A 55,322-nucleotide genomic window follows, 5' to 3' on the forward strand; every position below is an offset into this window, starting at 1 on the left:
CAGGCCCGCCCCGGCCGTCAGGTGCCCGCCGCCCGCGACCGCCGCGCCCCGAACCCCCGCGGCGACCGCCCCGCCGGCCGGCCGCCGGCCCGCCGCAAGCCCCCCGGCAGAGCGTCCGGCGGTCGGTCCGTCCGGCGCCGGGTCATGCTGTGGACGGGCGGCGTCCTGGCCTGCGTGCTGCTCGCCGCCGGCGGCGGCGCCTACTACCTGTACGACCGACTGGGCGGCAACCTCCAGTCGATCGACGTCGGGGACGCCGCCAACGGGGGCTCGCTGAAGGACGGACCGATCAACGTCCTGCTGCTGGGCACCGACAAGCGCACCGGCAAGGGCAACGAGGGGTACGGCGACCGGCGCAACTCCACCGGCCACGCCGACACCACGCTGCTGCTGCACGTGTCCGAGGACCGCACCAACGCGACCGCCCTGAGCATCCCCCGGGACCTGAAGGTGGACCTCCCGGACTGCCCCACCAAGCAGTCGGACGGCTCCGTCAAGGTCGTTCCGGGCCAGCTGGACGTGCGGTTCAACGAGAGCCTGGGGGTCGCGGGCCGTGACCCCGGCTGCACCATGCGGACCGTCAAGGCGATGACCGGGGTGCCCGTCGACCACTTCATGATGGCCGACTTCAACGCCTTCAAGGAGCTGACCACGGCGATAGGCGGGGTCGACGTCTGCCTGGCGAAACCCATCAAGGACGACGCCTACTCGCAGCTCGACCTCGGCAAGGGGCCGCACACCGTCCAGGGCGAACAGGCGCTCGCCTTCGTCCGCAACCGGCACGGCCTCGGCAACGAGAGCGACCTCGACCGGATCAAGATGCAGCAGCAGTTCATCGCCTCGATGATCCGCAAGATGAAGGACGAGATCCTCGGCAGCCCCACGACGATGCTCGACGTCGCCGAGGCCGCCACCAAGGCCCTCACCGTCGACCGGGGCATCGGCACCATCCCCAAGCTGACGGGCTTCGCCAAGGAACTCGGGAAGATCGACGTCAAGAACGTCACCTTCACCACGCTCCCCGTGAAGGACAACCCCGCCGAACGGATCAAGGCGACCGTCGTCCTGGACGAGACGAAGGCCCCCCAGGTCTTCGGCATGCTCCGCGACGACGTGTCCTTCACCGAGGTGAAGAAGAAGCAGAAGCAGCGGGCCGCCGACGCCAAGAGCAAGCAGGCCGCACTGCTCAAGGGCGCGCGCGCCGCCGCCTCCGAGGTGCGCGTCGACGTCTACAACGGCAGCGACACCCCGGGCGCGGCGCAGAACACCCTCGGCTGGCTCCAGAACACCAAGGGCGTCCTCAAGTCCTCCAACCGCAGCAACGCACCGGAGAAGACCGCCCGGACGCACCTGGTCTACGGGCCGAACCAGGCCGACCAGGCGCGCACCCTCGCGGACTACCTGGGGCTGCCCGCCGCCGGGCTGAAGCCTAAGGCCGCGGACGCCGCGGCGATGGAGCCGATGGTGCTGACCCTCGGCGCCGACTTCAAGGGCCCCGGGGTGCCCATCAAGGCGGCCGACAAGGCGCCGGACGGGGTCCAGCGGGTCGAGGCGGACAAGAAGATCTGCGCCCAGTGACCCGCGACGGTGACCCGCGACCGCGTGGTCAGGACGGGAGCGGGTCGGCGGTGACCCGGACCCGTCCCAGGTACTCCTCGTAGGCGCGGGCGTCGAACTCGCCGGCGGCCGGGGCCCGTACCGTCGCCGCCGACAGGGCCACCGCGCGGGTCAGCCGGACCGGCCACGGCTCGTCCGCGACCAGGGCGTCCAGCAGTCCGGCGACCGCCGAGTCCCCGGCGCCCGTCGGGTTGCCCTTCACCAGGCCCGGCGGCACGGCCCGCCAACGGCCCTCGGGCGTCACCGCGAGCAGCCCCTCGGGGCCCAGCGACGCGATCACCGCACGGGCACCGCGGCGCCGGGTCTCCCGGGTGGCCTGCGCGGGGTCGTGGGAGCCGGTCAGCTCGGCGAGTTCCTCGGCGTTCGGCTTCACCAGGTCCGGCCGGGCGGCGACCCCGCGCCGCAGCGGCTCCCCGCCGGTGTCCAGCAGCACCGGTACGGAAGCGGCCTTGGCCGTCCGCACCAGCCTCGCGTACGCGCCCACCGGCACCCCGGGCGGCAGGCTGCCGCACAGGGCCACCGCGGAGGCGGTCGGCACCAGGGCGTCGTACCGGTCGAGGAGGGCGTTCCACTCGGCGGTCGAGACCAGCGGGCCCGGCTCGTTGAGCCGGGTGGTGCGCCCGGTGACCGCGTCCACCACGACGATCGTGCGGCGGGTGGCGCCGGCGACCGGCACCAGCGCATCGGTGACCAGACCGTCCGGGTCGTGTGCGGCGAGGCCCGCCCGCAGCGCCCGGCCCGTCTCGCCGCCGGCGAACCCGGTGACGGTGACGGGCCGGCCGAGGGCCGCCAGCACCCGGGCCACGTTCAGGCCCTTGCCGCCGGGCCGCTCGATGACCTCGGTCACCCGGTGCGAGGAGTGCGGACGCAAGTTTGGGACCCGGTACGTGAGGTCGAGCGCGGTGTTCAGCGTGACCGTCAGGATCACCGTGGGGCCTCCCCCGGAAGGATGGTGCCCGCCGGGTCCCTCGGGCCGGTCACCGGTCGGGCGGTCTGATCATCTTTCGGATCTGATCATGCCAAAGAGACGGCGGCCGGCACAGACCGCACTGCCGACCGCCGCCCTCGTGCACGCACCTTCCGGAGATCAGCCCAGGGCGGGTTCGACCACCCAGGCGCCCCGGCGCATGACGCCCTTGAGGGCGAACTCCTCGTCGAGGACGACCAGGTCGGCGTACTTGCCGGGCTCCAGCGAGCCCACCGTGTCGTCGATGCCGAGCAGTCGGGCCGGGTTGACGGAGATCGCCCGGACGACGTCCTCGACGGACAGCCCGTCGACGGTCACCGCGCGCTGGAAGGCCCGGTCCAGGGTGAGCGTGGACCCGGCGATCGAGCCCCCCTCCACCAGACGGGCGACCCCGTCCTTGACCTCGACCTCCAGCGGGCCGAGGCGGTAGCTGCCGTCCCCGAACCCGGCCGCGTCCATCGCGTCGGTGATGAACGCCACCCGTGCGGCGCCCGCGTGGCGGAAGGCCAGCTCCAGCGCCGCCGGGTGCAGATGGGTGCCGTCGTTGATCAGCTCGACGGTGACCCGGGGGTCCTCCAGGAGCGCGGCGATCGGTCCGGGCGCCCGGTGACCGAGCCCCGGCATCGCGTTGAACAGGTGCGTCGCGACGGTCGCCCCCGCGTCGATCGCCTCGACGGTCTGCTCGTAGGTGGCGTCGGTGTGCCCGATCGCGGCGAGCACCCCGTGCTCCACCAGCAGCCGCACGGAGTCGATCCCGCCGGGCAGCTCGGTGGCGAGGGTGACCATCCGGGCCTGGCCGCGGGCCGCGTCGAGCAGCTTGCGCACCTCGGCCGGGTCCGGGTGGCGCAGCAGGCCCTCGGCGTGGGCGCCCTTGCGGCAGGGCGAGATGAACGGGCCCTCGAAGTGGACGCCCGCGATCTCGCCCTGTTCGGCGAGTTCGGAGAGGAGCCCCGCGCGCTGGGCGAGGGTGTCCATCTCCCCGGTGACGGTGGAGGCGATCAGGGTGGTCGTGCCGTGCAGCCGGTGGGTGTGGACGCCGTGCAGGATCTCGTCCACGGTGCCGTTGGTGAAGGAGGCGCCGCCTCCGCCGTGGTTGTGCATGTCGACGAAGCCGGGGACCACCCAGTGGCCGGACAGGTCGAGCGCGGGTGCGGCGTCGGCGCGACCGGCGGCGATCCGCTCGCCGTCGACGGTCAGCTCACCGCCGTCCACGATCCCGGTGGGCAGCACCACCCGCGCTCCGGCGAGCACTTTGCTGGGGGCCATCAGGCGGGTACCTCCGGGGAATCAGGGTGTCCGGACCCACGTGGTCCGGAACGGGATGCCTTGCCTTTCTTCGTGACCGCCTTGCCGCCGCCGCTGCCGCTACTGCTGCCGCTCTTGCCGGTCTTGCCCTTGCCGGTCCTGCTCGCCTTCCCGGGCCGCGCGGGCCCGGGTCGTTCGCCGGTGCCACCGGTGCCGGAGAGGAGGTCCCACGCGAGCAGGCCCGCGCCCAGGCACCCGGCGCTGTCGCCGAGGGCCGCGGGAACGATCTCCGGCATGCGCTGGAAGGTCACCCGCCGGCCCACGGCCGCCCGCAGGGGTGTGAACAAGGTTTCCCCGGCTTCGGCGAGGCCGCCACCGATGATCAGCATCCGGGGGTCCAGCAGGGTGAGCGCGGTGACGAGCCCGTCGGCGAGCGCGTCCACCGCCTCCTGCCAGACCGCCACGGCCCGCGGGTCGCCGGACTCGACGGCCTTGGCGCAGTCCGCCGCGTCCGCCTGCGGGTCGCCCGCCGCCGCGGCCCACGCCCGGCTCACCGCGCCGGCCGAGGCCAGCCGCTCCAGGCAGCCGCGCTGTCCGCAGCCGCACTCGGGTCCGCCGGGGCGGACCACGATGTGGCCGATCTCGCCCGCGTAGCCGTGCGCGCCGGGTTCTATCCGGCCGTCTATGCCGATGGCGCCGGCGATGCCGGTGCCGAGCGGGATGAAGAGGAACCGGTCGGCGCCCTGGCCCGCGCCGATCCTTCCCTCCGCGAGCCCGCCGGCCCGCACGTCGTGGCCGAGGGCCACCGGTACGCCGTCGAGACGGTCGCTGAGCAGTTTCCTGAGGGGGACGTCACGCCAGCCGAGGTTGGAGGCGTAGACGGCGACGCCCTGTTCGGCGTCGATGATTCCGGGTACCACGACACCCACGGCGGACGCGGTCACGCCGAAGTGCTCGACGCCGTACGCGCGCAGGTCCGCGGCGAAGTCGAGGATGCCCTCGACGACGGCCGCGGCGCCGCGCTCACGGCCCGTAGCCCTGCGGCACGTGTACAGGAGCGTTCCATCCTTCGCCACGAGGGCGGCCTTCATCCCGGTCCCGCCCACATCGAGGGCGATGACGTGTTTCCCGGCCGGGGGTCCGGGGGGTGTCACCCGGGTCGTTGCAGTCACGCAGGACAGTGTCGCGTGTAGACCCGTAAGAGGTCTAGTCCAGTTGCGGTACATACCTATGGTTACGGCCCGTTGCCGAAGTGATACGTAGCCGATGTCGAACTTCTGCCGGGCCCCGGGAAGACTCGCCGCCAACTGATCACAGGGCCCGTCGCCGGGGGTGGCGGCGGAGCCACCGAGGGGGCTCAGGCGTGCAGCGTCGCATGACGAGACTGACCGCGGCGGTAGCCGCGCTGGCATGGACCACCGTACTTGCAGGGTGTGGGCTGGGCGGTGACGGGGAGGACACGTCGTTGACGCTGGTCGCCGCGGACTACGGCGACTCGGCGGAGAACAGCACCGCCAAGTACTGGGACGAGGTCGTCGACGCCTTCGAGAAGGACAACCCGGGGATCGAGGTCAAGGTGACCGTCCTCCCGTGGACGGAGGTCGACGCCCGGGTCAAGAAGATGGTCGACGAGGGCGAAGCGCCCGACATGGCCCAGATCGGTTCGTACTCCGACTACGCGGCCGACGACCGGCTCTACACCGCCAACGAACTGCTCTCCATCGCGGTCCAGGCGGACTTCCTGCCCACCCTCGTCAGCGCCGGACGGCTCTCCCGCGTCCACTACGGCCTGCCGTTCGCGTCCTCCACCCGGCTGCTCTTCTACAACAAGCGGCTCTTCGAGGAGGCGGGGATCACCGAGCCGCCCCGCACCTGGGAGGAGCTGAAGGACGCGGCCGTCCTCCTGAAGGAGCACGGCGTCGACTTCCCGTACGCGCTGCCCCTGGGACCCGAGGAGGCGCAGGGCGAGGCCCTGATGTGGATGCTCAGCGGCGGCCACCCGCGCGGCTACACCGACAACATCGGCAACTACGACTTCGACTCCGCCACCAACCTCCGGACCTTCACCTGGCTGAAGGACGAACTCGTCGGCGCCGGCCTCACCGGGCCCACCCCGCCGGCGGAACTCAACCGGGCCGACGCGTTCGCCGCGTTCACCGAGGGGGACGTCGGCATGCTGAACGGGCACCCCACGCTGATGCGGATGAGCGACAAGAAGGACGTCGACTACGGAATGGTGCCCATGCCCGGGCGCACCGGCCGCAGCGAGGCGGCACTCGGGGTCGCCGACTGGATGATGGCGTTCAAGGAGAACGGCCACCGCGAGCAGATCGGCACGTTCCTCGACTTCGTCTACGCGGAGAAGAACGTGCTCGACTTCTCCCGCCGGTACGACCTGCTGCCCGTGACCACCTCGGCGGCCGAGGCGATGGCCGGCAACAAGGCCGACGCGGACCTGCTGGAGTTCCTCGACGGGCTGCGCGGCGCCCAGCTGTACCCCGTGTCCAAGACCTCGTGGCCCCAGGTCAGCGCGGACGTCAAGAAGCGGATCGGCGGGGCCGTGGTGGGGGACGGCGATCCGGGCGCCGTCCTGAATCTGCTCCAGCGCAGCGCGGTGCGCGCGGACGAGTAGCCGTACGGCGCGCGGGGCGTACGGGGCGCAGTTCCCCGCGCCCCTGTCGGGGCCCGTGATGGGGGGCGGGCGACGATGGTGAGGAGTGCCCCTTCAGGGGCGCGGGGAACTGCGCGAGCAACCACAGCGCACCCGCACAGGACATCGCACCCGCAGGTCAGCGGTCCGTGCGCCGCGTCTCGCGGAGCCGGCGGAGCCGGTTCACGGTGACCGGGTCGTGCGCTAGCGCCCGCGCGTCGTCCAGCAGCGCGTTGAGCAACTGGTAGTAGCGGACGGGGGCCATCCCGAGGCGTTCCCGGATGGCCCGCTCCTTCGCACCCGGGCTGTCCCAGCTCATCCGCTCCAGGGCCAGCACGCCCAGCTCCCGCTCCCCGAGCCCACCGTCGTCCATCCCCTCAAACTACAACCCCGGCCGACGGGGGCCGCGCGGTCCCGTGCTGCCGTCGGCCTACGGAAATGCGGAGTTTCGTCAACCGGGCCACCTGGGGAGGCGGTCCGATCTAGGCTGACATACCCGTTTCGGCCTGGAGAATCGAGGTTCCCGCATGCCGGTAGGTCCCGAAGTAACGGCCCTGACGCGGGTGGTAGGAGGGGTGGTCCGAGGCGTTTCGGAGCACGCCACGCGCTCACCGGCGTGGCCGAACCTGCACGAGTCACTCATGGAACTTCACGAGATCACCCATGACTGGTGCGATGCCGCCATGCGAACGAACCGGGCCTTGCATCAGATCGGGACAGCCGCGGAGGGCCAGTGGGAGACCACGTATTCCGGTGGGGGAAACGGGGCGGGGCGCCCCTACACCTTCCTCTCCCTCAAGCTCGGGCGGAGTTACGTGGAGAGGGCACACCGAGAGATCAACTCGATCATGGAACCCGCAGCGCCCTTGACGCAGCGCTGGAGCCCCAACAAACGTCGACAAGCCGCCAGGCGTTCACTCCGCGGCCTGATGACCATCTACTGCGCCGAACTGCTGTTGAGTTTCGAACAGGCAGTCCAAGCACGGACTGATTGGGTGGGAAAGTACCGCGAGTTCATCGACGAATCCCTCAAGGAGGGGCATGTGAGCCGGAGTCGCCTCCGTTCCCTGAGCGCGGAGACCGAGGAAACCACAGTCGCACTGGTGGTCGCCAGAAACCAATTGAAAGCCTTCATCAAGGAGCGATACCCCATCGGTTACGAGGATCTGGCCCCAGCCAATGATCCTCGAAGAGGCTGACCGCACCCGCTCCGCACAGCGCACGCCGACCGGGGCGTACCCAGGGGCGCGGGGAACGGCGCGGGCACCCACGTCGCACCCGCGCCGGACCACGCACCGCACCCCGCCGCCCGCCAAGGGCTACGCTCAGGAGACATGGGCACCCCCAGCGAACGTGACAGCGAACGCACCAGGACCAGCGCCAGCGAAAAGGCCGGCGCACCCGTACCCGTACCGACCACCCCCGAGGGCCGCACCGCGCTGACCGCGCTCCTCGCCGACCCACGGCACACCGTGGTCGGCCTCGACTTCGACGGAACCCTCGCCCCGATCGTCGCCGACCCGGACCGCGCCCGGGCCCACGAGGGCGCCGTCCCCGCCCTGACGGCCCTCGCCCCCGAGGTCCGCTCGGTGGCGGTGATCACCGGCCGCCCCGCCCCCGTGGCCGTCCGCAACGGCGGCTTCGAGGGCGCCGAGGGCCTGGACCACCTGGTCGTCCTCGGCCACTACGGGGCCGAACGCTGGGACGCCGCCACCGGCACCCTCAGCGCACCGCCCCCGCACCCGGGCGTCGACGCGGTGCGCGCCGAACTCCCCGGCGTACTCGCGGCGGCGGGCGACTGGCCGGGCACCTGGACCGAGGACAAGGGCCGTGCCGTGGCGGTCCACACCCGTCGCGCCGACGACCCGCAGGGCGCGTTCGACGCACTGCGCGAACCGCTCGGCGCGCTGGCCGCCCGGCACGGACTGATCGTGGAACCCGGCCGGCTGGTCCTGGAGTTGCGCCCGCCGGGCGTGGACAAGGGCGTCGCGCTCACCGAGTACGTCCGGGAGACCGGCGCCCGCGCGGTCCTCTACGCGGGCGACGACCTGGGCGACCTGCCCGCGTTCGCCGCGGTGGCCGCCCTACGGGAAGGGGGCGTGCCCGGTCTGCTGGTGTGCAGCGGCAGCACGGAGGTCACCGAACTCGCCGAGCGCGCCGACCTGGTGGTCGACGGCCCGGCGGGTGTCGTCGCCCTGCTGGACGCCCTCGCGCGGGCGATCCGCACGAGCCGCACCGACCGCGAAGGCCGGGACTGACGCCGGATCAGCGCGGGGTGCGCGTCTGGTCGGCGCCGAGGTTGGGCGGGGTCGGGATGCGCGTGCCGAAGAAGTCGCGGCGGGTGCCGTCCCCGGTCACGCTGCCGGCGCCCAGCGCGGGGGAGCCGGGCCGCAGCCGTACGTCCCCGGGCCGGGCGGGGTCGGGGGCGCGCAGCAGCGGGTCGGCGTTGACGGCCGAGGCGTCGCGCGGTTGGGCGGTGCGCCAGTACAGGTTGTTGCGGTAGGTGCTGAGGGTGTCCCGGATCGGTGAGCCGCCGTTCGCCGCGCCGACGAAGACGTTGTCCTCGAAGGTGACGCCGGTCTGTCCGTTGTTGGAGATCAGCGCGGTGTCGGGGCGGTCGGTGACGACGGTGTTGCGGTAGACGCGGGTGTCGGTGGTGGAGCCGCAGACCACGGAGATCACCGCGTACGGGGAGGTGGTGTTGCGGTCGTTGATGCTGATGTTGTCGTGGACGCGGTTGCCGGAGCTGGTCTTGGTGCGGTCGTTGCAGACGAGGAGGAAGCCGCCCTCGTTGTCGTGGCTGTAGTTGTAGCGGTAGACGTTGCGGTTGTTGCCGCCGTCGATGTCGTAGGCCATGGAGTCCCGGGTGCCGTGCCCGCCGGTGACCTCGTTGTACTGGTAGAGCACGTCGTCGGAGTCCCAGGCCCAGATGCCCGCGTTGTAGCCGCCGGAACGTTCGTTGAAGCCGTTGACGTAGTTGTGCTCGACCAGTGCGCCGCGGGTCTTCTGCACGACGATCCCGTCACCGCCCACGTCGTACACCTGGTTGCGGACGAAGGTGACGTCAGTGGAGAGCCAGTCGGCGCCCTGGACGTCGCGGCCCCAGGTGGACGAGGTGCCGATGCCGGTGCGGTCCGCGGTGCGGACGGTGGAGTCCTCGACGCGGATGCCGTCGAAGCGGGTGGGCCGCTCGGTGCCCTGCACGGCGAAGAGGATGCCACCGGAGGGGTCGGGGTCCTTGTGGTCGGAGCCGTTGACGTCGCGCACGTCGACGCCGTCCACCACGAAGTGTTCGGCGACCCCGTAGTCGGTGAGTTGGACGTAGACGCCCGCCCGGCGCTCGGTGGTGGTGGGCGCCCCGGTGTTGGACACCTCCAGGTTCCGCAGCTCCCACTGTTCGGTGTTGACGAGCCAGACGGCGGCCCGGGCGCCGTTCGCCTCGATGCGGGGCTTCGTCCCGGTGCCGTACGCGTCGACGCGGACCGGTTTGCCGGGCGCGCCGGCGCCCTGCGGCTTGAGCACGCCGGTGCAGGAGGCGCCCCGCCGGAGCAGCAGCCGGTCGCCCGGCCGGTACACGTGCGCGCTGGCGCGTTCCAGGGAGCCCCAGGCCCGGGCGGCCCGGGTCCCGGAGTGCGCGTCGTCGCCGCGTGCGCAGTCCAGGTAGTAGGTGGTGCCTCGTCCGGGGGCCGCCGAAGCGGTCCCGGGCAGGCCGGCGAGGACGACTCCCGCCACGGTCAGGAGGGTGATGCGCCGAAGTGACATGGCGGTGACGTTAGGTGCGCGGACGGTTGCGCTCCCATGGACAAACACGGCCGGTCCTTGGACAAACCGGGTCGGTCGACCTCTCCGCCCCCGGGGTTCCGGGCGCCTCCGCTCAGACGTCGGGGGCGTCGAGTGCGCGGAGTTGGTCGAGGAACCAGCGGGCCGGCGGGAGCGCGGTGGCCGCCGCGGCGAGGTGCTTGGTGCGTTCGGCGCGTTCGCCGTCGGGCGTGACGAGGGCGGTGTGCAGGGCGTCGGCGGTGGCGGTGACGTCGTACGGGTTGACGGTGAGGGCGTGGGCGCCGAGTTCCTCGAAGGCGCCGGCCTCCCGGGACAGCACCAGGACGCACCCCCGGTCGGACACCACGGGCACCTCCTTCGCGACCAGGTTCATCCCGTCCCGCACCGGGTTGACGAGCGCCACGTCGGCGAGCCGGTAGGCCGCGAGGGAGCGGGCGAAGTCGTCCTCCACGTGCAGCAGCACCGGAGTCCAACTCTCCGTACCGTAGGTGGAGTTGATTTCTGCGGCGACGCGGGCCACCTCGGCGGTGTAGTCCCGGTAGACGGCGAGGTCCTGCCGCGACGGGTAGGCGAAGGCGAGGTGCACGACCCGGCCGCGCCAGTCGGGGTGGCGCTCCAGGAGGTCGCGGTAGGCGAGCAGCCCGCGCACGATGTTCTTGGACAGTTCGGTGCGGTCGACCCGGACGATCGTGCGCCGCGGGGAGCCGTCCGGCCCGGTGCCGATCTGCTCGCGCAGGGCCCGCAGTCGGTCGTCCACGTCCGCCCGGTGGGAGCGTTCGCGCAGGAAGTCGGCGTCCGCGCCGAGGCCGTGCACCCCGGTCCTGGTGCTGCCGGTGCCGCCCAGGACCTCCCGGCAGCAGGCGGTGAACGCGTCCGCCCAGCGGTGGGTGAGGAACGCGGCCCGGTCGGCGCCCAGGATGCCCCGGAGCAGTTGTTCCGCCACGTCGTCGGGGAGCAGCCGGAAGTAGTCGACGGGCGCCCAGGGGGTGTGCGAGAAGTGGCCGATCCGCAGGTCCGGCCGGAGCGCCCGGAGCAGCCCGGGCACCAGCGCGAGGTGGTAGTCCTGGACGAGGACCGCGGCGCCCTCGGCGGCCTCGTCGGCGAGGGCCCGGGCGAAGGCGGCGTTGTACGCCTCGTAGGACGCCCAACGGGACCGGAACTCCGCGTCGAAGACGGGCTCCAACGGGGTCTGGTACAGCATGTGGTGGACGAACCACAGCACGGAGTTGGCGATGCCGTTGTAGGCGTCGGCGTACACGTCCGCCGGGACGTCCAGCATGCGTACGCGCTGCCCGCCGGTGTCCGCGGGGTCGAGGGCGCCGCCGGTGCGGCGGACCGCCTCGCGGTCGCCGTCGCCGAGGGCGGCGCACACCCAGACCGCGTCCGTGTCGGGGCCGATCGCGGAGAGTCCGGACACCAGTCCGCCCCCGCCGCGGCGGGCGTTCAGCGTGCCGTCGTCCGCCACCGCGTACGAGACGGGACCGCGGTTCGACGCCACGAGAACCGTGGCACCCGTGGTGCTCGTGGTGCGCTGCCCACCCTGAGAGAAACCCATACGGCGATACCTCGCCCACCCGGTGAACCCTCAAACGTGGCCCGGGCGCGCCCTGCGCGGCCCCTGGCCCGTTGTCGCCGGTCGTATACGACGGCCTCTGCGTTCACGCTCCGGTCACGTGCAGTCGCCGTCCGGAAGCGGACTTGCTGCGCACCGTCGCGACCAGCAGTCCGCCGACCGCGCCCAGTGACACCACCAGCCCGCCGTACAGGTACGGCGAGGACCCGTCCCGCACGGGGCGGGCCGTCCCGCGTTCCCGCGCGGGCGTAGGGGTGGCGTCCGCGCGGGGCGGTCCCACCGGATACGCGACCGGAGCCGACGTCACGGTGAGCGCCGATGCCGCGAGAACCCCTGCCGTCCACACAGCCAACCGCCGGACGCCACCACCCCGCCCTTTACCCACCCCGTGTGAGGAAAACATAAAAATACGGAGGAATGTGCGCATGAGCTGACAATCTAGGCGGCGAGTGGGGGTGCTCCGGGGCGCCACGCGGGACCGCGCCGCCCCGTGCGCCGTTCACCGCAGCCGATTACGCCACTCGCCGCCCACCGGGTCCCGTCCGGTCACGCCACGCGCCGCGCCGCGTACTCCGCCACCGAGGCCATCGGCGGACGCTCCTCCGTGTCGACGGCGTACGTGCGCGGCTCGAAGCCCCGCGGACCCCGCTCGAACTGCGTCAGCTCCGGCCGCAACAGGTGCCCCCGCGCCAACCGCAGCTGCGCCGTCCGGTAGACCGCCGCCGCCATCCGTCCCAGCGCCTGCCCGTCCTGGTGCCGGTGGCGGCGCACCCCCACGTCCACCTGCGCCAACGCATCGAGCCCCACCGTGTGCAGCGCGTCCACCAGCAAGCCCAGCTCCACCCCATACCCCACCGGGAACGGCAGCTGCTCCAGCAGCGCGCGGCGGGCCGCGTACTCGCCGCCCAGCGGTTGCACGAATCCGGCCAGCCGGGGCCAGTGCATGTTCAGCACCGGGCGGGCCAGCAGTTCGGTGACCCGGCCGCCCTGCCCGCCCCCGGCGACGGCGGTGCCGAGCGGTCGGTCGTACATCGCCTTCACGAACTGCACGTCCGGCTCGGTGAGCAGCGGCCCGACGATCCCGGTGACGAAGTCCGCGGAGAACTCGCGCAGGTCCGCGTCCACGAAACACACCACGTCACCGCGGGTCACCAGCAGCGACCGCCACAGCACCTCGCCCTTGCCGGGCAGCGCGGGCAGGCTCGGCAGGATCGCGTCCCGGTGCTCCACCCGCGCCCCGGCCGCCGCCGCGACCTCGGCCGTCCGGTCGGTGGAGCCCGAGTCGACCACCACCAGCTCGTCGACCAGCGGCACCGGCCCCGTCATCAGCTCCTCGCGGATCACGGACACGATTCGGCCGACCGTCGCCTGTTCGTCCAGCGCGGGCAGCACCACACTGACCGTGGTGCCCGAGGCCCGCTTAGCCGCGGTGAGCTGGTGCGGCGAACGGTCTGCCACGGACCAAGAACGCCTGCTCAGCCAGTCCTCGACTTCTTCCAGCACGGTCTACGGCTCCCTACTGTGATCCATCTCGCGGTGCGGACGACTATCTCAACTGTCCTGGCCTTCGGTTACAGTCTTGAACAACGCGGATGACCGTCGCATGTCGGGGGCCGTCTCGCTGACAACCACATACCGCTCATCCAGAGGGGCAGAGGGATACGGCCCGTTGAAGCCCCGGCAACCCTCCAGTCGGTTCTCGTGACCGTCCGCCGAAGATCGTCGGCGACATCACCCGCGAGGCTCCCGACTCGGGAAGGTGCCAATTCCGTCTCGTGGCGAAGCGCGCCACGGGGAAGATGAGGAGAAAGGGCCTCCCCTCCATGGCTGTTCAGACCGTCGCTTCCACCGCCGGTACCCCCGACGCCGCCGACCCGGCCGTCGATCTCGGACCCGCCGCAGCGCTGTCCTGTCGCGAGTGCGGCGAACGTTTCGCGCTCGGCCCGATCTTCGCCTGCGAGCTGTGTTTCGGCCCCCTCGAAGTGGCCTACGACCTCCCGCTCGGCGACCCCGAGGCCCTGCGCAAGCAGATCGAGTCCGGTCCCGAGAACATCTGGCGCTACGCCCCGCTGCTGCCCGTCCCCGCCGACGTCGCCGAGAAGCCGAACCTGAACCCCGGCTGGACCAAGCTCGTCAAGGCCGACAACCTCGCCCGCGAACTGGGCGTGACCGGCGGCCTCTACGTCAAGGACGACTCCGGCAACCCGACGCACTCCTTCAAGGACCGGGTCGTCGCCCAGGCCCTGGAAGCCGCGCGCGCCTTCGGCTTCACCACCCTCTCCTGCTCCTCCACCGGCAACCTCGCCGGCGCCGTCGGCGCCGCCGCGGCCCGCGCGGGCCTGCGCTCCTGCGTGTTCATCCCGCACGACCTGGAGCAGGCGAAGGTCGTGACGGCCGCCGTCTACGGGGGCGAGCTCGTCGCGATCGAGGGCACCTACGACGACGTGAACCGTTTCTGCTCCGAGCTGATCGGCGACCCGCTCGGCGAGGGCTGGGGCTTCGTCAACGTCAACCTGCGCCCGTACTACGGCGAGGGCTCCAAGACGCTGGCGTACGAGATCTGCGAGCAGTTCGGCTGGGAGATCCCGGACCAGTGGGTCATCCCCATCGCCTCCGGCTCGCAGCTCACGAAGATCGACAAGGGGCTCCAGGAGCTGATCAAGCTCGGGCTCGTCGCCGACAAGCCGTACAAGATCTTCGGCGCCCAGGCGACCGGCTGCTCCCCGGTCTCCGCCGCCTTCAAGGCCGGTCACGACGTGGTCCGCCCGCAGAAGCCGGACACCATCGCCAAGTCGCTGGCCATCGGCAACCCGGCGGACGGCCCGTACGTGCTCGACATCGCCCGCCGCACCGGTGGTGCCGTGGACGACGTGGACGACGCGGCCGTCGTCGACGCGATCTCGCTGCTGGCCCGGACCGAGGGCATCTTCGCGGAGACCGCGGGCGGCGTCACCGTCGGCGTCACCAAGAAGCTCATCGAGGCCGGTCTGCTCGACCCCTCGCTGTCGACCGTCGTCCTCAACACCGGCGACGGGCTCAAGACCCTCGACGCGGTGGCGGACCGGGCCCGGCCGACCGCGACGATCCGGCCGGACCTCGACGCGTTCCGCGAAGCGGGCCTCGCCACCGGCTGACACCACCCCGCCGCGCAGGGCAGGGCCGGCCCGTCCGCCCTGCCCGCCCCGCACGTGATCCCCGTGCGCGATCCCTGTGCGGGGGTTCCTGTACGTGATTCCCGTACGCGTCCCTGTACCGTCCCGCCGGAAACGACCGGAAAGGCCGCCCCATGAGCGTCAACGTCCGTATCCCGACCATTCTGCGCACCTACACCGGCGGCAAGGCCGAGGTGCCCGCCGAGGGGGCCACCCTCGCTGAGGTGATCGCCGACCTGGAGAAGAACCACGCCGGCATCGCGGGGCGCGTCCTGGACGACCAGGGCAAGCTGCGCCGGTTCGTGAACGTGTACGTCAACGACGACGACGTCCGCTTCGAGCAGGGCCTCGGCACCGCCACCCCCGACGGCGCCGGTGTGTCGATCATCCCCGCGGTCGCCGGCGGCTAATCCTGCGCTCCGGGCCGCCGCCCCGCGGGCCCGGCGCTCCTGACGCTGCGTCACCGTGATGACCCCCTCCGCAAGAGAAGCGGAGGGGGTCATTCCATAGGGTTGAACGCGATAGGGTTGGGGAAATGGCTCGCGCGCTTGTCCTTCACACATATGACTTCTCGGCCGCGCGGCGACAAGAAGTAGCCAAAGAGCATTACCGAATTAGCCCCTTTGTGGCTTTTGCTGGGCCCGACTTGCCCTGAATTCCAGTCAATTATCTGGACATCTCCGATGCGTCGCGCCTGGATTTCTCGTCCAGTTGACCTGTTGCAGACGGCAGTTGGACAGATACATTCAGCGGCGGTCGACGCGTTCCGGCGCACACCCCCAACCGTTGGGGGGTGGAGGTATGACCCGGGTCCGCGAAGTGCGGTCCTGTGCAAGGGCCAGTAATAGGGGAGTTAGGCATGGCTCAGGGCACCGTCAAGTGGTTCAACGCGGAGAAGGGCTACGGCTTCATCGCGGTCGACGGTGGTGCGGATGTTTTCGTCCACTACAGCGCGATTCAAATGGACGGGTACCGCACCCTTGAAGAGGGCCAGCGGGTCGAGTTCGAGATCTCGCAGGGTCAGAAGGGGCCGCAGGCGGATATGGTCCGCGTGGCCGTCTGAGCCGCGCGTCGACTGGCTGCGACGTTACGGAGGGTCCGCACCCGGCAGGGGTGCGGACCCTCCGCATTGCCCGCGCGGGTGCGGGGTGGTTGCTCGCGCAGTTCCCCGCGCCCCTAACGGGGCCCGCCTCGGGTCAGGCGGCGACGCTGGGTAGCGCCCCCCTTCAGGGGCGCGGGGAACTGCGCAAAGCAACAGCGCACCCGCACCGGGCGACGCACCCGCAGGGAAGCGCACCGAAGGGGCGCGGGGAACTGCGCGGGCAACCACGGCGCACCCGCAGGAGGCAACGCACCCCGCAGGGGAACGCACCTGTGCGTCGGGAGAGCGGAATGCCGCTGACCTGCGGCGGAGCCCTCGGGGGGTCGCCGGAAAACGCCAAGCCGCTTGCACTCGCACCGGTCGAGTGCTAATCATTGGCGTTAGCACTCTACGAGTGAGAGTGCTACGAAGGACCGGGTCGGTGAGGCCCGCGGGCCGGGTGGGGCAAGGATTTCGCCCGGTGTCGCAGGTCGTCCGTCGCGGGCGCCAGCGCGGTCCGTACCATCCGCTCCCACGCTCTCGTCAGGGCGCGGGTAGGACCCCCTTCAGTCCGGGAGGACCACTTCACATGGCCAAGATCATCGCGTTCGACGAGGAGGCGCGGCGCGGCCTTGAGCGCGGTATGAACCAGCTCGCCGACGCCGTCAAGGTCACCCTCGGCCCCAAGGGCCGCAACGTCGTCCTTGAGAAGAAGTGGGGCGCCCCCACGATCACCAACGATGGTGTCTCCATCGCCAAGGAGATCGAGCTCGAAGACCCCTACGAGAAGATCGGCGCCGAGCTGGTCAAGGAGGTCGCGAAGAAGACGGACGACGTCGCCGGTGACGGCACGACGACCGCGACCGTCCTCGCCCAGGCGCTGGTGCGCGAGGGTCTGCGCAACGTCGCCGCGGGTGCCAACCCGATGGCCCTGAAGCGCGGCATCGAGAAGGCCGTCGAGGCCGTCTCCGCTGCCCTGCTGGAGCAGGCCAAGGACGTGGAGACCAAGGAGCAGATCGCCTCCACCGCCTCCATCTCCGCCGCCGACACCCAGATCGGTGACCTCATCGCTGAGGCCATGGACAAGGTCGGCAAGGAAGGCGTCATCACCGTCGAGGAGTCCCAGACCTTCGGTCTGGAGCTGGAACTCACCGAGGGCATGCGCTTCGACAAGGGCTACATCTCGGCGTACTTCGCCACCGACATGGAGCGTATGGAGGCGTCCCTGGACGACCCGTACATCCTGATCGCCAACTCCAAGATCGGCAACGTCAAGGACCTGCTGCCGCTCCTGGAGAAGGTCATGCAGTCGGGCAAGCCGCTGCTGATCATCGCCGAGGACGTCGAGGGCGAGGCCCTGTCGACCCTGGTCGTGAACAAGATCCGCGGCACCTTCAAGTCCGTCGCCGTCAAGGCCCCGGGCTTCGGCGACCGCCGCAAGGCCATGCTCGGCGACATCGCGATCCTCACGGGCGGCGAGGTCATCTCCGAGGAGGTCGGCCTCAAGCTGGAGAACGCGACCCTGGACCTCCTGGGCCGCGCCCGCAAGGTCGTCATCACCAAGGACGAGACCACCATCGTCGACGGTGCCGGTGACACGGACCAGGTTGCCGGTCGCGTCAACCAGATCCGCGCCGAGATCGAGAACTCCGACTCCGACTACGACCGCGAGAAGCTCCAGGAGCGCCTGGCGAAGCTCGCGGGCGGCGTGGCCGTCATCAAGGCCGGCGCCGCGACCGAGGTCGAGCTCAAGGAGCGCAAGCACCGCATCGAGGACGCCGTTCGCAACGCGAAGGCCGCCGTCGAAGAGGGCATCGTCGCCGGTGGTGGCGTGGCCCTCCTCCAGGCTGGTGCCGTCTTCGAGAAGCTGGAGCTGGAGGGCGACGAGGCCACCGGTGCCGCCGCCGTCAAGCTCGCGCTTGAGGCTCCGCTGAAGCAGATCGCCGTCAACGCCGGCCTTGAGGGTGGCGTCGTCGTGGAGAAGGTGCGCAACCTGACTCCGGGTCACGGGCTCAACGCCGCGAGCGGTGAGTACGTCGACATGATCGCCGAGGGCATCCTCGACCCGGCGAAGGTGACGCGTTCCGCGCTGCAGAACGCCGCGTCGATCGCTGCGCTGTTCCTCACGACCGAGGCTGTCATCGCTGACAAGCCGGAGAAGGCTGCGGCTGCCGCGCCGGGCGGTATGCCCGGTGGCGACATGGACTTCTGAGCCTCTTCGGCTCGGACTCCGCGTCTCGTTCCGAGGGCGGCACCCCCTGGTGGGGTGCCGCCCTCGGGCGTTCCCGTCGCGTTCGTCCGCGGGTGCGTGGGGGTTGCTCGCGCCGTTCCCCGCGCCCCTTCGGTGCGCTTCCCTGCGGGTGCGTTGTTCGGTGCGGGTGCGCTGTGGTTTTGCGCAGTTCCCCGCGCCCCTGATGGGGGCGCTTCCCCTTGTGGGTCAGCTGAACGCTGTGGTCAGGGGCATCCTCACGTCGGAGACCGGTACGCCCACCGCGGCGAGCCGGTCGACGGCCCACAACACCGCCTCCCTCGCTGAGGCTGCGCGCACCGTGCACGGGAACCGCACGCCGCGGGGGTCCTCCTCCCAGCCGATCGCGCCGCCGGCGAGTTCGGGTGCGTGGTCGAACGCGTCGGACTCCCGCTCGGTCGGGCGCCCCTCCGGGTACAGGACGAACGTCCAGTCGCGCACAGCCGCTGTGCCTCCGGGTGAACTCATCGATCTTCTTCCTCTCGGTGCGTCGGTGGGGCACGCGTACAGGGTCACCGTGCTGCCTCCGCTGATGCTGCCGTAGCGGCGGATGGCCACCGGCGCGGTCGTCCATCGGGAGCAGACGGCGCAGCGGGCCGTGAAGGGCCGGGGTGGTGGTCCGGCCGGTGCGTCGGGGGTCATGGGGTCGTCGCCATCCGTACGTGGCCCCGGCGGGTGCGCTCACACCCGCCGGGGCTCTGTCACGCCCGTTCTGTCGGAGCCGGTGGGGAAGGCCGGCTCCGACAGGACGGGGCTCAGTCGTCCAGCGCCGGGGAGTGGTGCCCCGGGAGGTGGCTGTGCAGGTTGAGCTCCCGCACCTTGGCGCGCAGTTCGCGCAGGGCGGGGCTGTCACGCCCCGGCCCCTCCTCCGGTTCCCGGGGGCGATCCGGGCACTGGGGGTAGCCGCAGGTGCAGGGAGGGAACGTCAGGGGGCTGGCAGGAGGCAGCACCTCTCCCTCGTCGTTGAGGAACACCGGTCTTCTCACCTTGCTCTCGTGTCCCGGTCCGGTGGCGGGCGCCACCTGATCGGGTGCTTGTTGCCTGATGTGACCACGAGTCGACGGTGCGTAAGTAGATTGAATGAGGGGGGCTACAGGGCCCACCTCGGCGTTCAAACTGCTACGTCGCAGGGAGAGCAAGGTCACCGCGATGAACGATGACGAACCAGCAGAGTTTTTGAATCCTCTAGAGGCATTCGGTGTTGACGTGCGCGAGTTGCGCAGGACCCGCCGGATCACGCTGAAGGGGTTGGGCGACGCAACGGGGTACTCGATCAGCTACGTGTCCAAGGTGGAGACGGGGACGGTCCACCCGAGCGAGAAGTTCGCCGAGGGATGCGACCACGTATTCGGTACGGGGTCCATGCTGGCGAGGCAACGGCAACGGGCTCTGGAGGGTGACCATCCGACTTGGTTCATGCCATTCGTGGTCTACGAGCGCAAAGCGGTGCGCATCTTCGACTACTCCACGTTGTACCTGATGGGGCTGTTGCAAACCCCGGAGTACGCCCGTGCGTCGTACCGCCTCACCATGCCGGGGATGACACCGGAGCTGATTGAATCCAAGGTGGCGGCGCGTATGAGCCGTCGTGAGGTGATGACCCGCAACGAACCGCCGCCTCCGAAGCTGTGGGTGGTGCTCCATGAGGCGTGCCTGCACGTACGGGTGGGCGGCTCGGAGGTCATGGCGAGGCAGCTCGACAGGCTCCTCGAAGAAGCAGAAAGGGCGGGGGTTACCTTGCAGTTGCTGCCCTTCGAAGCGATGCCAGTCGTGGCGACCCCATTTACGTTGCTGGTCTTTGAGTCCCGGCCTACGCTGCTGTACGCGGAGGGTCCTGTGACGGGACGGCCGCAGGACGCGCCCAAGATCACGGCCGCTGCGGGGGAGGTCTACGATCAATTGCAGGCCGAGGCCCTGGGTCGTCGGGCGACTCTTGACCGGATCTGGCGAATGCGTGAGGAGTACAGGCGTGAGTGACACCACGTGTGAGATAGCGGGCTGGGTGAAAAGCACCCACAGCGCGCCCAACGGTGGTCAGTGCGTCGAGTGGGCCCCTGAGTTCGCGTCGGCTCATGGCGTCGTCCCCGTGCGGGACAGCAAGGTCCCCGGTGGCCCCGTTCTGCTGGTGAGTGAGCGGAGTTGGATGGGCCTGGTGGCGTTGGCGCGGCGCGGCGAGGTCTGACGTACCGCACCTCGGATGGGCTTGAGGTCCGGCCGGACAAAGGGAGTGCGCACCGTGACGAACACCAGCGTGATGAACAGCCGGAACACGGTCTGCGTGATCGTCCATGACAAGGTCACGGACAGGATCGCCGCCGTGCTCTACGCCGCGCGCAACTGGTTTCCACAGCCGGCCTGGACCGTCCCGGGCGGCAAGGCCGAGCCCGGCGAAGCCCTCGACGAGGCCGCTGCCCGCGAACTCAAGGAGGAGACCGGACTGCTCGTCGACCCGGCCGATCTGGCCCTCGTCCACGTCGTCCACGCCGAGCAGGGCTGGGACCAGGCCGGGCAGTTCGTCCTCTTCGTCTTCGCCACCGACACGTGGACCGGCGAGCTGACCAACACCGAGCCGGACAAGCACCTGGCCGCCCGGTGGGTCGCGGCGGACCGCCTTCCCGAGCCCGCGTTCCCGACCGTCACACAGGCCCTGGCCGCATTCCGGGACGGAGGACCGTCCTTCTCCCGCTACGGGTGGTCGGCCACCTCGACGTGACCTCCGGTCAGCTGCGGGGTGCCAGCTGCCCGCGTAGCCGCGCCGCGTCCCGCATCGGGGGGAGGCCGTACACGCTTCGGTACTCCCGGCTGAACTGGGTCGCGCTCACGTAGCCGACGGCCTCCGCCACCGACGCCGCGGTGGTTTCGCCGGCCGTCAACCGTCGCCGGGCCTCCTGGAGCCGTAGTTGCTTCTGGAAGCGGAGGGGGCTCATGCCGGTGGCGGCCTTGAAACGGCGGTGCAGGGTCGCGGTGCTCATGTGCGCGACCGCCGCGATCTCCTCGACGGTCAGCGGTTCGGCGTAGTGCGCGCAGATCCACGCCGCCGCCGCGCGCACCCGGGCCGTAGCCGAGTCCGCCAAGGTGAACTGGCGCAGGACCGGGCCGAGCGGGCTGCTGAGGAGTCGGTACAGGATCTCGCCCTCGATGCGGGGCGCCAGCGGGCCGATGGCATCCGGGGTGTCGAGCAGTCGCACCCATCGGGTGACCGCGTCGAGGAGTTCCGGTGTCATCGTCGCGGTGACCTGGCCGCTCGGACCGGGCAGCGGGCGCGGGCTCGACTCGCCCATTTCCAGCAGCAGTTCGGTGAGGACGCGACCGTCGAGCCGCATGATGGCCGAGCGGTACGGCACACGTTCGCACGAGGCGGTGACCGGTACCCGGAGCGTGTTGAGGAACATGTCGCCGCGCGCGGTCACCCAGCTCCGCTCGCCCGCGACGGCTCGTTTGGCGCCGTCGGAGATGAAGCAGACCATCGGGTCGTAGAGGAGGTCGGCGGGGGCCACCGGCTCGTCCAGCGTGATCAGCGAGAGGCGTGGCACGGCCGTCTCGGACCAGAGTCCGACACTGTGCCGGGCGATGTCCGCCGACAGTCGATCCAGCACGCGACGCTCCCTTGCTGAGAGGATCGGGCAATCCTATGCGGTGCGTGCCCCATGACCGGGGACGGGCCCGCGCCTAGCGTTCGGGGCATGACGCAGAACGTGAACCTTCCGCACCGCAAGCTCGGCACCCAGGGCCTGGAGGTCGGGGCGATCGGCCTCGGCACGATGGGCATGACGATGGCGTACGGCACCGGGGACGAGGAGGGCGGGACGGCCGCCATCCGCCGGGCGTACGAACTGGGTGTCACCCTCTTCGACACCGCCGAGCTGTACGGCATGGGCACCGGCAGCAACGAGCAGTTGCTCGGCCGCGCGGTGAAGGACTTCCGCGAGGAGGTCGTCATCGCCACCAAGTTCGGCTTCGACCTGAGCGATCCGGAGAACTTCGCGAACGGGCTGGACAGCCGTCCGGAGCACATCCGGGAGGTCACCGAGAACAGCCTGCGCCACCTGGGCACGGACCACATCGACGTGCTCTACCAGCACCGGGTGGACCCGAACGTACCCATCGAGGACGTGGCGGGCACCGTCGGCGAGCTGATCGCCGAAGGCAAGGTCCGGTACTTCGGGCTCAGCGAGGCGGGCCCGGACGTCATCCGGCGGGCCCACGCCGTGCACCCGGTGTCGGTGCTCCAGACCGAGTACTCGGTGTTCGAGCGTGCAGTGGAGGCCGAGGTGCTGCCGGTCGTCCGCGAGTTGGGCATCGGGTTCGTGCCCTACTCGCCGCTGGGGCGGGGCTTCCTGACCGGGGTGGTGAAGCCCGGCGCGGAGTACCCGGCGGACGACATGCGCAGTTTCGACGAGCGTTGGCAGCCCGGCAACTACGAGAAGAACCTGTCCGCCGTACGGGAGTTGACCGCGCTGGCCGAGGGCAAGCACGTCTCCGTCACCCAACTCGCGTTGGCCTGGCTGCTGGCGCAGGGCGACGACGTCGTTCCCATTCCCGGAACCCGTAGCCCCGAGCGGGTCGCGCAGAACACCGCCGCGGCGTACGTGGCGCTCACACCGCAGAACCTCGCCCGCATCCAACGCATCCTGCCGCGCGGCGCGGCCGGTTCGCGCTACCCGGACTCGATGATGCCCACTTGGTGACCCTCTCGGGTCCCGGAGTGGGAGGGGGAGTCAGAGTCGGAGCCCGGTTCGGGGAAGTTCCGCGCGGGCGGCTTTCCCGAACCGATGTGCACTCCTCACGGGAGCCATGGGCCTTCAGGGTCCCCGAGTGCCCTCGCCGGAGCCGCCCACACCATGACCTCCGAGGATCCCCTGTTGGACGTCGTGTTCATCTGCCTCCACCACGATGGTCGTCCCCCCGCGGTGAATGGCACACGGCGCCGCGCAACGCCTATCGCCGCGTGCCGATACCTAAAACGATCAGCAGGCCTGTCAGCAGCGCCCCCAGCGAGCCTGCCGTGTTGGCGCTGTCCTGCCTTCCGAACACGACTAAAACCACGTACGCCCCGATGACGATGGTGATCAGTAGGACGACGACCCACCAGGGAGCAGGTGGGTCTGAGCGGTGGTGGGGTTCCGATTCGGAGGATTTGGAGAGGGGATTCGATGACATTCGAGGAGCCTCCCGTTCAGACCATTTCCGCCCGGCGGCGGTCACGTCCGCATAGCCTCTCGCCCATGGTCTGAAATGACTAGTCCATGTGGGCTATTGATGTTGGATCTGAAGTGCGGTATAGGGCTCATGGGTCTTGGTGCTCGTGTGCTGCATGGTGGTGGGTGTGCTGTCGGTGAGGTGTCGAAGGGTGGGTCTGCCTCGCCAAGTCCGTTGTGAGGGTGACTTCGTGGGAGGGGGTTCCGTTCGGACCCGGCTTCGCTGGAGGTGTCGGATCGGGAGTCGTCGGCATCCTGGTTCGGTCGTTCATGGTGTGGACCCGGGTGCGTTGTTCGCGTAGGGCTGTGTGTGGTCGTTCGGGTTTTGTTATCACGGCTGTGATAATGTGCGGTCATGCCAGCTCGGATTGACCTCGAACAGCGTCGCAGGGATGTCATCGAGGCGGCTTTCCGCCTCTTGGTCGCCGAAGGCGTCAGCGGTATGTCGCTACGGAAGGTCGCCGCCGAATCGGGATGGAACATCGGATCGGTGCGCCACTACTTCGACGACCACCGCACTCTGCTCATGGCAGCCGCCACCGAGATCGGTGACCGCATGGGGAGGAGGCTCACCCGGCACTCGGCCGACGCGTTGGCCGGACTCCGGGGTGAGGTCGCCGTCGACGCCTTGCAGGAGATGGTCGAGGAGTTGTTGCCGATCGACGAGGAGCGCCGCGTCGAGTCGATCGTGCTGACGGAGTTCATCGTCGCCGCACGGGTGAATCCGGTCTTCCGCCCGGTGACCGAGCAGATGGCCGCGGACGTGCGCACGGTGTTCACGGACGCCCTGGGGGCGCTCGGCGTGCCCGAACCGGCCGAGGAGGCCGAACGGCTCGTGGCCGTCCTGGGCGGGTTGGTGATCGATTCGGTGACACCCCACGGCTCGCTCGGCGTCGAGCGACTCCGCAAGACGCTGCGGGCGCAGGTGCGTTCGGTGTTGGCGGCCGTTCCCGACCCCGTGCATTCCCGTCCGCCGGCCTGACGTACGCGCTGTCGGGGTCGCCGAAGCGCGTCGGACATTCAAGGGAGTTCAGTTGTGCCCGCATGGCTCTTCGCTCTGCTCGCCGCTGCTTTCGTGCTCTATACCGATGACTATGTGATTGCTGGAGTCCTACCGGAGATCGCGCGGGATCTGGACGTCAGTGAGGCGCAGGCCGGGCAGTTGGTGACTGCCTTCTCCCTCACCGTCGCCCTTGCCGCACCGATGGCCGGAGTCGCTCTGGCGCGGGTCTCCCGGCGGCACCTGTTCACCGTCTCGTTCGTGGTCTTCGTCGTGGCCAACCTCCTGGCGGCCACGACGACCGGGTTCGGCCCCCTGATGGCCCTGCGGATCGTGGCGGCGCTCGCGGCGGCGGCCTCGACCCCGGCGGTGTTCGCCCATGCCGCCGAGCGGGCTCCGGAAGGGCACATCGGAAGGTACGTGGCCGTGGTGGCGCTCGGTGTCACGGGTTCGATCGCGGCCGGAGTGCCCATCGGCACCTGGATCGGCGGCCAGTACGGCTGGCGGGCGACGTTCGTCTCGATGGCGGTGGCCGGGATCGCGGCGCTGGTCTTCGTCCTGGCCACCCTGCCCCGCGAGCACGGCAGGACCGGCGAGGTGCCGAGCGTCTCCGATCAACTGCGCACCCTGGCCGGCGCGCCGGTGCTGCTCGGCATCCTGGCGAACTGCACGCTCATGACCGGATCGATGATGATGCTCACCTACATGGCGCCGCACATCGACGCGGTGAGTGAGGCCAGTGTGGACCAGCGTGCGCTCGCCTTCAGCCTGTCGGGGATCGCCGGCATCGTCTGCATCTGGCTGGGCGGGAGGGCCACCGACCGATGGGGCGCGGACCGGTCCCTGGTCGCCGGGATCATCGTCTTCACCGGCGTGATGGGGATACTCGCAGCGCTCTGGTTCGCCCGCCCCGTGCCGTTCTCCGTCCTCGTGGTGGTGGGGACGATCTGGGGCGGCATGGCCTTCTGGAACTCTCCGGCGATCCAGGCGCGCCTCTATCTGCTCGCCGGACCGGTGGCGGCGCAGGCGTTGGCGCTCAACACCTCGGGCACCTACCTCGGGGTCGCCTTGGGCGGAGCCGTCGGCGGCATGACCCTGAGCGGCCTGGGGGCCGGATTCCTGCCTGCTGTGGCGGCTCTCCTCGGGCTCGGCGCCCTAGCGCTGCTGGCGTGTGCCATCGGGGCTTCGAAGCGTCCTGTGCGCGGCGAAACGACGGCGGCAGACGTGGCATGACGGGGCGTCAGGGTACGTGGGCGGTGGCTGCCCGCGGCTCGGATGTTTGGCTAGGGTGACGCGGGCGCGGTCAAGGGGGTCTTGAACGCGGGGCGACGAGGGCGACGGGGGTGTCCGGAGTGAATCGGCTGAGGGGTGCCGTGCTTGCCGTGGTGGTGGCGACGGTGTCGGTCGGATGCGGGGGGTCGGGTCAGCCGCCGCTCGGCCCGGAGCACGTCACCGACCGGGAGCGAGCCGCCGACCGGGAGCGAGCGGACGAACGGCCGGAGCGGTACCGCCTGGTGATGCCGGACCGTGTGGTGCAGAAGCGCTATGAACGGGAGTACGACGTCTCGTCCCCGGACGAGACCTTGGCGGAGTTGATGGAGGGCCAAGTGGACGGGGCCGAGCCGGTGTTCGGGGTCTACAAGCCGGCCGGCCGGGGCGAGTTCAGTGGCGGAACGATCACGGTCACCGGTGTGTACGGGGTCGTGCTCAGCCCGGTCACCGCACGGGACGAACTGCTCGACGTGCTCGACCGACGGGACCTCGTGCAGCGCGTCGTGGCGGCCCCTCGGACGATCACCCCGCCCGGCTCCGCGGAGCCGCTGCTCTGCCGGGTGGTGGAGCGGGGCTACGAGGGGGACGAGTACACGTCCCTGCGCGCGTCGTGCACCTGGGCCGAGGCGTCGACGGTGGTGACCGTGGCCACCGCGGCGGAGACCCCGCCCAGCAGAAGCGAACTCGACGCCTTCGCGGCGGTCGCCGGGGCCATGCGCGACGACGTGCGGGTCGGGTACTGAGCTTCCTCGTACGGGGCGCGTCGATCGGACTCGTGTACGTTCGGTGCACGGTTCGATCAACGGGCGGCTGGGTCCGTCCCGTTGGCTCCATGGGGGAGGAACAGGATGGACACGACGCGACGGAAGCCCTGGACGGTCACCGGTGTGGTGGCCCTGGTGGCGGGTGCGGTCTGCGTGGGGGTGCTCGGCACGGGCGCGTTCACGCTCGTGGACCTGGCGGACGGCGACGACTGCGAGGGGACCGAGAAGCGGGTGCGGCAGGTCGCGGACCTCAAGGTGCTGCACTCGCCGCCGACCGGCGCCCGCCCGGCGAAGGGCTTCGAGGAAGCGGACACGGGCTGTCTCGACGACAGCGGCGACGAGGTCCTGTGGTCCTCCCGGACCTACGACTCCGCACTCCGGGAAGCGGCCGTACTGGCGCACTACCGGACGTGGGCGAAGGACGACGGGTGGCAGGAGCGCAAGCCCACGTACGGGGAGGCGGAGTCGGCCGAGGACCCGGACGCCGTGAAGGTCTGCTTCACCAAGGACGTCCCCGGCGGTCCGGTCAGGCTGAGCCTCCGCTACGAGTACGACGCGCCCCGGAGGTTCGTCCTGAGCGCGGAGTCGGACTTGGACGGGGCGGGGCTCGACTGCTGACCCGTACCCGCGTTCCCGTCTCCGTGGGGGTCAGGCGGGGGCGGGTTCGCGTTGCGCGTCCGGGCCATCGGTGTGGGGGTCGGACCCGGGATCGGTGTCCGGCCGGGTGTCCTGCTCGGCGTTCAGTTCGACGAGGGCCTGGCGGGTGAAGCCGAAGAAGTACGTGACGAGGAACCCGGCCACGTACCCGACGAGCAGCCCGCCCCCGTACACGGCGACCGCCGCGGCGAACCCGCGGTCGCCCTGGACCAGGGGGAACAGGGCCCAGCCGGACGGGCCGATCGCGGTGGAGCCGACCTGTGTGCCCAGCATCGAGAACAGTCCGACGAACGCCCCGCCCGCCGCGCCGCCCGCGCACGCCGTGACGAACGGGCGCCCCAGCGGCAGCGACACCCCGTAGATCAGCGGCTCGCCGACGCCCACCAGGCCGGCGGGCAACGCGGATCGGATGGTGGCCCGGATGGTCCGATTGCCGCGCAGCCGGACGAACACCGCGACCGCCGCGCCCACTTGGCCGGCGCCCGCCATCGCGAGGACCGGCAGCAGCACCGTGTAGCCCTGCTGTTCGATCAGGGTGGTGTGCAGGGGGATCAGTGCCTGGTGCAGGCCCAGCATGACCAGGGGGAGGAACAGTCCGCCGAGCACCAGTCCGGCGAGCACGCCCGTGTGGACGAGCAGCCAGTTCGCGCCGAGCCCGATGGCCCGCGCGGCCTCCCCGGCCGCGTACATCAGTCCGTACACCGTCACCAGCCCGGTCAGCAGCAGGGTGAGCGTCGGGGTGACGATGACGTCGACGGTCTCCGGGACCCAGCGGCGGCACCACTTCTCGATCGCGGTGGCGAGCAGGGCCGCCCCCAGCGCGCCGAGCACGCCGCCCTGGCCCGGGGCGAGCGGGTGCCCGAAGGCGCTGATCGCGGTGACGCCGGGGAAGACGACGACCGCGGCGGCGGCCCCGCCGATGACGGGCGTCCCGCCGAACTCCTGCGCGGTGTTGATGCCGACGAACACCGCGAGCAGCGCCATGAAGCCCGAGGCCAGCGCGCCGAGTACGGGGGTCAGCCAGGGCAGCAGGCCCGCGTTGACGAGCAGCCCGTTCAGTCCGGCGATGATGCCGCAGCCGATGAGTGCCGGGATCAGCGGGACGAACACGGCCGCGATCCGGCGCAGCAGCAGCTTGCCCGGGGTCGCGTTGCGTCGTTTCCGTTCGGCGCGCAGGGCGGTCCCCCGGGCGGCCAGCGCGTCGGCGGTGAGGACGGCCGGGCCCGGGGCGGGTGCCTGGGCGCGCAGGTCCTCGAAGGCGCGGGTCACGCGCGCGGCCCGGCCGGGTCCCAGCACGATCTGGTACGTGTCGCCGTCCTCGACGACGCCGAGGACGGCCGGGTGGGCGCGGACCTCGGCGTCGCGGACGGCGGCGCGGTCCGTGAGGGCGAGGCGCAGCCGGGTCATGCAGTGGGCGGCCGAGGTGACGTTGCCGGGGCCGCCGACGAGGGCGAGCAGGTCCCGGGCGGTCGCCCGGTGCGGGTCGTCCGACCGGTCCGGTCGGTGTGGTCGGTCAGGCATCGGGGGCCTCGCTGTCGGGTGGGGGGTGGGGTTCCTCCGACGGGGCGGGACCGGGCGGTGGGCTCAGCCCGCTGCCGCCAGGGCTTCGCGCAGGTGGCCGTCGGCGGTGGTGAGGAGCCGGTCCGCGGTCGGGGCGTCCACGTCGGAGAGGATGATCAGGATGGCGTTCTTGACCTCGCCGCCCGCTGCACTCAGGGCGCCTTCGACGGTGGCGTCGTCGGCGCCGGTGGCGAGGCTGACGATCCGGTGCGAACGGGCGTGCAGCTTCTCGTTGGAGGCGCGGACGTCGACCATGAGGTTCCCGTACGTCTTGCCGAGCCGGATCATGGTGATCGTCGAGATCATGTTGAGGACGAGCTTCTGTGCGGTGCCCGACTTGAGGCGGGTCGAACCGGTGAGGAACTCCGGGCCCACGACGACCTCGATGCCGTGGTCCGCGGCGGCGGCCAGCGCGCTGCCGGCGTTGCACGACAGGCCGACGGTCAACGCCCCGTAGTGCTTGCGGGCGTGCGCGACCGCGCCGACCGCGTACGGGGTGCGGCCCGAGGCGGAGATCCCGACCACCGCGTCGTCCGGGGTGAGGCCCAGTGCGTCCAGGTCGGCGGCGGCGAGTTCGCGGGAGTCCTCGGCCCCCTCGGCGGCCGAGGACATCGCGGCGGGGCCGCCCGCTATCAGCCCGACGACCTGGCCGGGCGCGGTGTTGAAGGTGGGCGGGCACTCGCTGGCGTCCAGCACGCCGAGCCGTCCCGCGGTGCCGGCGCCCGCGTACACGAGTCGACCGCCGCGGGCCATGCGCTCGGCGATGCCGTCCACGGCGGCGGCGACGAGGGGCAACCGCTCGGCGACGGCGGCGGCCACCAGGCTGTCCTCGGCGTTCATCAGCCGGGCGATCTCCAGGGTGGGCAGCAGGTCCACGTCGGCGAGTTCCGGGCGGAACGTCTCGGTGGTGAGGGTGGCGAGTTGGGCCCGCAGCGCGCCGCCGGCGGGGGTGTCGTCGGGGGTGCGGGTGGTGGGTGAGGGCATGGCGGGACTCTTTCCGGGGTGTCGGGAGAGAGGAGGGTGACGGGAGAGAGGAGGGTGACGGGTACGGGGGACGCCTGGGACGGGGCCGGGGCGGCGGGTCGTCAGCGGTTCGAGGTGCGGGTGGGGCGGCGGTGCGCGAGGGCCTCGTAGGTGGCGGCGAGTGCGGGTCCCGCCCGGTCGTAGGTGCGTTGCGCGACGCCGATGAACAGGCAGTCCACGACGAGGAGTTGACTGGTACGGGAGGACATCGCGGCCGGGCGCAGTTCGCTTTCGCGGGCCGCTGAGGTGGTGAGCACGTGATCGGCGTACTGGGTGACGTGGCCGTCCGGGCGGCCGGTCATCGCGATGGTCGTGGCCCCGTGCTCGAAGGCGACGCGCAGCGGTTCGATCACGTCGAACGTGGAGCCGGAGTCGGTGATCGCGATGGCCACGTCCCCGGGGCGCAGCTGGACCGCGTTGGTGACGGCGAGGTGGGGGTCGTGGTGCGCGTGCGCGATGAGGCCGATCCGCAGCAGCTTCTGTGCGAGGTCCTGGCCGACGAGACCGGAGGCGCCGATGCCGTAGACGTCGACCCGGCCCGCGCCCGCGAGGGCGGTGACGGCGGCACCGAGCTGGTGGACGTCGAGGGTGGCGGCGGTGTCGGCGAGGGTCTGACGTTCGTCGTGCGCGAGCTTCGCGACCACGTCGGCGAGGGGGTCGTCGACGCTGATCGTGGCGGTGACCGCCGGGGCGCGCCCCGATTCCTGGTGGGCGGCGAGTCCGGCGAGGGCGAGGCGCAGGTCGCGGTAGCCCGGGTAGCCCAGCAGGCGGGCCGTCCGGACCACGGTGGCCTCACTGGTGCCGGTGTGCTCGGCGAGTCCGGTGACCGTGAGCCCGGCGCAGCCCGCGGGGTCCGCGGCGACCGCTTCGGCGACCCGCTGCATGGAGCGGGTCATGGTGGGGGCGAGGGTGCGGACCCGGGCGGCGAGGGCCGCCGGAGGCGTGGGGGAGGCGGGGGAAAGGGCTTCGGAAGTTTCCTTCACTATGTCCGTCACTCTTGAAAGATATTTTCATACCGGGGGGTCGTCAAGACGGTGCGCGCCGAACCGGTGACGTTCCGTCGCCCGCCGGGCCGCCCGGTCGGCCCTACGGGGCGTCCCCGGCCGGGGGCCGGTGGCTCTCGCGGTGCTCGCGGGGGCTGACCCCGTACCGGGCGCGGAACGCCCGGCTGAACGCCCCCGCGCTGGTGAACCCCCACCGCGTGGCGACGGCACCGATGCCGGGTGCGGGACCGCCCGCGATCAGCTCGGCGTGACAGCGTTCCAGCCGGCGGCGACGGATCAGGGCGGCCACGCCCTCCCCGCGCTCCTCGAACATCAGGTACAGGCTGCGCAGCGACAGTCCGTGCGCGGCGGCCACCGTCACCGGGTTGAGCCGGGGGTCGCCGAGGTTGAGGTCGATGTAGGCGTCCACGCGTCGCAACACGCTCCGGGCCCGGACGGTCCGCCCGGGCGGGGCGGCGCCGTCGAGGTGGTGGGCGAGGAACGCGGCGGCCAGGTCCAGCGCGGCGCCCCCCAGGTGGTCCAGGTCGGAAGGGGTGCACGAACCGCTCTCCGCGGCGGCGCTGGACAGGTAGTCGCCCAGGACGCGCCCCAGTCCCGTGTCGCCGGGGAGCCGCTGCCCGAGGAGCCGGTCCAACCGGTCCTGGGCGAGCGGCACCTCGTGGCGCGGTAACTGGAGGATCGTGACCCGGGTCGGACGGTCCGCCCGGGCGACGGTCTCGTACCGGAACGGGTGCGAGGTGTCGAACAGCACCCAGTCCCCGCGGCTCAGCGTGGTGCCGTGGCCGTCGGACCCGTCCATGACCATCTGCATCGAGCCGTCGCCCACCAGGGCCAGGTGGTACGACTCGGGGTCGGAGCGGCGGATGAGGGTCGGGGTGCGGTGCGAGCGCAGCGACGAGTAGCGGAAGGCGGCCAGGCGCACCGGGCCGAGGGCGGTCTGCGTCGCACGGGCAGCGAACCGTTCCGGTGCGTCGACCGTGATCCGCATCGGGGCGACGTCCCGGGCGATGGCGTCCCGGAACAGTTCGACGCGTTCCTTCCCCGTCATCGCCCCGGTGGACAGTGCGGACCGCATGCCCGCGCCCCCTTCTCGCCTTCCTCGCCGTTCGGCACCCGAACGTTCCGAACGTTCCGAACGACCTTAGGGCCCGTGCCCGGCCACCGGTAGACGTTGACGGGTTCGGGGTCGGAGTCCTCGTCGGGTGCGGGCGCGCCGGGCCCCGTTCAGTCGCGCCGGTGCTTGGGGCGGCGCAGGCCGGCCGCGGTGAGCCGGTGGACCAGTTCCTTGGAACCGATCTCCACCGCGCCCGCGTGGACGGCGTCCGGGTAGCGGTACGAGGGCAGGTCGTAGTGGTCGCGTTCGAAAGCGCGCGGCGGGACGCCGATTTGCGCGGCGAAGGCGTGCAGCTCCTCGAACGACACGTCGCTGACCAGGTGCGACCAGAGGCGCCCGTGGCCCGGCCAGGTCGGCGGGTCGATGTACAGGGTCATGGAGCGGCCGGCCCGGGGAGCCGTCCCAGCGAGCCGACCGGGGCGACCGCCACGCCCGCCTTGCCGCACACCCAGTGCGGGTCGGTGCCCAGCTCGGGTTCCACGTCGAGGGCGTGCGGGTCGCCGGAGCCGCAGACCGGGCACAGCGGCCAGCGCCCGTACCGTTCGAGCAGCGCGTCCTGCACGTCCTGGGCGACCAGCCCGGTCACGTACGCGGCGCCCTCCGGCCACTGCTCGGCCCACCAGCGGCGGTGCGTCACGGCGTCCTCCACCAGCGACACCACGTCCGCGTCGGCGACGTCCCCCGCGACGAGGTCCGCCATCACCAGCGCCCGCGCCGCGTGCAGCGCCTGTTCGATTCCGGACACGTTTCCCACAGGGCCATTGTGCGCCATGGCGCGCCCTCGCCGAGGGTGCGCCTTCGTTGAGGGGTACGCCTTCGCCGCGGGGTGCGGCGGAGGTGGGGTGCTCAGGGGCGGGGGCCGGGCCAGGCGGCGAGCGCCAGTTCGGCGGTCTCGGTCAGCTCGGCCGCGGTGGCCCCGTCGCGGGAGCGCTGCGACATGCCCTGGATGATCGCGGCGAAGTACCGGGACAGGGCGCCGGGGCTGGCGTCCGGGGGAAGCTCGCCGTCCTGCTGCGCCTGGCGCAGTCGGTCCTCGAAGACGGCCAGGTTCGCGTTGCGCAGGGTGCGCAGGAACGTCTCGACCTCGGCGTCCTGCGGGGTGACGTTGGTGGCCGCGCTGATCGTCAGACAGCCGGCCGGGTGCGAGGGGTCGCTGTAGAGCACCGCGGCCTCGCGCAGGACCCGGGCGAACGCGCCGTACGCGGTGGGCTCCTCCTCCAGAGCGACGCCCATGAACGCGCCGACGGGGGAGCGGCCGTACGTGCGCACGACCTCCTCGAACAGGGACCGCTTGTCGCCGAAGGCCGCGTACAGACTGCCCGGCCTGATGTCCATGACCTCGGTCAGCTTCCCGATGCAGGTGCCCGCGTAGCCGCGCTCCCAGAACATCCGGGCGGCTGCCGTCAGTGCCTCGTCCCGGTCGAACCCTCGTGGTCGTCCCCGTCTGACCTTCGTCTCGCTCATGGCCACATTTTAGAGCGTCCGCTCAACAAGCGTGCTACGTTCGTTCCCGTTCATTCTTGAGCGAGCACTCAACAATCATTGGGGTGGGGAACAACCATGTCGGCAAAGGCACTTGAGGGAAAGATCGCACTCGTCACCGGTGGCAGCCGGGGCATCGGCCGGGCCATCGCCGAACGCCTCGGCCGGGAGGGCGCCCTCGTCGCCGTCGGCTACGCCCGCGAGGAGGGCGCGGCCGACGAGGTCGTCGCCCGCATCGAGGAGGGCGGCGGCAGGGCCTTCGCCCTGCCGGCGGCGCTGGGACGGCACGGGGACGCGGCGGCGCTGTGGGCCTCCTTCGATGCGCGGGTGAGTGCGTACGCACCCGACGGGGGCGTCGACATCATCGTCAACAACGCGGGCATCGTGCACTGGACCACCGACGAGTCCGCGCTGACCGAGGAGCAGTTCGACGAGCTCTTCGCCATCAACGTCCGCGCCCCCTACTTCATCGTGCAGGAGGCGGCCGGACGGCTGCGCGACCAGGGGCGCATCATCAACATCTCCAGTGGCCTCGCCCGGGTCGCCTCGCCGGAGATCAAGGGGTACGGCGCCACCAAGGGCGCCCTGGACACCCTCACCCTCAACCTCGCCAAGGAGTTGGGCCCGCGGGGCATCACGGTGAACTCGGTGGCCCCGGGAGTCATCGAAACGGACATCAACGCGGAGTGGCTGGCCAGCCCGGACGTCGAGAAGTACGCCGTCGGGATATCCGCGCTGGGTCGGATCGGGCGGCCGGACGACGTGTCCGGCGTGGTGGCCTTCCTCGCCTCGGACGACGCGCGCTGGGTGACCGGTCGGGTGGTCGACGTCACGGGGGGCTCCGGGCTGTAGCGGGCGCGGGTGCGCGCCGGTCCCGGGGTGGTGGCGGCCGGATTCGGATATCCGCCGGTCGCCTCGGGGCCGGGAGGCGTTAGGTTGCGCGTCCATGCCCCTGCACTACCGTTCCTGCTCCTTCCGCTACCGCCGCGCGCGCCGAGCCGTCCTCGACGGGCTCGACCTGGCCTTCCCGGCGGGGAACACCGTGCTGCTCGGTCCCAACGGGGCGGGAAAGAGCACCCTGATGGCGATCGGGGCGAGCGCGCTGACCCCCCGCGCCGGGGAAGTGTCGTTCGGCGAGCTGCGGCCCGCGCGCCGGGCCGATGTGCGCGCGTACCGGCGTGCGGTCTCCTGGCTGCCGCAGCGCGCCGCGTTCCTGTCGGGGATGACCTGCCACGAACACGTCGCCTACGTCGGCTGGTTGAAGGGGATGGGGGAGCGACAGGCGTGGCGGGCGGCACCGGCCGCGATCGCACGCGTGGGCCTGACGGAGAAGGCCACGGACAAGGTCGACACGCTGTCCGGAGGCCAGCGTCAGCGACTGGCCATCGCCCAAGCACTCGTGCACGGCGCGGAGTTGCTGCTCCTGGACGAGCCGACAGCGGGCCTCGACCCGAGACAGCGCCGTCGCTTCCTCGATCTGCTGGTGGAACTCCGGGGCAGCGTCAACGTGATCGTTTCCACCCACGACATCGCCGACCTGGACCAGGCGTTCGACGAGGTCGTGGTCCTGGAGGACGGCCGGCCGCGGTTCCAGGGCGGGGTGGCGCGGTTCGAGGACCACGCCGAGGCGGGGTGCCTTCCCGGGCGCCGGCTGGAGAGCGCGTACTCCGTGCTCCTGGACGGGGCCGAAGCATGATCTTTTTGGCCAACCTGCGGGCCTCCTCCGCCCCTTGGCTCCTCGTCCCCGGCTTGCTCGGCCTGGGCCTGTACGTGGACGGCGACACGTTCGGGGAGGCGCAGGGCTATGCCGTCGGAGCCGGTGAACTCGCCGCGAGGGGCATCGTGGCGATCGCCCCCGTGGTGGCGGGGGCCGCGGCCTGGGAGGCCGGTCGGCACCGGCGCCTGAGTGACCTCCACGCGGTGAGCGTGCGCGGGACGGTCCGCCGGTGGTTCCGCGCGGTCGCTCCGGTGCTAGTCCTTCAAGCCCTCCTCGTCGTTGCGGCTGTTGTGCTGGCCCGATCGTTCACGGGAGTGTGGCCTGGTGCCCAGGGGTGGTGGGCGGTCCTGCACCTGCTCGTCCTCCCCGCGGAGTGGTTGGTCATCGGCTGGGCGTTGGGGTTGCTGTGCCCGCGGGCAATCGCCGCGCCGTTGGCCGCGGCCGTGCCCTGGGTGGCGCTGGCTGCGACCCATGCGTTGAGCGCTCCTTTCTCACGCCACCTGGGCGGCTTCATCGTCGAGGGCTCGACCCTGACCGATGTGCTGGACCCGCTCGTCTTCCTCGTCCCCTGGCTGGTCACCGCCGTCCTCGCGGTGGCCGTGGCGCTGCTGACCGGTGCGCGCCGCAGGCCGTGGCTGCCTGTCGTCAGCGTGGCGCTGGCCGTGGGCGCGCTGGTCGCCGGGCGCGCCGTGGTTGCGGACTGGGGGCACAGTCCGCTGCGGGAGCCCCGAGCCGGACACACGGTGTGCGAGGGCGCCGCCCCCGTGATCTGCCTGCCCGAGGAGTACGCGGGACACCTGGACGAGGTGCGTCGCTCGGCGCTGCCGCGGCTCGACGCACTGCGCGAGGCCGGTCTGCCGGCGCCCGAGAAGATCGCCATGGTTTCCCGTGACCTCAAGCCGGTGGCCGGAACTTGGCCGCTGTCCTGGTCGCCGGACCTGCCCCCTGAGGAGTTCGACGTCGTCCTCGCCCGCGCGGCCGTGGGTGGTACGGCGGCGCGGCACGGCATACGGGACTGCGGTTGGTCGTCGTTGGCGGACGTGTGGGCGATGGCCGCGATGGGAGTACCGGAAGCAACGGTCCGCAACGCCCTCCTCGACGAGGGCCGGGCCGAGCTCCGCCGGGTCCGTGCGCTGCCCGCCGGTCAGCAGGTCGACTGGTTCACCAAGACCGTCCGGGAACAGCGGCACTGCGTCGTGGGCTCGTGATCTCGTGATGAGGATCTACTTCTCGGTGGTGCGGCGCTGGTGGGTCGCCCCGGTGGCGCTGGCCCTGACCGTGCTGGTGTGTTGGACGAGCGGCGGGACCGAACTCCCCGTGCCGTCGTTCCTGGGCGGGACGGCCGGGGTCAAACTGCGCTACTTCGCACCTTTGTTGGTCGTGATGGCGGTCCTGTCCTGCCTGGACCGGCGGCTCGGAGAGGTCGAGGACACCGCGGTCGCACCGGTGGTCCTGAGGGACCATGCGACGGTGACGGGCGTGGTGCTCCTGGCCCATGGGGTCGGGCCCTGGGTGGGCATGGACGTGCCCCGCAACGTGATGTTGCTGCTGGCGGTGGCCCTGGCCGCGCGGCGGTTCATGAACACCGCGGCGGCCGGCGCGGTGTGCCTGGGGACGCTGGCCGTCACCCTGACGATGGGGCGGGCGCAGGGGGCCTCGGGCCGTGTGGTCGCCCTGGACTGGGCGTTGGTGCTCCACCCGGCGGGGAGTGCGGGGGCGTGGGTGGCGTCCGCGGGCCTCTTCGCCCTGGCCCTGGCGGTGTCCTCCGGCGCGGGCCGCTCCCGCCCCGGGAGGCGACGGTGACGCGCAGGGGGTAGCCCCGGCCGCGCCGCGCGGTCGCCCCCGGATTGCGTGGCGGCTGCTCAGCGAGGGTGCGCGGGCAGGGCGAGGCTTTCCGGTACGGCCGCGCAGGCGTCCCGGAGCGCGTCGGCGAGCCCGTCGGGGCCGGCGGCGGTCGAAGGGTCGGCTACCCAGCGCTCCAGGGCCCGGTGGAAGGCCGTCCCCAGCAGGTCGACGGCCAGTCGTGGACGCAGGGCGTACGGGTCCGGCGGCCCGCCCAGGTCGAACCTGCGCTGCATGACGGCGACGATGACCGCATTGGTCCGGTTGCAGAAGGCCAGGCCGTGCGCCTCCATCGACGGTGTCCGCGCCGTCAACCTGCGGCTGAGCCGCAGGCGTTCGGCCCAGCCGTCCGCGCCCATGCGGTCGAGCGCCGCGAGCAGCACGCCCTCCAACAGTGCGAAGGCCGGGCCGCCCGTGGGCTCCACGTCCTCCAGCTCCTCCAGGAAGGCGGCCCACAGGTCGTGGAGGGGCGCCAGCGCCGCGTCCTCCTTGCTGTCGAAGGTGCGGAAGAACGTGCGCTTCGAGACGTCGACGGCATCGCACAACGCATCCAACGTGACGTTCTCGAAGCCGCGCTCCGTGAAGAGTTCCAGCGCCGTGTCGACGAGCGCCTGTCGCGTCCGCAGCTTCTTGCGCTCCCGCAGCGGCAGTTGAGCAGGGGTGGAGTGCTCACGGGTCACGACGGCTCCGCCCTGGGGGTCCTCCATGGGGAGAAGTGTAGCTCGGAGGCCAAGGCCCCTTGATGGCTTATGCCACTCAGTGGCACCATGCCGGGTGGCAGTGCGAGCGCGTGCGGTCGCCGTGCACCGAGCGGCATGACTGCGCGACGCCGGCGGCGATGGTGTCCAGTGAGTGAGGCGTATCCGTGGTTCACGAAGAAGTGGCGACGTCGACCCCGCGCGGTTCGGGCTGGCTCGTCGGCCTGTTGTTGACGACGTTCGTCATCGGCACCGATGACTTCATCATCGCCGGGGTCCTGCCGGCGATCTCCAGGGACCTGGAGGTGAGCGAGGGCGCCGCGGGCCAGTTGGTGACGGTGTTCTCGCTCACCTACGCCGTTGCCTGCCCGATCCTCGCGGTGGCCACCGCACGCGTGCCGCGCAAGGCACTGATCGTGGGCGGACTCGCGGTGTTCGCGGCGGTCAACTTCGGCACGGCGTTGGCGAACTCCTTCGGGGCGCTGATGGCCCTTCGGGTGGTGGCGGCGCTGGTGGCTGCCGCGCTCTCACCGGCGGCCTTCGCGGTCGCGGGCCGACTGGCCCCGCCGGAGCGCACCGGCAGGGCGATCGGCACCGTGGCCGCGGGCCTGACCGTGTCGCTGGTGGTCGGCGTGCCCTTCGGCTCGTGGCTGAGCGGTGTGGCGGGATGGGAGGCCACCTTCGTGGCGGTGGGGGCGTTCACCTGTCTGGCGGTCGGGGTGACGGCGCTGACGCTGCCCCGGATGCCGCAGGCCCGGGTGGTCACCGTGGCCGAGCGGATGCGTCTGCTGCGGCGGCCCCCGGTGCTGCTGTGCGTGCTCGGCACGATGCTCGCCGCCACCGGCGGGTTGATGCCCTACATCTACCTGGCCCCCGTCACCCACGACCTCACCGGCATCGACGGCCGGTACGTGGGCGTCTTCATCGCGATCGTGGGCGTCTCGGGCGCGCTGGGCACCGTGTGGGGCGGACGGTTGACCGACCGGTGGGGCGTGGACCGCACCCTGTTGGCCGCGTTCGGCGGCGTGGCGGTGGCAGCCCTGGTGCTGCTGGCGGTCGGTGGCATCGGACGGGGCGCGGCACCGGTGTGGCTGGTCTGCCTCGCGTTGGTGCTGTGGGGGGTGCCCGGGTGGGCCAACAACCCCCCGATGAACGCCCGCGCCCTGCACGCGGGCGGCGACGCCGCCACCGAGGCGCTGGCGCTGAACACCAGCGGACTCTACGCGGGCATCGCCCTGGCCGGCGCTCTCGGCGGCGGCACGGTCAACGCCTTCGGCGGCACCGGCGTCCTGGTGGTCGCCTGCCTCGCGGGGCTGATCACCGTCCTCGTCATGGCGCTGTCCGTGCGCCGCTACCCGTCCCCCGGGCGCCCGTCCCGGACCGACACCGCACCCGAGAAGGCCGCCGCGCCGTGATCCCGGGCTGCCCCCGGGCGCGTTCAGCCGGTGGACGTGCCCGGGGCGCACCGGACCGGGGGCTCCGGGTCCAGGGAGACCGCGGGGACGCCGCCGGCGACGACCCGGGACGCCGCGCCCCGGCGGTGCAGCCGCAGCGACACCCCGACCAGCGCGATCGCGCCGAGCAGCATCGCGGCGCCCGCCCAGGAAGTCGCCTGGTAGCCCCAGCCGGCGTCGATGACCGTGCCGCCGAGCCAGGGGCCGCCCGTGTTGCCGATGTTGAACGCGGCGGTGGTCGTGGCCCCGGCGAGCGTCGGCGCGGCACCGGCCACGTTGAACATGCGGGCGTTCAGCGCGGGGGCCGTGTAGAACGCCGACACGCCGAGGAGGAAGGACAGGGCGATCGCGGCGCCCGGCCAGCCCGCGAGCAGGGCCAGGGCCGCCAGCAAGACCGTGGAGGCGGCGGTGCCGGAGAGCAGGACGCCGAACAGGTGGGCGTCGGCGAACCGGCCGCCCAGCCAGGTGCCGATCAACGCGCCGAGCCCGAACAGGCCGAGGACGGTGGGCACCCATCCCTCGGACAGGCCGGCCACGTCGGTCAGCAGCGGGGCGAGGTAGCTGAAGGTGCAGAAGACGCCGCCCGCGGCGAGCGCGGTGACCGCCACGGCCAGCCACACCTGGCGGTCGCGGTAGATGCGCAGCTCGCGGCGGAGCTTCGGGGCCTCGGCGGGCACCGGGATGCGCGGGATCAGGGTCAGCACGCCGACCAGGGCCAGCGCGGAGGCGGCGCCGACCGCCCAGAACGCGGACCGCCAGCCCAGGTGCTCGCCGAGGAACGCGCCGGCCGGCACGCCGAGGACGTTGGCGATCGACAGTCCGCCGAGCATCACGGCCAGGGCCCGGGCCCGGGCGGTGATCGGCACCATCGCGATGGCCACGGACGCGCCCAGCGCCCAGAACCCGGCGCACGCCAGGGCGCTCACCACCCGGGACGCGAACAGCACCTCGTAGTTCGGGGCGAGGGCGCCGGCCACCTGACCGAGGCCGAACGTCGTCAGCAGGGCCAGCAGCGTCGCCTTGCGCGGCAGCCGCAGGGTGGCGATCGCGAGCAGCGGCGCGCCCACCACCATGCCGACGGCGAAGGCCGAGATCAGCAGCCCGGCCTGCGGGATCGTGACGTCCATGTCGCGGGCGATGGGCGGCAGCAGCCCCGACAGCATGAATTCGCTGGTGCCCAGGGCGAAGACGGACAGCCCGAGGATGTAGACGGCCAGCGGCATCCGCTGCGGTGCTCCGGGTTTCCCCGCGGGGTCGGTGGCGGGCGGCGCCGCGGTGCGGTCCGGGGCAGCGGGTATCGGCTCAGGCATGTGAAGCGACAACGGGGGCGGAGTACGGGGCATTCCCGAATCCGAGGACGTTTTCGTCACGTTCACGCCGCGTACACGTACGGCGCGAGCGGCGCCGTACGCGAAGGGGCCGGACGGCACGCGCTCGGCACGGGCCCGGCCCGATCAGCGCGCCACGCACGTGACCACGCCCTGGGCCGAGCCGACCCGGTGCGCCGCCGGGACGATTGCGTAGACGCCCCGGCCCGGGCGGTGGTGCGGGACACCTCGGCGAGCCGCAGCCGGGCGGTGGACGGCGCCGGAACGATCACTCCGCGAGCCCCGCAGGTCCCGTGCACCCCGCAGGTCCCGTGCGCCCCGCGGGTCCCGTCAGCTCCGCCAGCTCCGCGGTCAGATTGGCACGGGCGGCGGCCTCCCAGCGGAGCGCTCCGTACGGGGTGCGGAACAGCCGGGGCAGGGCCAGCAGGTGCCGCAGGACGTCCGCGCGGCCGGTGCGGAAGGCGTCGGCGGGCACGAACGCGTACTCCGTGCGCACGGCGGCGGCATAGACGGCGTACTCCTCCGCCGTGCCCGCGAGCACCGCGAGGTCGGCATCGCACAGGACCGCCCCGTTGCGGTCGCCCTCGGGCGCGTCGTGCCCCGTGGTCAGCCGCACCAGCCGGGCCACCTCGGCGACCGCCGGCGCGGCGAGCCCGAGACCGGTCAGCGCCCGCTCGGCCAGCCGTGCGCTGCGCTCCTCGTTCTCGGACCGATCGGGCCGGTACACCGCGTCGTGGAACCAGGCGGCGAGCCGCACCAGTGCCGGGTCGTCGGCGTGGTCCGCCAACACGTCCACCTGGTCGAGGACGGCGACCAGGTGCGCGGTGGTGTGGTACGCGCGCTGCTCCTCCCGCCACCGGCGCACCAGCTCCTCGCCGTACGCCGTGGTGTCGGGCCCCGTCGGACCCCCCGCTTCCCGTACGGCCTCGGCCCAGCGTGCCGGCAGCGTGCCCGGGCCGTCCCCCTCCGCGTCCGCCTTCACGTCAGCTCCCATGCCGTCATTGTCCCCGGGCCGCTCCGGAGAACCGCCACCCGCAGACCCGCCCCCCGCCGGGGTGCGCGGGCGGGGAGGGGGCAGGGGCGGGCCGGGCGGACCCCGGCCACAAGACCGTGCGCCCCGTTCCCGGGCCGCGGCGGGGCGTTCGGCGTCAGCGGACCCCTCTGACCGGCGGTTTCGTCCGCCGCCTAGGGTGGGGAAGCCGATCCGCGGGGCGGTTGCATTCAGCCATGCTGGCGTATTCCGGTGGGGTGATGGCTTCCGGTGCCTGTCGGTGAAAGCCCTTGCGGCGTACGCTGGCATTGGACTAGACCTGTCCCGCTACCCGTCAGTACGGAACCCGCGCACCCGTACCCGACAGCAGCGACCGGGTCCGCCGACCCAACCCCGGGAACCCCCGGGACCGACCACCGAGAGATGGGGTCCCATGAGCAAGCGTGCACTCCTGGAGGTGATCGCCCTCGATGCGAGGGACGCCATCGCCGCCCGAGCCGGAGGCGCGGACCGCCTGGAACTGGTCACCGACATGGCCGCGGACGGACTGACCCCGTCCCGCGAGACCTTCGCCGCGATCAGGGACGCCGTCGACATCCCGCTGCGGGTCATGCTGCGCCTCAGCGACGGGTTCGCCGCGGGCGACGCCCGTGGCGTCGAAGCCCTCGCCGAAGCCGCCCGCGGCCTGCGCGCGGAGGGCGCCGACGAGTTCGTCCTCGGCTTCCTCACCGACACCGACGAGGCCGACCTGTACGCCGTCGAGGCGCTCGCCGCGGAGCTGTCCGGCTGCCGCTGGACGTTCCACCGCGCCATCGACCGCGCCGCCGACCGGGACGCCCTGCGCAAGCAGCTCGCCGACCTGCCGGGCCTGGACACGTACCTCACCGCCGGTTCGGCCGCCGGCGTCGAGGACGGCCTGACCACCCTGCTCGCCGAAGCCGCGCGCAGCGGGGAACCCGGCTACGAGCAGCGCATCCTGGTCGGCGGCGGGCTCGGCCTCGCCCACGTCCCCGCACTGCGCGCCGGCGGCATCGACGCCTTCCACATCGGCGGCGCCTCCCGTCCCGACGGCTGGGCCGGACCCGTTTCGGCGGGCGCCGTCCGCCAGTGGCGGCTCGCCATCGACGGCTGACCGGTCGCCGCCCCGGACCCCGGGGCGGCCCCGCTCACCCCGCACGTCCGGGTGCCCGGACGTGCGGGCTCACCGCTCCGGGGCGTGCTCCAGGGCGGGCGGCAGCGGCTCCGCATGGACGACCGCCAGCCCCGACACCGCCCGGGTCAGCGCCACGTACAGCCGCCTCAGGCCCGTCCGGACGTCCGGCTCGCCCGCGACCACCGCACCCGGCTCGTCCAGCACCACGTGGTCGTACTCCAGGCCCTTGGCCAGGGACGCCGGGACCAGCGTGAGCCGGACGTCCGCACGGGTCTCCTCACCCGGCGCGAGGTACGGCGTCCCCGCCGCGTCCAGCGCAGCGGCCAGCACCCCCACCCGGGCGTCCGCCACGACGAGGCCCACCGACCCCTCGTGCCCCAGCGCCCGCCCGGTCGCCGCCAGCACCGCACCCGTCAACTCCTCCACCGCCACCCGGCGCACCACCAGCGACCCCGGCGACTCCCGCACCGAGTCCACCGCCGCCAGACCCGGCGCGATCTCCGGCAGCAGCCGCGACGCGTACCCGATCACCTCGCGCGGCACCCGGAAGCCCGCCGTCAGCTCCTCCACCACCGCGTCCTGTTTGCCCAGGTGCCGCAGCGCCTCGGCCCAGTCGCGGGTCGCCCACGGCGTGGTCCCCTGGGCCAGGTCGCCGAGCACCGTCGCCGACCCCGTCGAACAGCGCCGCCCCACCGCCCGGTACTGCATCGGGGACAGGTCCTGCGCCTCGTCCAGCACCACGTGGCCCAGCGACCCGGTCCGCTCGACCAGGTCCCGCACCTCGTCCACCAGCACCGCGTCCGCCGCCGACCACTTGGCGCTCCGCACCCCGCGCGGGGCCCGCGCCCAGCGCACCGCCCGCTGCTCCTCCTCGTCCAGTAGGCCCGCCGCGTGCTCGGCCAGGAACTCCCCGTCGGACAGCAACCGCAGCACCAGGGCGGCCGGATCGACCGCCGGCCACAGCTCCTTGACCGCCGCCCGCACCGCCCGGTCCCGGGCCACCGCGTCCTGCACCCGGTCGTCCGGGGCCTCGCCGCCCTGCTCCATCCGCACCAGCACGGCGTGCGCGATCCGCTGCGGCAACGCCTCCCTGGCCGCCCCGTACCGCAGCCCGCGCCCCCGCAACTCCGAGACCAGCTCGGCCAGTTCGTACGCCGGGATGCGCCAGCGCCGGGAGCCGCGGGTCACCACCACCGGCTCGACGGGCACCCCCACGTGCGCGTACAGGGCCCGCCGCAGCACCTGGGCCATCCGCGCGTCGCCCTTCACCAGTGCGGCGGCCGGCGCGTCCGTCCCGCGCACCTCCACGTGCCCGACCAGCTCGTCGACCGTCGCCTGCCGCACCTGCACCTCGCCGAGCGCGGGCAACACCTGTTCGATGTACCGCAGGAACGACCGGTTCGGCCCGATCACCAGCGCACCGGTCCTGGCCAGCCGCTCCCGGTGCGCGTACAGCAGGTACGCCACCCGGTGCAGGCCCACCGCGGTCTTCCCGGTGCCCGGCCCGCCCTGCACGCACACCGAGTCGGCCAGCTCACCGCGGACGATCTCGTCCTGCTCCGGCTGGATCGTCGCCACGATGTCCCGCATCGGCCCGACGCGGGGCCGCTCGATCTCCCGCTGCAACAGTGCGCTGGTCCGGGCCGCGTCCTCGGTGGGGTCCGACAGCCGCTCGTCCTCGTACGCCGTGAGGTCCCCGCCCGTGTACCCGAACCTGCGGCGCAGCTCGACGTCGAGGGGGCGGGTGCGCGAGGCCCGGTAGAACGCCTGCGCGACCGGGGCCCGCCAGTCGATCACCAGGGGGTCGCCCTCGGCGTCGTGCACGTGCCGCCGCCCGATGTAGAACCGTTCACCCGCGGCGCCCGCGCCCGGCCCGTCACCGGGTGCGTGCAGGAAGTCGAGCCGTCCGAAGAACAGCGGGGTGTGTGCGTGGTCGGCGAGGGCCTTGATCCGCAGGTCCATCTGGTGCTGGAGGACCTCCTTGTTGACCCAGTTCGCGGTGACGTCCCGCAGGTCGAGCGATTCGACCTCGTCCCGCATCGTGCGCAGCGCCGCCCGGGACCCGGCGAGGTGGGCCCGCTCCCGGGCGAGCGGACCGTCCGTCGAGCCGTCGACCGCTGCGTCGGACGCCCCCTCGGGGTGCGCAAGGGGCGCGGGCTCGACGCCCGGCCCGGAGTCGCCGGCCGGTACGGAATCGCTGGCCGGTACGGGCTCGACGCCCGGCACGGAACCGCTGGGCGGAACGGAGTCGCCGGCCGGTACGGAGTCGCCGGGCGGGACGGGATCGGTGGGCGTGCGGGACACGGGGGCGGCCTTCCGGGCGGGTGCGAACGGGCTGGGGGCCGTCCGGTTTCCGGCCGGGCGGCGGCACTCCGCGCGGGAGGCGGGCAAGAGCGGAGATCCTAGGCGAGGGCCCCCGCCGCGCGCCAACGGATTTCCCGGCAAACCCGTCACCGGTGGTTACGCTTTCGGGACGGACGCGGTGGCCGAAGCGGAAGCCGACCCTCCCCGCCCCCACCGCTGGGCGCGCCGGCCGACCGGACCGCCCGGGTCCGCGCCCCCGCCGACGGCACGGGCCGCCCGAGGTCACGAACCCACGGAGGACACCGCATGACACCGCAGCCCACCGGACGGCTCCTGGCCACCGCCGAGGGCACCGACCTGGTCCTCACCCGCACCTTCCGCGCACCCGTCGCGGACGTCTGGGCCAGCGTGACCGAGCCCGAGCGGACCGTCCGCTGGTTCGGCGCCTGGGAGGGCCACGGGGCCCCGGGCCGCACGGTGCACGTCCGGATGGCCTTCGAGGAGGGCCGACCGCGGGCCAGCGTCCGCATCGACACCTGCGAACCACCCCGGCGCCTCGCCGTGACCACCCAGGACAGCTTCGGCTCCTGGCGGCTGGAGGTGCAGCTCACCGAGTCCGGGGACGGCACCGAGCTGCGACTGGTCCACCACCTCGCCGGCACCGAAGGGCTCGGTGAGGTCGGGCCCGGCTGGGAGTACTACCTGGATCTGCTCGTCGCCTCCCGCCAGGACGGCGAGACTCCCCGGTTCGACGCGTACTACCCCGCGATGAAGGAGTACTTCGAGAGGCTGACGCCCCTCCCCCCTGAGGCGTAGGGGACCGTGTGGGGGGTGCCATGGGACCTGGGGAGGAGCGGGCCGGCCACCGGTTCCGCCCTCAGACAGATGCCCCCGAGGTGCGGAAAACCGACACTGGAGGTATGAGCAGCGCAACGATCACCCCAGGCCCCGTCCACTCCGCCGGCCGTGGCCCCGCCGGCCTCTCCGGCGCCACGGCCGCCACCGGTGAGCACCGTGCCCACCGCGTCGGCGACGCCCTGCGCGCACTGAAGGTCTTCGTCTCGACGGCGTTCGGCGTCGCCGTGCTCGGCGAGTACGCCCAGGAGGCGGGCGTCCGCGCCCGGGGCACCCACCTCTGAGCCCCCGCATTTCCTCTGACGTGGCGTGATTACGCCGTTCCAAGCCGTGACGCCTCATGGGTTCCGGTCACCAGTCGAGTAATTCAAGCCAAGATCACCAAGGGTGTCCGTTTACTCGTTGAAGTGATCGCCCCGGCCGGTGAAGATCAACCCCGTTCCGCCCGGGACACGGCCCGACCTGCGGCTTCACTCCGGGACGAACCGCGCGTCCCGATCGGTCGCGTGCCAGGACGAACCGGGGGAGCACCCTTGCGCATGTCGGGGAACCGCGCCATGAGCGCGCGGAACGTGGTCATACGTCGGATGACGGTCGGAGCGGCCGGAATGGCCCTCGTGGTCGGCGGCACCGTGGGCACCACCACGGCGTGGGCCGCCGGGGGCGAGCAGGTCCCGGTCGAGCAGGTGCTCCCGGGTGAGGAGGCGCTCCCGGGTGAGGAGGCGCTGCCCGGTGAGGAGGGCGAGCTGATCGACGTCGGCGTCGTCGACACCGCGCCGCCCGCGAACCCGGCCCCGTTCCCGGGCGGGCTGCCCGCCGAGGGGACCGCGTCCACCCTGGAGTACGTGGAGCCCTCCGGGGCCCCGGCCGGACACCCGGCGTTCGGCGTGGCCAGCGTCAGGACCGCGTGGTGCAAGGGCACCGCCGACACCCCGCACTGGTCGCGGGGCGGCGGCAGCGTGATCTACAAGACGCGGATCGAGTGCATCGGCAACATCCCCAGCGTGCAGGTGAAGGTCAACGGCACCCTGGTGCACATCGCCGGCGGCGGGCCGAACGTCGCGGCGACCTCGTCCCAGACGCAGACCATCAGCACGCTCAACGGCAAGAAGACGTACTACACCCCCGTGCCCTCGGGCCGGAAGGTCCGGTACTCCGGCAAGTTCCAGGGCAGCTCGACGTTCAAGATCGTCTCGCCGCGCCAGGGCAGCACGGGCAATGCGTCCAGCCAGGTCAAGCAGGTCAACGTCCCGTAGCGGACCCGCTCACCGGCCCGTGCGCGGCCGGGCCGGTGAGCTGACGCGCCACGGGCGTACGGGGTGTGGTCAGTCGGCCAGCGGGTCGCCCGCCGCGCCGCTCAGCCGCACCAGCCCGGGCCCCTCGGCGCCCTCGACCGCCAGGTACACGGTGTGGGTCCAGCCGCGTTCCGCTGCGTGCGCGGCAGCCCAGGTCAGGACCTCCTCCACGTCCCGGTCGCCCAGCACCTCGTACTCCTCGGACGCGCCGGCGGACCGGTCCCAGAAGTACACGCGGTAGCGGCCGTGGTCCTGTTCCCACACGGTGTCACGGGGGTCGACGCTGCGGATGTCCATGATCGAATCCTAGGCCGAACCCCGGCCCGCCCCTCCGGCCCGCCCCCAGGGGCCGACCCGGGCGGGCCGCCGCTCAGGCCCCGGAAGGGTCCTCGCCGAGCAACTCGTGCGCGTCCGCGATCCGGTACGCGTAACCCTGCTCGGCCAGGAACCGCTGGCGGTGCGCCGCGAAGTCCTGGTCGATGGTGTCCCGGGCCACGACCGAGTAGAAACGGGCCTCGTGCCCGTCCGCCTTCGGACGCAGCACCCGACCCAGCCGCTGGGCCTCCTCCTGGCGCGACCCGAACGTCCCCGACACCTGGATGGCGACCGTCGCCTCCGGCAGGTCGATCGAGAAGTTCGCGACCTTCGACACCACCAGCACCGAGATCTCCCCCGCGCGGAACGCGTCGAACAGCTTCTCGCGCTGCGCGTTCGAGGTCTCCCCCTTGATCACCGGCGCGTCCAGGTGCGCCCCCAGCTCGTCCAACTGGTCGATGTACTGCCCGATGACGAGCGTCTGCTCGCCCCGGTGCCGACGCACCAGCGCCTCCGTCACCCGCCGCTTGGTCGCGGTCGTCGCACAGAAGCGGTACTTCTCCTCCGGCTCGGCCGTCGCGTACGCCAGCCGCTCCGACTCGGTGAGGCTGACCCGCACCTCCACGCAGTCCGCCGGCGCGATGTACCCCTGCGCCTCGATCTCCTTCCACGGCGCGTCGAACCGCTTGGGCCCGATCAGCGAGAAGACGTCCGACTCGCGCCCGTCCTCCCGGACCAGCGTCGCGGTCAGCCCGAGGCGGCGGCGGGCCTGGAGGTCGGCGGTGAACTTGAAGACCGGCGCGGGCAGCAGGTGCACCTCGTCGTACACGATCAGGCCCCAGTCCCGGGAGTCGAACAGCTCCAGGTGCGGGTACACGCCCTTCCGCCGGGTGGTGAGCACCTGGTAGGTGGCGATCGTGACGGGCCGGATCTCCTTCCTCGTCCCGCTGTACTCGCCGATCTCCTCCTCGGTGAGCGAGGTCCGGCGGACCAGTTCGTGCTTCCACTGGCGCGCGGAGACCGTGTTGGTCACCAGGATCAGCGTGGTCGCCTTCGCCTGGGCCATCGCCCCCGCTCCGACCAGCGTCTTCCCCGCCCCGCAGGGCAGCACGACGACCCCGGACCCGCCGTGCCAGAACCCCTCCACGGCCTGCTTCTGGTACGGGCGCAGCGCCCAGCCGTCCTCGGCCAGCTCGATCGGGTGGGCCTCCCCGTCGACGTACCCGGCGAGGTCCTCGGCGGGCCAGCCGAGCTTGAGCAGCGTCTGCTTGATCTGGCCGCGCTCCGAGGGGTGCACGGCGACGGTGTCCGCGTCGATCCGGACGCCCACCAGCGGGGCGATCCGCTTCGACCGCAGGACCTCCTCCAGCACCGGCCGGTCGGTGGTCGACAGGACCAGCCCGTGCGCCGGGTGCTTGGCCAGCGTCAGCCGCCCGTACCGGTCCATCGTCTCGGCGATGTCCACGAGCAGGGCGTGCGGCACGGGGTAGCGGCTGTACTCCACCAGCGCGTCGACGACCTGCTCGGCGTCGTGCCCGGCGGCCCGGGCGTTCCACAGGCCGAGCGGGGTGATCCGGTAGGTGTGGATGTGCTCGGGCGCCCGCTCCAGCTCGGCGAACGGTGCGATGGCCCGGCGGCAGGCGTCGGCCAGGTCGTGATCGACCTCCAGGAGGAGGGTCTTGTCCGACTGGACGATGAGAGGTCCGTTCACGCGCGTCCCTTCCTGCGGATGCCCCGGTCGGGCGACCAAACCTCCAGTTTGCCGCATCGGCCCACGAAGCGGTGGGGACCGGCCGCCGGGTGACGTGTTCGCGACGGTCCGGGCACGGGGGCCGGGGTCCGGGGTGGGTCGAAAGGGTCCTTCCACGTGCGGGTGAACGCTCTAGCTGTTGCGTCAAAGGGCTTGTATCGTCAATTTCTGCCGTGCAAAGCCTGTGGAAGACATTCTCGGTGCTTGAGGAGGTTGCCGTGCTGCTGAGGTTCCAGGTGACCAACCACGCGTCCCTGCGAGACGAGCAGGAACTGTCACTGATCGCTTCGGACCGTCACCCCGAACGGGCCGAGCGTGCACTCGCGAACGGCGAGCACCGCGTCGTACCCGTGGCGGCGGTGTACGGGACCAACGCTTCCGGCAAGTCCAACGTGATCGACGCGATCGGCTGGGCGCGCACCGCGGTCCTGTCCTCGTTCCGCCACTGGGACCCGGCGGGCGGGGTGCCCAGACGCCCCTTCGCCCTGCGTCGGGACGCCGGCTCCTGGCCCACGTCGTTCTGCGTGGACTTCGCACTGGAGGGGGTGCGCCACGAGTTCGGCTTCACCGTCGACGACGACCGGGTCACCGAGGAATGGCTCTCCTACTACCCGGAGCGCAAGGCCAACCGGCTGTACGAACGGGAGGGCGACACGGTCAGGTTCGGTCGGTCCCTGACCGGCCGGAAGAAGATCATCTCCGAGCTGCTCCGCCCGAACAGCCTCTACCTCTCCGTTGCTGCTGCGCAGGGCCACCCCCAGCTCAGCGAGGTGTTCCGCTGGTTCCGCTCGGGACTGCGGATGGCCACCGACGACAACTTCAGGACGCGGCTCGACAACACCGTGCGGCTGCTGTTCGACGATGACGGGAACCACGGAGAACCCCGACCGGCCCCCGTCCTGGAACTGCTCGGCTATGCCGACCTGGGAGTCTCCGGCCTGAAGGTCGAGGAACCGGACGAAGCGGTCATGGACGAGTACCGCAAGCTGACGCGCGTGGTGCGGGACGTGCTCGGGGACAAGGTGCGGGTCGAGAGCCCCGGGCTCCGTTCGGTGCGCGTCGAGCACCGGACGGGGGAGGGCGTCTTCCCCCTCGACCTGGCCGAGGAGTCGAGCGGCACCCGCTCCTGGATCGGCCTCATGGGCCCGGTGCTCACCACCCTGGCGCGGGGCAGCGTGTTGTGCGTGGACGAACTCGACGCCCGCCTCCACCCCTACCTGGTCGACGCGCTCGTCGGCATGTTCCAGTCGGCGGAGACCAACCAGTCGGGCGCCCAACTGCTCTTCAGCACTCATGAAGCGTCCCTGCTCGGCAAGAACGTCCGGACCGAGCTGCACCGGGACCAGGTGTGGTTCACCGAGAAGGACCCGGCGACCCTGGCGACCCGACTCTTCCCGATGACGGAGTTCCACGTCCGGGACTCCGTCGAGAACCTGGAGAAGCGTTACCTGGCGGGCCGCTACGGAGCGGTCCCGCACCTGGACGACGACGTACTGCGCGGCATTTCCGCGGCGGTGGGAGGAACCTAGTGGCACGCCGGGGGAAGCCGCTGACCAGGTCGGGCAGTTCACGGCCGGAACAGCGGAGGTTTCTGATCTACTGCGAGGGCGAGCGGACGGAGAAGGAGTACTTCAACGGACTCCGGCGGGAACTCAAGGCGCTCCCCGTCACGATCTGCATCGGTGGCACTCACGGGGAGCCGAAGTCCCTGGTCCTGGCGGCGGTCCGACACAAGGAACGGGCCGCACGGAGCGCCGCGGATCGGTACACGGCTTACGACGAGGTGTGGTGCGTCGTCGACGTCGAGGCCCCCCGTCAGCACCCCTCCCTCGACGAAGCTCTCGCCCTGGCCAGGCAGAGCCGGATCAAGGTCGCCCTCACCAACCCGTGTTTCGAACTGTGGCTGCTGCTGCACTTCGCGGACGTCTCCGCGTACCGCACCTCGGCCGAGGTGCAGCGCGCCGCGGAGAAGGGATTGGCCTGCGGCTACACGGTCGAGAAGAAGCAGGTGGACTACGAACGGCTGTGCGGGCCGCAGGGCCACAACTACACCAGGGCGAGAACGCGGGCCCGGGCCATGCGCGCCGGGAACCCGGACGGCCGACGAGTCAACCCGTGGACCGACGTGGACGAACTCGTCGAGCTCCTGCGCCGGGCCCGTGCTCGACCCGGAAACCGTTGACCGAGCACCCGGCCCGTGGTGCTTCAGTCGTCCTCCGCGAGTTCCGCCACCCCCGTGATCCGGTGCAACGGGTACGTGCGGACCTCGTCCGCGGTGTGGTCGTAACCGGTGACGTAGCCGCCCTCCACCCGGACCGGGGCGATCACCCGCTGACTGGCGGCGCCCTCCGCGCTGACGTAGCCGATCCACAGGGACTGCCCGGTCATGACGGCCGCCTGCATGGTGGCCAGGGTCTCGGGCGGGCTGGTCCGCGGTAGCTCGCCGGGCTGCTCGGGCACCGACTTGCGGGGCGCCGTCGCGGCCAGGTCGCCCGCCCGCACGGCCCGCACGGCCGCCCGCAGCAGGACGTCGTCGGGGCGCGGCGGTCCCTCCGGCGCGGGTTCGGGCGGGGTGCGCGGCCCGGTGCGGTACGCATGGATGCGGGCGATCATGACGTCCCCGTCCGGGGTCTCGGCGGCCGGGGCGAACCCCATCGCGCGCAGCTGGTCCAGCAGGGTCGCCGGGTCGGCCTGGGTGGCGAGCACCGTCGGCGCGAGGCGGCGCAGCCGGAGCCCCTGGGCGCGGCGGTCCGCCAGGATCTCGCCGAGCACGCTGTCGTCGTCGCACCGCACGTACGCGGAGGCCGCCCCGATGCGCAGCTGTCCGTGCCGACGGGCCACGTCGTCGATGAGGTAAGTGAGCGGCTGGGGCACCGGGGTCCGGGAGTGCGTGGCGAGGAACGCGTGCAGGTCGCCGGCCGTGCGTCCGGCGTCCAGCGCGCGCCGCACCGAAGCGGGGGTGAACCGGTAGACCGTCGCACCGCCCTTCGACTCGACGTCCGCGAGCACCGCCAGGGTGTCCGCCAGCGGCCGTTCCAGCGGGCCCGGGGCCACCGCGGTGAGGTCGGCCTGGAGCAGTACGTGGTCCAGGGGGTGCGGGATCAGCGGGCCGAGCAGCCCGGCGGCCCGCCCCACCGCACGGGCCAGCGCATCCGCGTCGAGCGCTCCGGAGACGTCCCGTTCGTCCGGCGGGCCGAGCAGTTCGCGCCCGTGTGCGCTGAGGGCGCCGCGACCGGTGACGCCGAGGAGTTCCGCTTGGTCGAGCGTCCACCGGGCCAGCCGTCCGCGCGGGTCCTCGGCCAGCGGATCGGAGCCCGGCCCGCCGATCCGGCCGCCGGCCACCGCCGACCGGGGCGGGCGTTCCCAGCGCAGTCGGGCCAGTACGGAGTCCGGGGCCGGCGAGGTGCCCACCGGCAGTTCGGCGAGCAGCGCGAGGACCCGGTGCCGGACCTCGGGGGCGGCCCCGCGGTCGAGACCGGGTCCGAGTGCGGACAGCGCCCGGTCCTTCGGGTCGCGCCCGCCCACCAGGCCGGCGGTGCGGGTCGCGGTCAGCCAGGCGGCGGCCAGGGTCGCCCAGCGTTCGGCGGGGGGCCGCTCCATCCACTCGTCGTACGCGGGGGTGGCGGCGTACCGCTCGTCGGCCTGACCGTCCGCGGCGAGGAGCCCGGCGGTGTACGCGAGTTCGACCCAGAAGGCGGCGACGGGTTCGGACACGTCGAGGGCGACGGCCGTCCGCTTCAGGTCGCGCACGCTCAGCCCACCGGCGCGCAGCACCGCGGGGCCGCCCTCGTCCCAGTCGCGGAGCAGGTCCTCGACGGTGGTCACCGCCGTGTACGCCTGCCCGGCGGCGGTCGCGTCGACGACCTGCGGGCGGTGCTCGGCGAGGGCCCGCACCGCCGGGGCCACCGGCTCGGGGGTGCGGTGCGCCCGGCCGCCCCGCAGGTGCAGCGCGACCTCCCGGGGGAGGACGACGGTGCCGGGCGCGGTGGGCAGTAGCAGGCCCCGGTCGAGGAGCCAGCGCAGTCGGGCCGCGGGCTCGGCGGTGACCTGCCCGTACGGCGGCCCCCACACCAGCCGGTCCAGTACCTCCAGGGACGCCGCGGGGGCCTCGGCCAGCAGCGCGTCCATCCGCTCGCGGTCCTCGAACACGGCGGCGAGGGCGGCGACCGCCGACACCGAGTCGTGGGTGGTGGCCAGCCCGGCGGTCGTCACGATCTGCTGGATACGCCCGGGCGACATGCCCGCGGTGGTCTCGGCGACGGACGGGCCGAGACCGGTGGGCGAGGGGTGCTGCGGGCCGGGCGTCAGGAGTTCGCGGGCGGTGCGCACCAGCCGCAGGTGCGCGTCGTCGCCCCACAGCAGCGCCTGTTCCCGCAGGATCGTCACCGCGCGCGGCAGCGCCCGTTCCACGGCTCCGGCGCCGGGGTCGTCCTCGGGGGCGCCCGGGTCCGCGCCGCGCACCAGTCGCAGCAGGTCCGCGTAGCCGGCCGGGTCGGGGGCCACGGCCAGGGCCTCGGCGACCTGCTGGGTGAACCGGTCCAGTCGCTCCAGGGCGCGCAGCACGCTCGCCCGGGTTCCGGCGCGGGTGGCCAGTTGGGTCAGGTCGCCGGGCACGGGCGCGAGCAGGTCGGGCCGGGCCCGCAGGAGTTCGGCGAGTGAGGCGTCGTCGCGGGAGCGCAGGGCTTCGGCGAGGGACCGGGGCGGGGTGCTACCGGGGGGCTTACCGCTCATCCGGTTCACGTTACTGGGTCCCCGCGGGGCGCGACGGTTCCCACCCGTGGGTGCGTGGCGCCCCGCGGGCGGGAACCGTGGCGACGGCCGGCGGCGGGTGAACCTCGGCGTCCGCGCACCGCCGGGGAGCGCCAGGACGCCGGGCGACCCGGTACCGTCGCGCGGAGGGGATTGTCGGTGGCCGTCCCGGAGGGGACTTCGTGGGGATTGAGAGCGACCAGCTCGTCTTCGACTACCTCAGTCGAGTCGGCGACCTGGCACAACAGCACCAACTGCCGTCGTCCGCGCGGATGCGTCTCGTCGCGGACCTGCGTGACGAGATCGACCGGCGTCGGGCGAAGGTCCCGGCCGACAGTCCCGCGTCGGTGCGGCGCATCCTGTCGCGGATCGGGGAGCCGGGCGAGTTGGTGGCCCGCGCGGGGTCGGGCGACCGGTCCGGTCCCGGCGCCGAGGGCACTCCGACGGCCCTACCGGAGCAGCGGACCTCCGGCGCGGCGGCAGCGGCCGGACCTTCGCGGTCCGGTCCGGACGACCAGGGGCGTGCCGCCGCGGCCCCCGACGACCGCTCGTTCAAGAACTGGTTGTCCAAGGGCCGACCGTCCAAGGGCCGACCGTCCGAGGGCCGACCGTCCGAGGACCAGCTGACGAAGGACCAGTCGACGAAGGGTCAGGCGCCCGAGGGTCAGGCGCCCGAGGGGCGGGCGGCGAAGGGGCTGTGGCGGCTGGTGCCGCGGCCCCGCCCCGCCGGCCCGACGCCCCCCGCCGACGACCCGCGACCCGCGGCGGACGAGCCGGCCGGACCGGGGAGCGCCCACCGCGCCCCCTCGCCGCCCCACTTGGCGCCCCTGGACGAACTGGGCACCCCGGGCGGGCCCCGCGACTGGTGGCGGGTCGAGAGCAGCAGCCCGTTCGAGACGGTCGACCGCGTCCCCGGGTTCGTCGGCGGCATCGAGATCCCCGACATCCTCAAACCCCCGCCCGGCCCCGACACGGAGGACGACGACGCCGACGATGCGGGTGACCCCACGGTCGAGAAGGCGCCCGCCCAGCCGGCGGGGGCCGACCCCGCACCGGGCACGACCGCGCGCGGCGGCCGGGTCCTGGCCCTGCTCACCGGCTGGTCCAACCCGCTGCTGCTGGTCGCCGCAGCCCTGTTGGTGGTCGGCGCACTGGCGGGCAACCTGCTCGCGCTCGGTGGCGGCTGGGCCCTCGCCTGGCTCTCCAAGCGGCTCACCCCCGCCGAGTCCAAGTTCGCGGTGCTCTGGATTCCCGGGCTGTCCCTCGCCGGTGGCGTGACGTGGCTGTGGGGCCGCGCCGCCGGGCACTGGGGTCCGGAACTGGTCGAGGAGCGCTTCGACCAGGCCATCGGGGACGCATGGCCCTGGGTCCTCAAGTCCGCCGCCTTCGCCAGCGCCGTGTTCCTCGTCTGGCGCTCCCAGCGGAGGTCGTGAACGGGACCGTCGCGCTGTCTCGTCGGACCTTCCGGTGCGGGGCCGCCGACC

Annotated in this window: 52 protein-coding genes, 1 pseudogene and 1 riboswitch; of the genes and pseudogenes, 28 read left to right on the forward strand and 25 right to left on the reverse strand. The window is 72.3% G+C overall.

Annotated features, from left to right (window positions below; all coding sequences use genetic code 11):
• The first annotated feature begins 21 nt into the window (after positions 1-21).
• The gene (locus tag ACFWIA_RS23485; RefSeq protein ID WP_387008297.1) at positions 22-1,578 is read left to right on the forward strand and encodes an LCP family protein; all 1,557 of its coding nucleotides are present in this window, start codon (positions 22-24) and stop codon (positions 1,576-1,578) included.
• A gap of 28 nt (positions 1,579-1,606) precedes the next feature.
• Here the strand turns inward: ACFWIA_RS23485 and ACFWIA_RS23490 are convergent, their stop codons facing one another.
• From ACFWIA_RS23490 to ACFWIA_RS23500, 3 genes and pseudogenes are all read right to left on the reverse strand, one after another.
• Entirely contained in the window at positions 1,607-2,545 is a 939-nt protein-coding gene (locus ACFWIA_RS23490) for a 1-phosphofructokinase family hexose kinase (RefSeq protein ID WP_387008161.1), read from the reverse strand.
• Between the two features lie 159 nt (positions 2,546-2,704).
• Positions 2,705-3,850, reverse strand: a complete 1,146-nt coding sequence (gene nagA / locus ACFWIA_RS23495) for an N-acetylglucosamine-6-phosphate deacetylase (RefSeq protein ID WP_387008163.1) — start codon at positions 3,848-3,850, stop codon at positions 2,705-2,707.
• Between the two features lie 194 nt (positions 3,851-4,044).
• Positions 4,045-5,055, reverse strand: a pseudogene (locus tag ACFWIA_RS23500) (ROK family protein); the annotation flags it as partial.
• Between the two features lie 149 nt (positions 5,056-5,204).
• Between ACFWIA_RS23500 and ACFWIA_RS23505 the strand changes: the two are divergent.
• Positions 5,205-6,461 carry an ABC transporter substrate-binding protein gene (locus ACFWIA_RS23505; protein ID WP_387008165.1) on the forward strand — a complete coding sequence of 419 codons (1,257 nt, stop codon included), beginning with the start codon at positions 5,205-5,207 and terminating at the stop codon, positions 6,459-6,461.
• Positions 6,462-6,618: 157 nt separating this feature from the next.
• Here the strand turns inward: ACFWIA_RS23505 and ACFWIA_RS23510 are convergent, their stop codons facing one another.
• Positions 6,619-6,852, reverse strand: coding sequence for a DUF3263 domain-containing protein (locus ACFWIA_RS23510; RefSeq protein WP_385489663.1), 234 nt, complete (start codon positions 6,850-6,852; stop codon positions 6,619-6,621).
• Between the two features lie 268 nt (positions 6,853-7,120).
• Between ACFWIA_RS23510 and ACFWIA_RS23515 the strand changes: the two genes are divergently transcribed.
• A complete protein-coding gene (locus tag ACFWIA_RS23515; protein WP_387008167.1) occupies positions 7,121-7,678 on the forward strand; it encodes a hypothetical protein in 558 nt (185 codons plus the stop codon).
• A gap of 135 nt (positions 7,679-7,813) precedes the next feature.
• On the forward strand, positions 7,814-8,737 hold the full coding sequence (gene otsB, locus ACFWIA_RS23520; RefSeq protein ID WP_387008169.1) for a trehalose-phosphatase: 924 nt from the start codon (positions 7,814-7,816) through the stop codon (positions 8,735-8,737).
• A 7-nt stretch (positions 8,738-8,744) separates the two neighbouring features.
• Here otsB and ACFWIA_RS23525 read toward each other — a convergent pair whose 3' ends face one another.
• The 4 genes from ACFWIA_RS23525 to ACFWIA_RS23540 form a co-directional block, all read right to left on the reverse strand.
• Positions 8,745-10,241 (reverse strand): right-handed parallel beta-helix repeat-containing protein, encoded by a 1,497-nt coding sequence (locus ACFWIA_RS23525; RefSeq protein ID WP_387008171.1) that lies wholly within the window; start codon positions 10,239-10,241, stop codon positions 8,745-8,747.
• A gap of 112 nt (positions 10,242-10,353) precedes the next feature.
• Positions 10,354-11,814: a trehalose-6-phosphate synthase gene (locus ACFWIA_RS23530; RefSeq protein ID WP_387008173.1), complete on the reverse strand. Its 1,461-nt coding sequence runs from the start codon at positions 11,812-11,814 to the stop codon at positions 10,354-10,356.
• Positions 11,815-11,917: 103 nt separating this feature from the next.
• Positions 11,918-12,139: a hypothetical protein gene (locus tag ACFWIA_RS23535; protein WP_387008175.1), complete on the reverse strand. Its 222-nt coding sequence runs from the start codon at positions 12,137-12,139 to the stop codon at positions 11,918-11,920.
• Between the two features lie 239 nt (positions 12,140-12,378).
• Complete coding sequence (locus tag ACFWIA_RS23540; RefSeq protein ID WP_387008177.1) at positions 12,379-13,335, reverse strand: glucosyl-3-phosphoglycerate synthase; 957 nt, start codon at positions 13,333-13,335, stop codon at positions 12,379-12,381.
• Between the two features lie 133 nt (positions 13,336-13,468).
• A riboswitch (SAM riboswitch) is annotated at positions 13,469-13,638 on the forward strand.
• Positions 13,639-13,655: 17 nt separating this feature from the next.
• On the opposite strand from ACFWIA_RS23540, the gene thrC reads away from it, so the two are divergent.
• The 4 genes from thrC to groL all read left to right on the forward strand — a co-directional run bounded on the left by thrC (position 13,656) and on the right by groL (position 18,277).
• Positions 13,656-14,966: a threonine synthase gene (gene thrC, locus ACFWIA_RS23545; RefSeq protein WP_387008179.1), complete on the forward strand. Its 1,311-nt coding sequence runs from the start codon at positions 13,656-13,658 to the stop codon at positions 14,964-14,966.
• Between the two features lie 152 nt (positions 14,967-15,118).
• A complete protein-coding gene (locus tag ACFWIA_RS23550) occupies positions 15,119-15,394 on the forward strand; it encodes a MoaD/ThiS family protein (RefSeq protein WP_385489644.1) in 276 nt (91 codons plus the stop codon).
• Positions 15,395-15,843: 449 nt separating this feature from the next.
• Positions 15,844-16,047 carry a cold-shock protein gene (locus ACFWIA_RS23555; RefSeq protein WP_037653356.1) on the forward strand — a complete coding sequence of 68 codons (204 nt, stop codon included), beginning with the start codon at positions 15,844-15,846 and terminating at the stop codon, positions 16,045-16,047.
• Positions 16,048-16,654: 607 nt separating this feature from the next.
• Positions 16,655-18,277: a chaperonin GroEL gene (gene groL / locus ACFWIA_RS23560; protein WP_387008182.1), complete on the forward strand. Its 1,623-nt coding sequence runs from the start codon at positions 16,655-16,657 to the stop codon at positions 18,275-18,277.
• 225 nt (positions 18,278-18,502) lie between these two features.
• Here the strand turns inward: groL and ACFWIA_RS23565 are convergent, their stop codons facing one another.
• Together ACFWIA_RS23565 and ACFWIA_RS23570 are read right to left on the reverse strand one after the other, a co-directional pair.
• Positions 18,503-18,781: a hypothetical protein gene (locus ACFWIA_RS23565; protein WP_387008184.1), complete on the reverse strand. Its 279-nt coding sequence runs from the start codon at positions 18,779-18,781 to the stop codon at positions 18,503-18,505.
• Positions 18,782-19,068: 287 nt separating this feature from the next.
• Positions 19,069-19,287 (reverse strand): hypothetical protein, encoded by a 219-nt coding sequence (locus ACFWIA_RS23570; protein ID WP_387008186.1) that lies wholly within the window; start codon positions 19,285-19,287, stop codon positions 19,069-19,071.
• Positions 19,288-19,462: 175 nt separating this feature from the next.
• Between ACFWIA_RS23570 and ACFWIA_RS23575 the strand changes: the two genes are divergently transcribed.
• Genes ACFWIA_RS23575 through ACFWIA_RS23585 form a run of 3 tightly spaced genes read left to right on the forward strand, consistent with a single transcriptional unit; the run spans position 19,463 to position 21,026 of the window.
• Positions 19,463-20,290: a helix-turn-helix domain-containing protein gene (locus tag ACFWIA_RS23575; protein WP_387008188.1), complete on the forward strand. Its 828-nt coding sequence runs from the start codon at positions 19,463-19,465 to the stop codon at positions 20,288-20,290.
• Positions 20,283-20,495 carry a DUF397 domain-containing protein gene (locus ACFWIA_RS23580; RefSeq protein ID WP_387008190.1) on the forward strand — a complete coding sequence of 71 codons (213 nt, stop codon included), beginning with the start codon at positions 20,283-20,285 and terminating at the stop codon, positions 20,493-20,495. Before ACFWIA_RS23575 ends, ACFWIA_RS23580 begins: the two co-directional genes overlap by 8 nt.
• 54 nt (positions 20,496-20,549) lie before the next feature.
• Positions 20,550-21,026 carry an NUDIX domain-containing protein gene (locus ACFWIA_RS23585; protein ID WP_387008192.1) on the forward strand — a complete coding sequence of 159 codons (477 nt, stop codon included), beginning with the start codon at positions 20,550-20,552 and terminating at the stop codon, positions 21,024-21,026.
• Between the two features lie 7 nt (positions 21,027-21,033).
• Here the strand turns inward: ACFWIA_RS23585 and ACFWIA_RS23590 are convergent, their stop codons facing one another.
• On the reverse strand, positions 21,034-21,909 hold the full coding sequence (locus ACFWIA_RS23590) for an AraC family transcriptional regulator N-terminal domain-containing protein (protein ID WP_387008194.1): 876 nt from the start codon (positions 21,907-21,909) through the stop codon (positions 21,034-21,036).
• A gap of 87 nt (positions 21,910-21,996) precedes the next feature.
• Here ACFWIA_RS23590 and ACFWIA_RS23595 point away from each other — a divergent pair, with 87 nt between their 5' ends.
• From ACFWIA_RS23595 to ACFWIA_RS23615, 5 genes are all read left to right on the forward strand, one after another.
• Positions 21,997-23,001: an aldo/keto reductase gene (locus ACFWIA_RS23595; protein WP_387008196.1), complete on the forward strand. Its 1,005-nt coding sequence runs from the start codon at positions 21,997-21,999 to the stop codon at positions 22,999-23,001.
• A gap of 865 nt (positions 23,002-23,866) precedes the next feature.
• Positions 23,867-24,493, forward strand: coding sequence for a TetR/AcrR family transcriptional regulator (locus tag ACFWIA_RS23600; protein ID WP_387008198.1), 627 nt, complete (start codon positions 23,867-23,869; stop codon positions 24,491-24,493).
• Positions 24,494-24,547: 54 nt separating this feature from the next.
• Positions 24,548-25,744, forward strand: coding sequence for an MFS transporter (locus ACFWIA_RS23605; RefSeq protein WP_387008200.1), 1,197 nt, complete (start codon positions 24,548-24,550; stop codon positions 25,742-25,744).
• Positions 25,745-25,884: 140 nt separating this feature from the next.
• Positions 25,885-26,526: a hypothetical protein gene (locus ACFWIA_RS23610; protein WP_387008202.1), complete on the forward strand. Its 642-nt coding sequence runs from the start codon at positions 25,885-25,887 to the stop codon at positions 26,524-26,526.
• Positions 26,527-26,631: 105 nt separating this feature from the next.
• Positions 26,632-27,165 (forward strand): hypothetical protein, encoded by a 534-nt coding sequence (locus ACFWIA_RS23615; protein ID WP_387008204.1) that lies wholly within the window; start codon positions 26,632-26,634, stop codon positions 27,163-27,165.
• 30 nt (positions 27,166-27,195) lie between these two features.
• Here the strand turns inward: ACFWIA_RS23615 and ACFWIA_RS23620 are convergent, their stop codons facing one another.
• The 7 genes from ACFWIA_RS23620 to ACFWIA_RS23650 form a co-directional block, all read right to left on the reverse strand.
• A complete protein-coding gene (locus ACFWIA_RS23620) occupies positions 27,196-28,725 on the reverse strand; it encodes a PTS transporter subunit EIIC (RefSeq protein WP_387008206.1) in 1,530 nt (509 codons plus the stop codon).
• A gap of 63 nt (positions 28,726-28,788) precedes the next feature.
• Positions 28,789-29,748 carry an N-acetylmuramic acid 6-phosphate etherase gene (murQ, locus tag ACFWIA_RS23625; RefSeq protein WP_387008208.1) on the reverse strand — a complete coding sequence of 320 codons (960 nt, stop codon included), beginning with the start codon at positions 29,746-29,748 and terminating at the stop codon, positions 28,789-28,791.
• Positions 29,749-29,849: 101 nt separating this feature from the next.
• Positions 29,850-30,770, reverse strand: a complete 921-nt coding sequence (locus tag ACFWIA_RS23630; RefSeq protein ID WP_387008210.1) for a MurR/RpiR family transcriptional regulator — start codon at positions 30,768-30,770, stop codon at positions 29,850-29,852.
• A gap of 103 nt (positions 30,771-30,873) precedes the next feature.
• Positions 30,874-31,866: a helix-turn-helix domain-containing protein gene (locus ACFWIA_RS23635; RefSeq protein WP_387008212.1), complete on the reverse strand. Its 993-nt coding sequence runs from the start codon at positions 31,864-31,866 to the stop codon at positions 30,874-30,876.
• Between the two features lie 149 nt (positions 31,867-32,015).
• Positions 32,016-32,282, reverse strand: coding sequence for a DUF4031 domain-containing protein (locus tag ACFWIA_RS23640; RefSeq protein ID WP_387008214.1), 267 nt, complete (start codon positions 32,280-32,282; stop codon positions 32,016-32,018).
• Positions 32,279-32,677 (reverse strand): hypothetical protein, encoded by a 399-nt coding sequence (locus tag ACFWIA_RS23645; protein WP_387008216.1) that lies wholly within the window; start codon positions 32,675-32,677, stop codon positions 32,279-32,281. The genes ACFWIA_RS23640 and ACFWIA_RS23645 overlap by 4 nt, the downstream gene beginning before the upstream one ends.
• Positions 32,678-32,751: 74 nt before the next feature.
• Positions 32,752-33,369: a TetR/AcrR family transcriptional regulator gene (locus tag ACFWIA_RS23650; protein ID WP_387008218.1), complete on the reverse strand. Its 618-nt coding sequence runs from the start codon at positions 33,367-33,369 to the stop codon at positions 32,752-32,754.
• Positions 33,370-33,465: 96 nt separating this feature from the next.
• Between ACFWIA_RS23650 and ACFWIA_RS23655 the strand changes: the two genes are divergently transcribed.
• From ACFWIA_RS23655 to ACFWIA_RS23670, 4 genes are all read left to right on the forward strand, one after another.
• The gene (locus ACFWIA_RS23655; RefSeq protein WP_387008220.1) at positions 33,466-34,239 is read left to right on the forward strand and encodes an SDR family oxidoreductase; all 774 of its coding nucleotides are present in this window, start codon (positions 33,466-33,468) and stop codon (positions 34,237-34,239) included.
• A 94-nt stretch (positions 34,240-34,333) separates the two neighbouring features.
• Positions 34,334-35,083 (forward strand): ATP-binding cassette domain-containing protein, encoded by a 750-nt coding sequence (locus ACFWIA_RS23660; RefSeq protein WP_387008222.1) that lies wholly within the window; start codon positions 34,334-34,336, stop codon positions 35,081-35,083.
• On the forward strand, positions 35,080-36,312 hold the full coding sequence (locus tag ACFWIA_RS23665; protein ID WP_387008224.1) for a hypothetical protein: 1,233 nt from the start codon (positions 35,080-35,082) through the stop codon (positions 36,310-36,312). The genes ACFWIA_RS23660 and ACFWIA_RS23665 overlap by 4 nt, the downstream gene beginning before the upstream one ends.
• A gap of 7 nt (positions 36,313-36,319) precedes the next feature.
• Entirely contained in the window at positions 36,320-36,907 is a 588-nt protein-coding gene (locus tag ACFWIA_RS23670; RefSeq protein WP_387008226.1) for a hypothetical protein, read from the forward strand.
• 59 nt (positions 36,908-36,966) lie between these two features.
• Here ACFWIA_RS23670 and ACFWIA_RS23675 read toward each other — a convergent pair whose 3' ends face one another.
• Complete coding sequence (locus ACFWIA_RS23675; RefSeq protein WP_387008228.1) at positions 36,967-37,653, reverse strand: TetR family transcriptional regulator; 687 nt, start codon at positions 37,651-37,653, stop codon at positions 36,967-36,969.
• A 158-nt stretch (positions 37,654-37,811) separates the two neighbouring features.
• On the opposite strand from ACFWIA_RS23675, the gene ACFWIA_RS23680 reads away from it, so the two are divergent.
• Entirely contained in the window at positions 37,812-39,059 is a 1,248-nt protein-coding gene (locus ACFWIA_RS23680) for an MFS transporter (protein ID WP_387008230.1), read from the forward strand.
• A gap of 23 nt (positions 39,060-39,082) precedes the next feature.
• Here the strand turns inward: ACFWIA_RS23680 and ACFWIA_RS23685 are convergent, their stop codons facing one another.
• Together ACFWIA_RS23685 and ACFWIA_RS23690 are read right to left on the reverse strand one after the other, a co-directional pair.
• Positions 39,083-40,321: a Cmx/CmrA family chloramphenicol efflux MFS transporter gene (locus ACFWIA_RS23685; protein ID WP_387008299.1), complete on the reverse strand. Its 1,239-nt coding sequence runs from the start codon at positions 40,319-40,321 to the stop codon at positions 39,083-39,085.
• A 373-nt stretch (positions 40,322-40,694) separates the two neighbouring features.
• On the reverse strand, positions 40,695-41,420 hold the full coding sequence (locus ACFWIA_RS23690) for a hypothetical protein (protein ID WP_387008232.1): 726 nt from the start codon (positions 41,418-41,420) through the stop codon (positions 40,695-40,697).
• Positions 41,421-41,850: 430 nt separating this feature from the next.
• On the opposite strand from ACFWIA_RS23690, the gene ACFWIA_RS23695 reads away from it, so the two are divergent.
• The gene (locus ACFWIA_RS23695; RefSeq protein WP_387008234.1) at positions 41,851-42,549 is read left to right on the forward strand and encodes a copper homeostasis protein CutC; all 699 of its coding nucleotides are present in this window, start codon (positions 41,851-41,853) and stop codon (positions 42,547-42,549) included.
• Between the two features lie 69 nt (positions 42,550-42,618).
• Here the strand turns inward: ACFWIA_RS23695 and ACFWIA_RS23700 are convergent, their stop codons facing one another.
• Positions 42,619-44,796: a HelD family protein gene (locus ACFWIA_RS23700; protein ID WP_387008301.1), complete on the reverse strand. Its 2,178-nt coding sequence runs from the start codon at positions 44,794-44,796 to the stop codon at positions 42,619-42,621.
• Positions 44,797-45,180: 384 nt separating this feature from the next.
• On the opposite strand from ACFWIA_RS23700, the gene ACFWIA_RS23705 reads away from it, so the two are divergent.
• The 3 genes from ACFWIA_RS23705 (at position 45,181) to ACFWIA_RS23715 (ending at position 46,985) form a co-directional block, all read left to right on the forward strand.
• The gene (locus ACFWIA_RS23705; RefSeq protein WP_387008236.1) at positions 45,181-45,690 is read left to right on the forward strand and encodes an SRPBCC family protein; all 510 of its coding nucleotides are present in this window, start codon (positions 45,181-45,183) and stop codon (positions 45,688-45,690) included.
• A 104-nt stretch (positions 45,691-45,794) separates the two neighbouring features.
• Positions 45,795-46,013: a hypothetical protein gene (locus ACFWIA_RS23710; RefSeq protein WP_387008238.1), complete on the forward strand. Its 219-nt coding sequence runs from the start codon at positions 45,795-45,797 to the stop codon at positions 46,011-46,013.
• A 273-nt stretch (positions 46,014-46,286) separates the two neighbouring features.
• On the forward strand, positions 46,287-46,985 hold the full coding sequence (locus ACFWIA_RS23715; RefSeq protein WP_387008240.1) for a hypothetical protein: 699 nt from the start codon (positions 46,287-46,289) through the stop codon (positions 46,983-46,985).
• Between the two features lie 69 nt (positions 46,986-47,054).
• Here ACFWIA_RS23715 and ACFWIA_RS23720 read toward each other — a convergent pair whose 3' ends face one another.
• Together ACFWIA_RS23720 and ACFWIA_RS23725 are read right to left on the reverse strand one after the other, a co-directional pair.
• The gene (locus tag ACFWIA_RS23720) at positions 47,055-47,321 is read right to left on the reverse strand and encodes a hypothetical protein (RefSeq protein WP_387008242.1); all 267 of its coding nucleotides are present in this window, start codon (positions 47,319-47,321) and stop codon (positions 47,055-47,057) included.
• Positions 47,322-47,394: 73 nt separating this feature from the next.
• Positions 47,395-49,050 (reverse strand): DNA repair helicase XPB, encoded by a 1,656-nt coding sequence (locus tag ACFWIA_RS23725; protein ID WP_387008244.1) that lies wholly within the window; start codon positions 49,048-49,050, stop codon positions 47,395-47,397.
• 239 nt (positions 49,051-49,289) lie between these two features.
• On the opposite strand from ACFWIA_RS23725, the gene ACFWIA_RS23730 reads away from it, so the two are divergent.
• A complete protein-coding gene (locus ACFWIA_RS23730) occupies positions 49,290-50,618 on the forward strand; it encodes an ATP/GTP-binding protein (RefSeq protein ID WP_387008246.1) in 1,329 nt (442 codons plus the stop codon).
• The gene (locus tag ACFWIA_RS23735) at positions 50,618-51,271 is read left to right on the forward strand and encodes an RloB family protein (protein WP_387008248.1); all 654 of its coding nucleotides are present in this window, start codon (positions 50,618-50,620) and stop codon (positions 51,269-51,271) included. The genes ACFWIA_RS23730 and ACFWIA_RS23735 overlap by 1 nt, the downstream gene beginning before the upstream one ends.
• A gap of 23 nt (positions 51,272-51,294) precedes the next feature.
• Here the strand turns inward: ACFWIA_RS23735 and ACFWIA_RS23740 are convergent, their stop codons facing one another.
• Positions 51,295-53,820 (reverse strand): helicase-associated domain-containing protein, encoded by a 2,526-nt coding sequence (locus ACFWIA_RS23740; protein WP_387008250.1) that lies wholly within the window; start codon positions 53,818-53,820, stop codon positions 51,295-51,297.
• A 200-nt stretch (positions 53,821-54,020) separates the two neighbouring features.
• Between ACFWIA_RS23740 and ACFWIA_RS23745 the strand changes: the two genes are divergently transcribed.
• The gene (locus ACFWIA_RS23745; RefSeq protein WP_387008252.1) at positions 54,021-55,271 is read left to right on the forward strand and encodes a hypothetical protein; all 1,251 of its coding nucleotides are present in this window, start codon (positions 54,021-54,023) and stop codon (positions 55,269-55,271) included.
• The last annotated feature ends 51 nt before the right edge of the window (positions 55,272-55,322 follow it).

It is taken from the genome of Streptomyces sp. NPDC127068 (assembly GCF_042724695.1).
Lineage (GTDB): Bacteria > Actinomycetota > Actinomycetes > Streptomycetales > Streptomycetaceae > Streptomyces.

What these genes read in the sequence shown, in the direction of transcription:
- nagA (WP_387008163.1), bottom strand. Translation starts at nt 3,850, where the DNA reads ATGGCCCCCAGCAAAGTGCTCGCCGGAGCGCGGGTGGTGCTGCCCACC.
- ACFWIA_RS23505 (WP_387008165.1), top strand. Translation starts at nt 5,205, where the DNA reads ATGACGAGACTGACCGCGGCGGTAGCCGCGCTGGCATGGACCACCGTA.
- ACFWIA_RS23510 (WP_385489663.1), bottom strand. Translation starts at nt 6,852, where the DNA reads ATGGACGACGGTGGGCTCGGGGAGCGGGAGCTGGGCGTGCTGGCCCTG.
- ACFWIA_RS23515 (WP_387008167.1), top strand. Translation starts at nt 7,121, where the DNA reads ATGGAACTTCACGAGATCACCCATGACTGGTGCGATGCCGCCATGCGA.
- otsB (WP_387008169.1), top strand. Translation starts at nt 7,814, where the DNA reads ATGGGCACCCCCAGCGAACGTGACAGCGAACGCACCAGGACCAGCGCC.
- ACFWIA_RS23525 (WP_387008171.1), bottom strand. Translation starts at nt 10,241, where the DNA reads ATGTCACTTCGGCGCATCACCCTCCTGACCGTGGCGGGAGTCGTCCTC.
- ACFWIA_RS23530 (WP_387008173.1), bottom strand. Translation starts at nt 11,814, where the DNA reads ATGGGTTTCTCTCAGGGTGGGCAGCGCACCACGAGCACCACGGGTGCC.
- thrC (WP_387008179.1), top strand. Translation starts at nt 13,656, where the DNA reads ATGGCTGTTCAGACCGTCGCTTCCACCGCCGGTACCCCCGACGCCGCC.
- ACFWIA_RS23550 (WP_385489644.1), top strand. Translation starts at nt 15,119, where the DNA reads ATGAGCGTCAACGTCCGTATCCCGACCATTCTGCGCACCTACACCGGC.
- ACFWIA_RS23555 (WP_037653356.1), top strand. Translation starts at nt 15,844, where the DNA reads ATGGCTCAGGGCACCGTCAAGTGGTTCAACGCGGAGAAGGGCTACGGC.
- groL (WP_387008182.1), top strand. Translation starts at nt 16,655, where the DNA reads ATGGCCAAGATCATCGCGTTCGACGAGGAGGCGCGGCGCGGCCTTGAG.
- ACFWIA_RS23565 (WP_387008184.1), bottom strand. Translation starts at nt 18,781, where the DNA reads ATGAGTTCACCCGGAGGCACAGCGGCTGTGCGCGACTGGACGTTCGTC.
- ACFWIA_RS23575 (WP_387008188.1), top strand. Translation starts at nt 19,463, where the DNA reads ATGAACGATGACGAACCAGCAGAGTTTTTGAATCCTCTAGAGGCATTC.
- ACFWIA_RS23595 (WP_387008196.1), top strand. Translation starts at nt 21,997, where the DNA reads ATGACGCAGAACGTGAACCTTCCGCACCGCAAGCTCGGCACCCAGGGC.
- ACFWIA_RS23600 (WP_387008198.1), top strand. Translation starts at nt 23,867, where the DNA reads ATGCCAGCTCGGATTGACCTCGAACAGCGTCGCAGGGATGTCATCGAG.
- ACFWIA_RS23615 (WP_387008204.1), top strand. Translation starts at nt 26,632, where the DNA reads ATGGACACGACGCGACGGAAGCCCTGGACGGTCACCGGTGTGGTGGCC.
- ACFWIA_RS23620 (WP_387008206.1), bottom strand. Translation starts at nt 28,725, where the DNA reads ATGCCTGACCGACCACACCGACCGGACCGGTCGGACGACCCGCACCGG.
- murQ (WP_387008208.1), bottom strand. Translation starts at nt 29,748, where the DNA reads ATGCCCTCACCCACCACCCGCACCCCCGACGACACCCCCGCCGGCGGC.
- ACFWIA_RS23635 (WP_387008212.1), bottom strand. Translation starts at nt 31,866, where the DNA reads ATGCGGTCCGCACTGTCCACCGGGGCGATGACGGGGAAGGAACGCGTC.
- ACFWIA_RS23640 (WP_387008214.1), bottom strand. Translation starts at nt 32,282, where the DNA reads ATGACCCTGTACATCGACCCGCCGACCTGGCCGGGCCACGGGCGCCTC.
- ACFWIA_RS23645 (WP_387008216.1), bottom strand. Translation starts at nt 32,677, where the DNA reads ATGGCGCACAATGGCCCTGTGGGAAACGTGTCCGGAATCGAACAGGCG.
- ACFWIA_RS23650 (WP_387008218.1), bottom strand. Translation starts at nt 33,369, where the DNA reads ATGAGCGAGACGAAGGTCAGACGGGGACGACCACGAGGGTTCGACCGG.
- ACFWIA_RS23655 (WP_387008220.1), top strand. Translation starts at nt 33,466, where the DNA reads ATGTCGGCAAAGGCACTTGAGGGAAAGATCGCACTCGTCACCGGTGGC.
- ACFWIA_RS23660 (WP_387008222.1), top strand. Translation starts at nt 34,334, where the DNA reads ATGCCCCTGCACTACCGTTCCTGCTCCTTCCGCTACCGCCGCGCGCGC.
- ACFWIA_RS23665 (WP_387008224.1), top strand. Translation starts at nt 35,080, where the DNA reads ATGATCTTTTTGGCCAACCTGCGGGCCTCCTCCGCCCCTTGGCTCCTC.
- ACFWIA_RS23670 (WP_387008226.1), top strand. Translation starts at nt 36,320, where the DNA reads ATGAGGATCTACTTCTCGGTGGTGCGGCGCTGGTGGGTCGCCCCGGTG.
- ACFWIA_RS23675 (WP_387008228.1), bottom strand. Translation starts at nt 37,653, where the DNA reads ATGGAGGACCCCCAGGGCGGAGCCGTCGTGACCCGTGAGCACTCCACC.
- ACFWIA_RS23685 (WP_387008299.1), bottom strand. Translation starts at nt 40,321, where the DNA reads ATGCCGCTGGCCGTCTACATCCTCGGGCTGTCCGTCTTCGCCCTGGGC.
- ACFWIA_RS23690 (WP_387008232.1), bottom strand. Translation starts at nt 41,420, where the DNA reads ATGGGAGCTGACGTGAAGGCGGACGCGGAGGGGGACGGCCCGGGCACG.
- ACFWIA_RS23695 (WP_387008234.1), top strand. Translation starts at nt 41,851, where the DNA reads ATGAGCAAGCGTGCACTCCTGGAGGTGATCGCCCTCGATGCGAGGGAC.
- ACFWIA_RS23705 (WP_387008236.1), top strand. Translation starts at nt 45,181, where the DNA reads ATGACACCGCAGCCCACCGGACGGCTCCTGGCCACCGCCGAGGGCACC.
- ACFWIA_RS23710 (WP_387008238.1), top strand. Translation starts at nt 45,795, where the DNA reads ATGAGCAGCGCAACGATCACCCCAGGCCCCGTCCACTCCGCCGGCCGT.
- ACFWIA_RS23715 (WP_387008240.1), top strand. Translation starts at nt 46,287, where the DNA reads ATGAGCGCGCGGAACGTGGTCATACGTCGGATGACGGTCGGAGCGGCC.
- ACFWIA_RS23720 (WP_387008242.1), bottom strand. Translation starts at nt 47,321, where the DNA reads ATGGACATCCGCAGCGTCGACCCCCGTGACACCGTGTGGGAACAGGAC.
- ACFWIA_RS23740 (WP_387008250.1), bottom strand. Translation starts at nt 53,820, where the DNA reads ATGAGCGGTAAGCCCCCCGGTAGCACCCCGCCCCGGTCCCTCGCCGAA.